At 68.0% G+C, this 57,671-nt stretch carries 48 protein-coding genes and 1 pseudogene (1 of these 49 only partly in view); 18 read left to right on the top strand and 31 right to left on the bottom strand.

The genetic code is table 11. The features are described 5' to 3' along the window. Positions 1-131: 131 nt before the first annotated feature. The 7 genes from R5W23_RS06235 to R5W23_RS06205 form a co-directional block, all read right to left on the bottom strand. Complete coding sequence (locus R5W23_RS06235; protein ID WP_320685589.1) at positions 132-734, bottom strand: hypothetical protein; 603 nt, start codon at positions 732-734, stop codon at positions 132-134. A 405-nt stretch (positions 735-1,139) separates the two neighbouring features. After that, entirely contained in the window at positions 1,140-2,378 is a 1,239-nt protein-coding gene (locus R5W23_RS06230; protein ID WP_320685588.1) for a PQQ-binding-like beta-propeller repeat protein, read from the bottom strand. A gap of 585 nt (positions 2,379-2,963) precedes the next feature. Beyond that, complete coding sequence (locus R5W23_RS06225; RefSeq protein ID WP_320685587.1) at positions 2,964-3,758, bottom strand: sugar phosphate isomerase/epimerase family protein; 795 nt, start codon at positions 3,756-3,758, stop codon at positions 2,964-2,966. A 143-nt stretch (positions 3,759-3,901) separates the two neighbouring features. Then, positions 3,902-4,465 (bottom strand): HYExAFE family protein, encoded by a 564-nt coding sequence (locus R5W23_RS06220; RefSeq protein ID WP_320685586.1) that lies wholly within the window; start codon positions 4,463-4,465, stop codon positions 3,902-3,904. An 8-nt stretch (positions 4,466-4,473) separates the two neighbouring features. After that, positions 4,474-5,313 (bottom strand): hypothetical protein, encoded by an 840-nt coding sequence (locus tag R5W23_RS06215; RefSeq protein ID WP_320685585.1) that lies wholly within the window; start codon positions 5,311-5,313, stop codon positions 4,474-4,476. 30 nt (positions 5,314-5,343) lie between these two features. Further along, entirely contained in the window at positions 5,344-6,696 is a 1,353-nt protein-coding gene (gene hisS, locus R5W23_RS06210; protein WP_320685584.1) for a histidine--tRNA ligase, read from the bottom strand. A 104-nt stretch (positions 6,697-6,800) separates the two neighbouring features. After that, positions 6,801-8,003, bottom strand: a complete 1,203-nt coding sequence (locus R5W23_RS06205; protein ID WP_261189546.1) for a site-2 protease family protein — start codon at positions 8,001-8,003, stop codon at positions 6,801-6,803. A 103-nt stretch (positions 8,004-8,106) separates the two neighbouring features. Between R5W23_RS06205 and R5W23_RS06200 the strand changes: the two genes are divergently transcribed. Beyond that, on the top strand, positions 8,107-8,631 hold the full coding sequence (locus R5W23_RS06200; RefSeq protein WP_320685583.1) for an NUDIX hydrolase: 525 nt from the start codon (positions 8,107-8,109) through the stop codon (positions 8,629-8,631). 432 nt (positions 8,632-9,063) lie between these two features. Here R5W23_RS06200 and R5W23_RS06195 read toward each other — a convergent pair whose 3' ends face one another. From R5W23_RS06195 to R5W23_RS06160, 8 genes are all read right to left on the bottom strand, one after another. Next, a complete protein-coding gene (locus R5W23_RS06195) occupies positions 9,064-9,549 on the bottom strand; it encodes a hypothetical protein (protein ID WP_320685582.1) in 486 nt (161 codons plus the stop codon). Between the two features lie 241 nt (positions 9,550-9,790). After that, positions 9,791-11,053, bottom strand: a complete 1,263-nt coding sequence (gene glgC / locus R5W23_RS06190) for a glucose-1-phosphate adenylyltransferase (RefSeq protein WP_261187211.1) — start codon at positions 11,051-11,053, stop codon at positions 9,791-9,793. Between the two features lie 126 nt (positions 11,054-11,179). Then, complete coding sequence (locus tag R5W23_RS06185) at positions 11,180-11,635, bottom strand: GNAT family N-acetyltransferase (protein ID WP_261187210.1); 456 nt, start codon at positions 11,633-11,635, stop codon at positions 11,180-11,182. 200 nt (positions 11,636-11,835) lie between these two features. Then, complete coding sequence (locus R5W23_RS06180; RefSeq protein WP_320685581.1) at positions 11,836-12,381, bottom strand: hypothetical protein; 546 nt, start codon at positions 12,379-12,381, stop codon at positions 11,836-11,838. A gap of 57 nt (positions 12,382-12,438) precedes the next feature. Continuing rightward, positions 12,439-12,762 carry a hypothetical protein gene (locus R5W23_RS06175; RefSeq protein WP_320685580.1) on the bottom strand — a complete coding sequence of 108 codons (324 nt, stop codon included), beginning with the start codon at positions 12,760-12,762 and terminating at the stop codon, positions 12,439-12,441. A 224-nt stretch (positions 12,763-12,986) separates the two neighbouring features. Beyond that, positions 12,987-13,457 (bottom strand): hypothetical protein, encoded by a 471-nt coding sequence (locus R5W23_RS06170; RefSeq protein WP_320685579.1) that lies wholly within the window; start codon positions 13,455-13,457, stop codon positions 12,987-12,989. A 485-nt stretch (positions 13,458-13,942) separates the two neighbouring features. Further along, positions 13,943-14,491: a DUF6939 family protein gene (locus tag R5W23_RS06165; protein WP_320685578.1), complete on the bottom strand. Its 549-nt coding sequence runs from the start codon at positions 14,489-14,491 to the stop codon at positions 13,943-13,945. Positions 14,492-14,534: 43 nt separating this feature from the next. Then, positions 14,535-15,233, bottom strand: coding sequence for a YqjF family protein (locus R5W23_RS06160; RefSeq protein ID WP_320685577.1), 699 nt, complete (start codon positions 15,231-15,233; stop codon positions 14,535-14,537). A 430-nt stretch (positions 15,234-15,663) separates the two neighbouring features. Here R5W23_RS06160 and R5W23_RS06155 point away from each other — a divergent pair, with 430 nt between their 5' ends. From R5W23_RS06155 to secD, 4 genes are all read left to right on the top strand, one after another. Continuing rightward, a complete protein-coding gene (locus tag R5W23_RS06155) occupies positions 15,664-17,040 on the top strand; it encodes a DNA-directed RNA polymerase subunit alpha C-terminal domain-containing protein (RefSeq protein WP_261187204.1) in 1,377 nt (458 codons plus the stop codon). A 123-nt stretch (positions 17,041-17,163) separates the two neighbouring features. Further along, the gene (gene tgt / locus R5W23_RS06150; RefSeq protein WP_320685576.1) at positions 17,164-18,273 is read left to right on the top strand and encodes a tRNA guanosine(34) transglycosylase Tgt; all 1,110 of its coding nucleotides are present in this window, start codon (positions 17,164-17,166) and stop codon (positions 18,271-18,273) included. Between the two features lie 61 nt (positions 18,274-18,334). Further along, positions 18,335-18,667 (top strand): preprotein translocase subunit YajC, encoded by a 333-nt coding sequence (yajC, locus tag R5W23_RS06145; protein WP_261187202.1) that lies wholly within the window; start codon positions 18,335-18,337, stop codon positions 18,665-18,667. An 81-nt stretch (positions 18,668-18,748) separates the two neighbouring features. Next, on the top strand, positions 18,749-22,147 hold the full coding sequence (secD, locus tag R5W23_RS06140) for a protein translocase subunit SecD (protein ID WP_320685575.1): 3,399 nt from the start codon (positions 18,749-18,751) through the stop codon (positions 22,145-22,147). A gap of 100 nt (positions 22,148-22,247) precedes the next feature. On the opposite strand, the gene R5W23_RS06135 is transcribed toward secD, so the two are convergent. Next, positions 22,248-22,823, bottom strand: a complete 576-nt coding sequence (locus R5W23_RS06135) for a protoglobin family protein (RefSeq protein WP_320685574.1) — start codon at positions 22,821-22,823, stop codon at positions 22,248-22,250. 136 nt (positions 22,824-22,959) lie between these two features. Here R5W23_RS06135 and R5W23_RS06130 point away from each other — a divergent pair, with 136 nt between their 5' ends. Then, positions 22,960-23,424 carry an RrF2 family transcriptional regulator gene (locus R5W23_RS06130; RefSeq protein ID WP_261187199.1) on the top strand — a complete coding sequence of 155 codons (465 nt, stop codon included), beginning with the start codon at positions 22,960-22,962 and terminating at the stop codon, positions 23,422-23,424. Between the two features lie 194 nt (positions 23,425-23,618). On the opposite strand, the gene R5W23_RS06125 is transcribed toward R5W23_RS06130, so the two are convergent. Together R5W23_RS06125 and tnpC are read right to left on the bottom strand one after the other, a co-directional pair. Continuing rightward, on the bottom strand, positions 23,619-24,275 hold the full coding sequence (locus R5W23_RS06125) for a hypothetical protein (protein ID WP_320685573.1): 657 nt from the start codon (positions 24,273-24,275) through the stop codon (positions 23,619-23,621). 203 nt (positions 24,276-24,478) lie between these two features. After that, positions 24,479-25,902, bottom strand: a pseudogene (gene tnpC / locus R5W23_RS06120) (IS66 family transposase). 693 nt (positions 25,903-26,595) lie between these two features. Between tnpC and R5W23_RS06115 the strand changes: the two are divergent. The 5 genes from R5W23_RS06115 (at position 26,596) to R5W23_RS06095 (ending at position 32,013) form a co-directional block, all read left to right on the top strand. Next, positions 26,596-27,534, top strand: coding sequence for a DUF1559 domain-containing protein (locus tag R5W23_RS06115; protein ID WP_320685572.1), 939 nt, complete (start codon positions 26,596-26,598; stop codon positions 27,532-27,534). Between the two features lie 523 nt (positions 27,535-28,057). After that, complete coding sequence (locus tag R5W23_RS06110; RefSeq protein WP_320685571.1) at positions 28,058-29,476, top strand: sulfatase family protein; 1,419 nt, start codon at positions 28,058-28,060, stop codon at positions 29,474-29,476. A 299-nt stretch (positions 29,477-29,775) separates the two neighbouring features. Beyond that, a complete protein-coding gene (locus tag R5W23_RS06105) occupies positions 29,776-30,792 on the top strand; it encodes a glycosyltransferase family 2 protein (protein WP_320685570.1) in 1,017 nt (338 codons plus the stop codon). A 1-nt stretch (position 30,793) separates the two neighbouring features. Next, positions 30,794-31,642 carry a class I SAM-dependent methyltransferase gene (locus R5W23_RS06100; protein WP_320685569.1) on the top strand — a complete coding sequence of 283 codons (849 nt, stop codon included), beginning with the start codon at positions 30,794-30,796 and terminating at the stop codon, positions 31,640-31,642. 101 nt (positions 31,643-31,743) lie between these two features. After that, positions 31,744-32,013 (top strand): hypothetical protein, encoded by a 270-nt coding sequence (locus tag R5W23_RS06095; protein ID WP_320685568.1) that lies wholly within the window; start codon positions 31,744-31,746, stop codon positions 32,011-32,013. Between the two features lie 300 nt (positions 32,014-32,313). On the opposite strand, the gene R5W23_RS06090 is transcribed toward R5W23_RS06095, so the two are convergent. Beyond that, positions 32,314-33,141 carry a hypothetical protein gene (locus tag R5W23_RS06090; RefSeq protein WP_320685567.1) on the bottom strand — a complete coding sequence of 276 codons (828 nt, stop codon included), beginning with the start codon at positions 33,139-33,141 and terminating at the stop codon, positions 32,314-32,316. Between the two features lie 242 nt (positions 33,142-33,383). On the opposite strand from R5W23_RS06090, the gene R5W23_RS06085 reads away from it, so the two are divergent. The 3 genes from R5W23_RS06085 (at position 33,384) to R5W23_RS06075 (ending at position 35,932) form a co-directional block, all read left to right on the top strand. Further along, a complete protein-coding gene (locus tag R5W23_RS06085) occupies positions 33,384-34,448 on the top strand; it encodes a glycosyltransferase family 9 protein (protein WP_320685566.1) in 1,065 nt (354 codons plus the stop codon). Further along, positions 34,415-35,023 (top strand): Maf family protein, encoded by a 609-nt coding sequence (locus R5W23_RS06080; RefSeq protein ID WP_320685565.1) that lies wholly within the window; start codon positions 34,415-34,417, stop codon positions 35,021-35,023. Before R5W23_RS06085 ends, R5W23_RS06080 begins: the two co-directional genes overlap by 34 nt. A 414-nt stretch (positions 35,024-35,437) precedes the next feature. Beyond that, positions 35,438-35,932, top strand: a complete 495-nt coding sequence (locus R5W23_RS06075) for a glutathione peroxidase (protein WP_320685564.1) — start codon at positions 35,438-35,440, stop codon at positions 35,930-35,932. Between the two features lie 35 nt (positions 35,933-35,967). Here R5W23_RS06075 and R5W23_RS06070 read toward each other — a convergent pair whose 3' ends face one another. From R5W23_RS06070 to R5W23_RS06060, 3 genes are all read right to left on the bottom strand, one after another. Further along, on the bottom strand, positions 35,968-36,945 hold the full coding sequence (locus R5W23_RS06070; protein ID WP_320685563.1) for a WD40 repeat domain-containing protein: 978 nt from the start codon (positions 36,943-36,945) through the stop codon (positions 35,968-35,970). Positions 36,946-36,950: 5 nt separating this feature from the next. Then, the gene (locus R5W23_RS06065) at positions 36,951-37,862 is read right to left on the bottom strand and encodes a DUF1559 domain-containing protein (RefSeq protein ID WP_320685562.1); all 912 of its coding nucleotides are present in this window, start codon (positions 37,860-37,862) and stop codon (positions 36,951-36,953) included. A gap of 106 nt (positions 37,863-37,968) precedes the next feature. Beyond that, positions 37,969-38,712 (bottom strand): hypothetical protein, encoded by a 744-nt coding sequence (locus R5W23_RS06060; RefSeq protein WP_320685561.1) that lies wholly within the window; start codon positions 38,710-38,712, stop codon positions 37,969-37,971. A 217-nt stretch (positions 38,713-38,929) separates the two neighbouring features. Here R5W23_RS06060 and R5W23_RS06055 point away from each other — a divergent pair, with 217 nt between their 5' ends. Both R5W23_RS06055 and ppk1 read left to right on the top strand, forming a co-directional pair. After that, the gene (locus R5W23_RS06055; RefSeq protein ID WP_320685560.1) at positions 38,930-39,964 is read left to right on the top strand and encodes a HEAT repeat domain-containing protein; all 1,035 of its coding nucleotides are present in this window, start codon (positions 38,930-38,932) and stop codon (positions 39,962-39,964) included. A 746-nt stretch (positions 39,965-40,710) separates the two neighbouring features. Continuing rightward, entirely contained in the window at positions 40,711-42,882 is a 2,172-nt protein-coding gene (gene ppk1, locus R5W23_RS06050; RefSeq protein ID WP_261187180.1) for a polyphosphate kinase 1, read from the top strand. A gap of 78 nt (positions 42,883-42,960) precedes the next feature. On the opposite strand, the gene R5W23_RS06045 is transcribed toward ppk1, so the two are convergent. Then, on the bottom strand, positions 42,961-43,155 hold the full coding sequence (locus tag R5W23_RS06045; RefSeq protein WP_320685559.1) for a hypothetical protein: 195 nt from the start codon (positions 43,153-43,155) through the stop codon (positions 42,961-42,963). Between the two features lie 349 nt (positions 43,156-43,504). Between R5W23_RS06045 and R5W23_RS06040 the strand changes: the two genes are divergently transcribed. Further along, a complete protein-coding gene (locus tag R5W23_RS06040; protein WP_320685558.1) occupies positions 43,505-44,191 on the top strand; it encodes a nucleotidyltransferase family protein in 687 nt (228 codons plus the stop codon). Between the two features lie 159 nt (positions 44,192-44,350). Here the strand turns inward: R5W23_RS06040 and R5W23_RS06035 are convergent, their stop codons facing one another. From R5W23_RS06035 to R5W23_RS06015, 5 genes are all read right to left on the bottom strand, one after another. Then, a complete protein-coding gene (locus tag R5W23_RS06035; protein WP_320685557.1) occupies positions 44,351-44,860 on the bottom strand; it encodes a hypothetical protein in 510 nt (169 codons plus the stop codon). Next, positions 44,857-45,198 carry a hypothetical protein gene (locus tag R5W23_RS06030; protein ID WP_320685556.1) on the bottom strand — a complete coding sequence of 114 codons (342 nt, stop codon included), beginning with the start codon at positions 45,196-45,198 and terminating at the stop codon, positions 44,857-44,859. Before R5W23_RS06030 ends, R5W23_RS06035 begins: the two co-directional genes overlap by 4 nt. Positions 45,199-45,310: 112 nt before the next feature. After that, positions 45,311-45,790, bottom strand: coding sequence for a hypothetical protein (locus R5W23_RS06025; RefSeq protein WP_320685555.1), 480 nt, complete (start codon positions 45,788-45,790; stop codon positions 45,311-45,313). 30 nt (positions 45,791-45,820) lie between these two features. Beyond that, positions 45,821-47,446 (bottom strand): caspase family protein, encoded by a 1,626-nt coding sequence (locus R5W23_RS06020; RefSeq protein WP_320685554.1) that lies wholly within the window; start codon positions 47,444-47,446, stop codon positions 45,821-45,823. Between the two features lie 67 nt (positions 47,447-47,513). Then, complete coding sequence (locus R5W23_RS06015) at positions 47,514-48,530, bottom strand: tetratricopeptide repeat protein (protein WP_320685553.1); 1,017 nt, start codon at positions 48,528-48,530, stop codon at positions 47,514-47,516. 582 nt (positions 48,531-49,112) lie between these two features. On the opposite strand from R5W23_RS06015, the gene R5W23_RS06010 reads away from it, so the two are divergent. Further along, positions 49,113-51,365, top strand: coding sequence for a S9 family peptidase (locus R5W23_RS06010; protein WP_320685552.1), 2,253 nt, complete (start codon positions 49,113-49,115; stop codon positions 51,363-51,365). 357 nt (positions 51,366-51,722) lie between these two features. Here the strand turns inward: R5W23_RS06010 and R5W23_RS06005 are convergent, their stop codons facing one another. The 3 genes from R5W23_RS06005 to R5W23_RS05995 all read right to left on the bottom strand — a co-directional run. Continuing rightward, entirely contained in the window at positions 51,723-53,162 is a 1,440-nt protein-coding gene (locus R5W23_RS06005) for a WD40 domain-containing protein (RefSeq protein ID WP_320685551.1), read from the bottom strand. Between the two features lie 393 nt (positions 53,163-53,555). Continuing rightward, positions 53,556-56,192: a DUF1549 and DUF1553 domain-containing protein gene (locus R5W23_RS06000; RefSeq protein WP_320685550.1), complete on the bottom strand. Its 2,637-nt coding sequence runs from the start codon at positions 56,190-56,192 to the stop codon at positions 53,556-53,558. Between the two features lie 284 nt (positions 56,193-56,476). Next, positions 56,477-57,671, bottom strand: partial view of a PPC domain-containing protein gene (locus R5W23_RS05995; RefSeq protein ID WP_320685549.1) — the 3' portion only. 1,283 nt of this gene lie beyond the right edge of the window; the window shows 1,195 of its 2,478 coding nt (coding positions 1,284-2,478); its start codon lies off the right edge, out of view; its stop codon occupies positions 56,477-56,479.

Genomic DNA, 57,671 nt, shown 5'->3' with positions numbered 1-57,671 from the left:
GCTCCAAGAACTTCGGATACTGGATCATCTCACGACGTTCCTCGGCATAGTTGAGCACGCGCTCCGCGGGTTCCCGTTTCGCGGGGCCTAACGATTCCTTCCACTCCACGAGTCGCTTGTGCAGCGCAGGGTTAGCCCTCGTGCTTGGTGGTATGCAACACCTGCGATGCCCAGATGTTGCCCGGTGCCGTCAGATCCTTCGGATCCTCCTCCCCAAAAGCCGCACGCTTGGCCTTATGCACGTTCTCCGCGAGGTGGTAAAAATCCGAACCCAGATCATCCAACGGCAGGTTGTGGCGACCGATCGGGTTCTTGATCCCGTCCGAACCATCCACCACACCCACCTTGTCATCGACGTTGTCCAGACCAACCCGCCCGGCATCGCGACGTATCAGACGACCCGCCTGCTCGCAGTCGCCGCGTGTGGCCGCCACCAGACGGTGGTCGCACGCGGCATCGTAAAACGTGACGATCTTGAACTCCTTGTACGGCCCGTCCGACCCGACCTTGCTTCGGCGCAACGGACGCGACCGACGGCTGCGCCGTTGTCGCTTGGCCTTGATCCGTGTGCGCCGAGGCTTCTTCTCGGCATCGGTCACCGTGGGCACCATGCCCCCATCCGAACCCAGGTAGATGCGGGTCCTCGACGTCGGTTGACCATCCTTGTCCCACGCCGGGCCGTCTTTCGCTTCGCAGCCCACCGGCAACGTGCCGGCCTTGATGACTTGTTCCAAAGCCCGAGATGACCTGCCCCGCGGGTTCGCTCCCGCTTTTGAACTCTACCCGCTGCGCCGCCTGTTCCTCGCTGGCGTTGATGAGCTGCCCCGCGGGTGCTTGGTTGACGGCATCGGCCACACGCTGGCACCGCTTCTCGAATCGAGCTTGGAGTTGAGTACGCAATTGCTCCGCAGAAAGCTGGGGGTTGACGGTCATTGGTGACCCTCACAGCAAAACGCAACACACGAAGAGGTCGCACCTATCTCTCGTACCCGACAGAGGATGATGCCTCCCGGAAAATTTGCCACACCCGGCGTGATCGGATTCGGTGAGGTGGGGCACCGGGAACCGGTCGCGGTTCTTGCAACTGGTTTCTCGGTGCGCGCGAAGAGGACGGCCGTTTCTTGCCGCGCGTGGAGCGGTCACCGCTTTTCGATCTTGTACAGCGCCTTTTCCGTGCGCACCAGCAGCGCGTCGCCGTCCACCCCGAAGCTCGCCAGCGCCCGCTCGCCGAGCTTGTTCTTCGCGACCTCGTCGTAACTGTCGCCGGGCTTGAACACCGTCGCGGTGCCGGCCTCGTCCAGCAGGTAGATCAGGCCGTTCGCGCACAGCGGCGACGCCGAAAAGTTGCCGCCCACGCGCTCCATCCAGCGCTCCGCGCCGGTTTTCGCGTCGAGGCAGGTGAGCGTTCCGCTGTCGGACACCATGTACAGCGCGTCCCCCACCGCGATCACCGACGGGTTGTGCGGCACGTTCTTTTTCACCGTGAACGCGACGTGCGTCGCGGTGACATCCCCCGTGCCGTCGGGCTTGATCGCGATGAGGTTCGGCGTGTTGTAGCCCGTGCAGACGTACACCAGCCCGTTCGCGAACACCGGCTTGGGCACCACCGAGTACCCGGCGCCGTAGGTGGCGCGCCACAGCTCCTTTCCGGTGGCCGGGTCCAGCGACAGGACCGACCCGCTGCCCGCGGAGATCAGTTGCTCCCGGCCTTTCACCGTGATGATCTGCGGCGTGCTGAACGAGAACGGGTTCACCCCGGTTTTCAAGGATCGCGGGGTCTGCCACGCGACCGCTCCGGTCGTCTTGTCGAGCGCGATGACCGCCTGTTTGTCGGTGCCGTCGATGCTGAAAATGAGGTGCTTGCCCGCGACGATCGGGGAGCCGCCGTTGCCGTGAACCGGCTTGTACGCCAGTTCCTGCGTGGCCCACACCTTCGTTCCCTCCTTCGCATCCAGGCAGGCCGTGCCGAGGTGGCCGAAGTGAACGTACACCCGCCCGTCTTCCACGACGGCCGACGGGCTGGCGTGGCTGTTCTTCGAGTGAATCTTCGGCGCGTTGGCGCCCTGTTTGAACACCTCCACGTCCCACACGGTACCGCCGGTCTTCGCGTCGAGGCAGACGGCGCGGAGCGAGTACCCCCCACTTTGCGGTACTGCGGTGGTGAGGTAGACGCGCCCGCCCGCGACGACCGGCGACGACCACCCCACGCCCGGCACCTCCTTGCGCCAGGTCACGTTCGTTTTCGGCCCCCACTCGGTCGGGAGCTTCGCTTCGGCGTGCCCGCTCCCGTCCGGGCCGCGGAACTGGAACCAGTCGGCGGCCCGCAGCGCGGGGGCGAGCGCGAGGGCGAGCGTCCAGGCGAAGAGCACGCGGGGCATTAGCGGAAACTCCAGAAAAAGGAGTCGTAGGGCCGGGCAGGTGACCAGTTTACCGAACGGCGCGTGTGAGGCGTGTAGAATTCGGGCCTGGATGAGCGGTCATGTCGGCCCGTTCGCTCGCGCATCGAGCACGACTCCGACGCCTTTCAGCCGTACCACGCTTCCAGAAGTCCGACTTGCCCCCGGTGGAGCGGCCGGCGCCGGCCGTGACCGGTCCAAGCGGAGACGCCACTTGCACACACGCATTCGATGCAATCGCTAACACGCCAATAATTTAAGCCACGAAATTCTGAAGCGACCGGGACCGGAATCCGCCGCCTCCGGTGGTCTTGGGTACGAATTTCGGGGTTCATTCGCGGGTCGTGATGCCCCAGCGAACCGGTAGTCCGCGACCAGTCGGCCGACAGCGAATGTCCAGCCCGCACCCCATCACCATGCCCGAGCGCGGGCCGCAGCAGAGTCCGCGCGCCGCAAGGGCAAGAAGCGACCGGCTGGCCGCCCGGCTCGTGATCGCTGCCCGCGGGAATCGCCCGCACGACAAACGGCTGATGGCACCGCGGCGGTCGGGCCGGCGCCGGAACGGCGTTAAACCGGCAGCGCGAACCGGCGGAGGAACTTCACCCCATTGGCCACGTCGGCGAACTTGGTGTCGCCCTGCTCGCGCTCCACCGCGAGCAGCCCGTCGAACTCGAGCACCTGTAGGGTCGCGGTGAGGGCCATCCAGTCGATGTCGCCGGCGCCGAGCGGGACCTCCTGCATCCCGCGGCTCACGCCCGCGGACCGCGCGTCGCGGGCGTGGACGTGCTCCACCAGCCCTTCGAGCGGCATCAGGTTCGCGAGCGGGTCGTGGCCGTGGAGCACAAAGTTCGCGGGGTCGAACGTCACCTTCAGGGTGCCGACGTTGAAGCCCGCGAGGTACTCCTTCACCTTCTGGGCGGGGTCGAAGCCGATCTCGAGCGCCACGAGGCACCCGACGCGGTCGCCGAACCCGGCCAGCGCGAGTAACGACTCGCGCATCAGTTGCGCACGCGGGGAGGCGGCGTCCTCGGGCAGCTTCGGGCACGGAAGGACCACCCGCCGGCACCCGAGGTCGAACGCGAGCTGCATCGACTTGCGCACCCGCTCCAGGCGCGGTTGCAGGTCTTCCGCGACATCGAGCCCGCGGCGGACGGGGACGTTGAGGGCCGACAGCTCGAGGTCGAAGGAGCGGAGCAGCGTGCGGAACTCGCGCCGCCCCGTCCCGCCGAGGGCGTCGGGCGCGAGCGCGCCGACCGCGTCCACCTGGACGCCTTTCGCCCCCATCCGCGCCGCCGCCTCGAGCGCGGACCGGATCGGAAGTTGCGTGGACTCGGCGACGATTCCAATTTTCAGCGGCTTCATGGTGCGCGTCCGGTGAACGTTTCGACAGTATCAACAGGATACGCCGGATGAAGAGCAATTCTCCTCCTGATCCTGTATGTCCCGTCGATCCTGTCAAAAGCTCTTCGACCCTGGATGAAGAGCGGGCCTTCTCTTGATCCTGTTTATCCTGTTGATCCTGTCAAAAGCTCTTCGGCGTTCGCGTCCGCGGGTCTGAGGAAGTGCGTGATCGGCTTCACGAGCCGGCGGAAATCGGCGCTCGGGAGGTGGACGGTCCGCCACCGCGGGCTGCGCGTGCGCATGTGCCGGCGGTACTCACCGACCGACACCCCGCGGAACAGGAACACGTGCCCGCGGAACGCGAACACGTCCGGGGTGCAGGGGGGCAACTCGAACTGAAGCGCCACGTCGTACACGAACGCGAGCACGCCCAGAAACCCGTCGCCGAGGCGGTCCGACCAGCGGGCGAGGCTCTCGACGTCTTCGAGTTCGCACCAGTTCTGCCACGACCGCCGCGGCGTACCGCCCTTCCCGGCGCCAGGGAACTTGCGCCCCTTCACGTCGATCACGAGCTTCGCGCCGGCGGGCGCGAGGGTGAGAAAGTCGGGCGACTTCACCTCCGAGGTGTCGAGGTAGCTGCGGCGCGACTCCACCACGGGCACGACGGCGCACCCGCGCGCCCGCAGGAACGCGTCGAACGCCACCTCGTAGTGGTTGTCGGCCTTCATGGCGCAGGCTACTCCAGCCGGTATTCGCCGGGGTGCGCGCGCATCGCACGGAGCCGCACCCGGAACGGCTCGGCGTTGGGGGTCAGTGGCCGCACCTCGACCACGTCACCCGGTTCGGCGTCGGACGGCATTGGGACCTCCACGCGCTCGTCGTCGGACAGCCCGATGACGAACGCGTCGCCGTAAAACGCCGACGGCGGGAGCCACCAGTCGACCGTGAGCGGCGGCCCGGCGCGGCGGTCGCCGCGCCTCCGGCGGCGGGTGTACAAGCGGCGCACGCGGCGCGCCTGGTACGCCTGGTACGCGACGAGCCGAGCCGCCCGCTCCCGGGCGACGCGCTCCCGGTGGGCGATCGGACTGCGGTTCGGCCGGCACCCGGCCTTGAGCTGCCCGCGCAGGCGCAGAACGAACGCGCCAGTGGCGCTCACCGCCGCGCCGCCGCCGAAGAAGATCCAGAAGACGACCGATGCACCGCTTGTGACGAGCATGGGGATGGACAGAAGCGGGCCGATCGTTCCGACGGCCAGCAGGAGCCAACCGACGGGGGCGAGCCAATCGTACCACGCCGCGGCGATGGCGCCCCGCATGTACGGTTGGTAGCGGAAGCAGTCCGGGCACGGGATGGGCTCGTAGTGGCGCGGATCGGCGAGTTGCTCGGCGAGTTCGGATTCGGCGCGGTCGCGGACCCGGCTCCGCGTGCCGCGCTGGTTGATGTTGTAAAGCGCGACCCCGGAACCGGTGCCCGTGTATTCGGTTTCGTAGACGTACTGGCAACCGCACTCGGCGCACCGCACGAAGTGCGGTACCGTCACGGACGCCTGGGCGGTGTACTCTGTATACCACAGCACGAATTGGGCCTCCGCGCCGAACGAGCGCTGTCACCCGACCGCAGATTGTACCGCGCCGACGACCTCCGATTCGACAATCGTCTTCTCTTCGCGCTTGGCCAAATCCTTGACCTTCCACACGCCCTGCTCGAACTCCGCCGGGCCGGCGATCACCGCGAGCTTGAACCCGCGCTTCTCGGCGTACCCGAGTTGCACGCCGACCTTCTTGGCGTCGGGGAACACTTCCACGCTCACCCCGGCGGCGCGGAGGGCGCGCGCGATGCGCTGGTAGTCGCCCAGCCGGGCGGCGTCGAAGTTGACCACCAGCACTTGCGCCGGTGTGGTCGCGCCGGTGAGGAGCGGGTGTTTGAGTTCCTCCATCGCGGCGATGAGCCGGTCCACCCCGAGCGACGCCCCCACCCCCGGGAGCACCTGTTTCGTGTACTTGCTCGCGAGGTTGTCGTACCGGCCGCCGCTGCACACGCTGCCGATGCCCGGGAGGTCGGTCAGGAAGGTCTCGTAAATGGTCCCGGTGTAGTACGCGAGCCCGCGGCAGATGCTCAAGTCGATCTTGATGCGCCCGTCGGGCACGCCGGCGGCCTTCGCCACGGTCAGCAGCTCGCGCAGGGACCGGATGCCCGCGGCGGCCTTCTCGTTCGCGCCCCCGAACCACGCCTCGAGGTCGGTCAGCAGTTGCTCGCTCGGGCCGGTCAGGTCGGTCATCATGAGCACGCGGTTCGCTTGCTCGGGCGTGACCGCGGCCTCACGCACCATCTCCTCGGCCACCTTGTCACGGCCGATCTTCAGCAGCTTGTCGAGCGCCCGCAGGACCGGGTCCGCCTTGTCCGCGATCGCGAGCGATTCGAGCAGCCCGTTCAGCACCATCCGGTTGTTGATGCGGATCTCGAACCGGTCGAACTGGAGCGCGGTGAACAGGTCGTTGATGACCAGCGCGGCCTCGATGTCGGCGGCGTTGGAGGTGGTGCCGATGGTGTCGAAGTCGCACTGCCAGAACTCGCGGTACCGGCCCTGCCCCGGGCGCTCGCCGCGCCACACCGGCCCCATCGCGTACCGCTTGAACGGCGTGCCCAGCTCGTTGATGTACTGGGCGCTGAACCGGGCGAACGGCACCGTGAGGTCGAACCGCAGGCCCATTTCCTCTTTTTTGCTCTCGACCATCCGCACGACAAAAATCCGCTTGTCGGACTCGTCGCCGCCCTTGCCGAGCAGCACGTCGAGCGACTCGCACGCGGGGGTGTCGATGGGCGTGAAGCCGTAGGAGCGGTACACCTCGCGGGCGCGGCGCAGCACCTCCTCGCGGGCCAGCATGACCGCCGGCAGGTAGTCCCGGAACCCCGACAGCGTGCGCGGCGTGATGAGTGCGGGCGCCTTTTCTGCGGACATCTCTTCTCCCGTTCCCAAGTCTCAAGGTCAACAGTCGGGGCGAAGACCAGAGCCGCGGAAGTCTTCGACTCGACGACTGTTGACCTTCGGACCCCCGACCCACGTCACGAGGTGTTCCGTTTCCGGTCGCTGACCCGGCGCAGGAACTGGCGCTCTTCGTCGGTCAGCGACCCCTGGCCGCTCCGGGCGATCTTCTCCAGGATCTGGTCCATGCGCGCGTCGTCGCGCTGCTTGGCCTCGGTCGCGGCGGCGGTCTTGCGCGCCCGGCGCGCCTCGCGCCAGCGGGTGATGAACCCCGGGCGCTTCGGCTCGGGCGGCGGCTCGTCGTCCCGCTCCAGGCTCGTGTACCCGGCCGAGAAGTCGTACCCGAACGGCCCCTCCTCGGCGTCGAGCTGCATCAGCGCCCGGGACGCCTGGAACAGCATGAACAGCGCCAGCCCCATGAACAGCGCCTCGTTCGTCGCGACGGACAGAACCAGGAACAGCACCGCGAACACCATCCCGGTGTACGAGGCAACGACAACGCCGCGGCGGTAGTCGGTTCGCGCCCACACCACGGCTTGCAGCAGTTGCCCGCCGTCCAGCGGGTACGCGGGCAGCAGGTTGAACAGGAGCAGCCCCCAGTTCACGAAGAAGATGCGGTACGCCCACACCGCCCACGTCGGCGTGAGCGCCCGCGTGAACCCCATCTCCGCCACCGCGTCGGCGTATTTCGCGGTGTCGGTCGGCTTCGGGAGCCCGTCGGTGCCGTGCCGCGCCTTGTACTCGGCCAGTTTCGTGTCGAACTCTTTCTTGGTCGGCTCGTCGGCCGCCGGGCCCAACTTGTACAACCGCACCCGCGACGGGCTGGTGTACGTGCGGCCGTCCCGGTTGCTCAACTGCACATTGTACGGGTCGTCGAACGTGAGGCTGGGGGCGAACCCGGCCGCCGCCAGCGCCGCGGCGCACGCCACGCACAGCACCACGTTCACCGCCGGGCCGGCCGCGATCGTGATGAACAGCGCCTTCCACCGGTGCGGGTGCTCGGTGAACGCCAGCCCGCCCAGGGGCCAGATCAGGATCTCGCGCGCGTCCCCGCCGACGTACCGCGCCCCGAAACAGTGCCCGTACTCGTGCAGCAGCACGACCACGAACAGCACCACCACCGTGAGCAGGAACTTGTCCACCCACCACACGTTGTCGTACTGGAGCAGGGTCATCTGCCGCAGGAACAGCCCGAGCGTGATGACGAAAAAGAAGATGTGAACTCGGACCTGCACGCCGAACGCCCGGAACGCCGGGATCGACCAGCTCATCGGATCGCGCATCGCACGCTCACTCGCTCGCCGCGAACGGTTTGTCGGCGGACAATCGATAATCTACCACCACGAACAGCGAGTCGCAATTCCGCGGGCACCGGGGGCTTGGCTTATGTCGGTCGAAGTGGTACACGTCGGGCGCCGGATCCGTGTGGAAGTCGATACACTCACCACCGCGGACGGTAAAGCCATCCGCCGGGACGCGATCCGGCACCCGGGCGCGGTCGTCATCCTCCCGGTGCTGGACGCGGAGCGCGTGGTGCTCCTGCGCAACTACCGGTTCGTGATCGGCGACACGCTCTGGGAGGCCCCCGCGGGCACCGTGGAGCCCGATGAGCCGCTTGAAGGGTGCGCGAAGCGTGAGCTGCTCGAGGAAACCGGCTACCGGGCCGCGAAGTGGCGGAGCCTGGGCTTCATTTATGCGTCCCCGGGCGTGATGGACGAGAAGCTGCACCTGTTCATTGCGGAGGACCTCACGCCGGGCGAGGCCCGGCCCGAGCCCGACGAGCAACTGGAACCGGTGGTCGTGAAACTGGACGAAGCGATTCAGATGTGCCTGAACGGGACCATCCGCGACGCCAAAACCATCACGTCGCTGCTGCTGTGGGAACGTCTTTTGCAGGGTCACAAGTCGTAAGTCGGAGAGTCGCAAGTCTCAGGTCGGAGAGTCTCAAGTCTCAAGTCTCAGGTCGGAGAGTCGCAAGTCGCAAGTCGCAAGTCGCAAGTCGCAAGTCGCAAGTCGCAAGTCGCAAGTCGCAAGTCGCAAGTCGCAAGTCGCAAGTCGCAAGTCTCAGGTCAACGGACCGAAGATAAGGCACCTGGCTGCGACTTGGGACTCTCCGACTTGCGACTTGGGACTCTCCGACCTGAGACTTGGGACTCTCCGACTTGCGACTTGCGACTCTCCGACCTGAGACTTGCGACTCTCCGACCTGAGACTTGCGACTCTCCGACCTGAGACTTGCGACTCTCCGACCTGAGACTTTCCGACCTGAGACTTTCCGACCTGCGACTTGAGACTCTCCGACTTGCGACTTGAGACTCGATATTTACGACCTGCACGCCGGTTCTATTTGACTTCCGCCGTTCCGACCGCTTTGCCGTTCTCGATGAACGTGACCTTTTTCGCACCTTCCTTCGGCACGCTCACGACCAGCGGGCTGGCGAAGGTGGCGGTGCCGGCCGGACCGGCGGTCGCCTTATACTGCACGTACACGGTTCCGTCCGTGTCCCGCGTCACCGCTTCCACGGTGTACGTCGTGACCGCGTTGCCCCGCTTCACAACGGCGGCCACGAACTGCTTGTCGAACGCGCCGGCCGGGAGCAGGGCCGGGCGCGGCTTGCCGATCAGCGGCGGGCGCGCGGCGAACACCTTATCGAACCCGTCGGTTCCGGTGAGCGCAAGGTACGACGCGTCGCCCTTGAGGCCCGAGCTGTTCTTCTCGAAGTACGCCTCGTAGTCCGTGTGCGGCACCTTCTCCCCCTTCGCCTCGTCCGCGGCGCGGGCGGGCGCCGCGACGGCAACGAGCGCGACGAACAATGCTGCGCGAATCATAACGCCTCCAGTCGTTTCCAGTTGGTGTAGCACACCCATCCACAGGCCTTTGAGTGTGGTCCGCTCACGCCGTGAGCGGTCGCCCCGGGTGGCGGATTCGCGTGGCGCGCAACGACGGGGCCGGCACACCCGCGGGGCGAGTCGGGGGCGCGGAACGCCCGCTCACGGAGTGAGCGGACCACACTCCAAAACCAGAACCGCGCTGCGCGAACTGAAAACGACTGGCCTCGGGGTGAGCGGGTCAGTTCGGGAGCGGGTTCGGGGCCTGGAACGTTTCGGGCGGCTCGTTCTTCGGCACCACCACCACGCCGGTGTCGGTCACGGTGAACCCGCGCTTCCGGTCGAACTCGGGGTCGTACCCGAGCACCGTGTACGGCGGGAGCTTCACGTCCTTGTCGATGATCGCCTTGCGGATGCGGCAGTACCGGCCCACGTCCACCCCGTCGAGCAGGATGGAGTCCTCCACCACGGCGTAGCTGTTCACCCGCACCCGCGGGGAGAGGATGCTGCGCCGCACGTGCCCGCCGGACACGATCGAGCCGGCGCACACGACGCTGTCGAGCGCCTCGCCGCGGCGGGCGTGCCCGGCCGTGCCCTCGCCGGTGAACACGAACTTCGGCGGCGGGAGCTGCGGCTGGTGCGTGCGGATCGGCCACGTGGCGTCGTACAGGTTCAGCACCGGTTCCACGTTGACCAGGTCCATGTTCGCCTGGTAGTAGGCGTCGAGGGTGCCCACGTCGCGCCAGTACGGGACCGCCTTGCGGTTCTGGTCCAGGAACCGGTGCGCGAGCACCTTCTGCCCGCTCTCGATCATCTGCGGGATGATGTTCTTGCCGAAGTCGTGGTCGCTGTTGGGCTTCGCCGCGTCCTGGCACAGCAGCTCGAACAGCAGCCGCGTTTTGAACACGTAGATGCCCATCGACCCCAGCGCGTGGTGCGCGTCGCCGGGCATCGGGGGGGCGGTCTTCGGCTTCTCCAGGAAGTTCACGACGCGGTCGTCCGCCGCCGTCTGCATGATCCCGAAGTGGCGCACCTCGTCGAGCGGGACCGGGATGCACCCGATGGTCACGTCCGCGCCGCGGTCCACGTGCGCGCGGATCATGTGGCCGTAGTCCATCTTGTAGATGTGGTCGCCGGCCAGGATCAGCACGTGCTCGACGTTCTCGCGCTCCAGCGAGTAAATGTTCTGGTAGATCGCGTCCGCGGTCCCCTTGTACCACGTCTCGTCGATCCGCTGCTGCGGCGGCAGCACCTCGACCAGCTCGCCCAGCTCGGAACTCAGGAACCCCCACCCGTGGCGGATGTGGCGGTCCAGGCTCCGGGACTTGAACTGCGTCAGCACCAGGATGCGGCGCAGCCCGCTGTTGATGCAGTTCGACAGGGTGAAGTCGATGATGCGGTACAGCCCGCCGAACGGGACCGCGGGCTTCGCGCGGTCCCGGGTGAGCGGTTCGAGCCGGGTCCCGCGCCCGCCGGCCAGGATGACGGTCACAACGCCGCGCATGAAACACCCGAGGGAGTGCGGGGGGCGGAATCCGGAACGCAAACAGACAAGGACGGAGAGGTAGGAATCGGTTCGGCTCGCCGGCGTTCACTTCTGCATTCCGAATTCCGCACCCCACATTTCCAATCAGCGGCCGCCGGTCAGGTTCTTCTCGAACATGATGAGGTTGTCGCCGCGGTCGGCGTCCCAGCGGAGGCCGATGATGTCGTACCCGAGTTCGATGGCGAGGTGGAGCATCGGGCGGTGCGCGTTGTGGCACTCCAGCCGGATCGACTCGTAGGCGTGCTGCGCGGCCCAGCTCTGCGCCGCTTCCATGAGCTGCGACCCGATCCCCATGCGGCGGCCGTCCGGCACCACGCCGTAGAACCAGGCGAAAAACACGTCGGGCTTCAGCTCGAACCCGAGGAAGAAGCCCGACGGCTTGTCCTTCACGCGCGCGACCAGTTGCAGCACGTTGTGCCGCCCCAGGTACCGGCGGCGGAACGATTCGATGGTCTTCGTGGGTCGGAAGATCTGGTTGTACAGCTCGACGATGAGCGGGAGCTCTTCCACGCCCACCACGTCGATGATCGCGTCCGCCATACCGGGCTCCAGATTCCAAGGTCCAGGTTCCAGCAACGGCCACCGGGCCTTCAACTCGGCGGCAGGAACCGGGAGCCTGAGACTGACTAAGGACTACCGTCAGAAGTCGTCAGGTCAGCAAGTCATAAAGCCACAAGGCCTTGCCGCTACTGAATTTGTGGCCTTACGACTTTCGACGCGCGGACTTGTGGCCGGAAGTCCTAATTCGGGCGGTACAGGCCGCTGACGATGCTGTCCCAGGACGGCACGTTCCAGGTGGCGATCAGCTCGCGAAGCACCTCGCTGGCGGTGTCCTCTTCGGCGGTTAGCGGGGCCGGTTCCGAGTTGAACTCGTCCGCCTCGTCGTCGCTCTCATCGTCGCGTGTCGGGGCGTCGTTGTCGGCGGTCGCGGCCGGTTCGGTCTCCGCCGCCTCATCGGGCGCCTCGGCCTCCTCGCTTCCGTCCTCGGTCGCGCCGGCGACCACCGCAGAATCGCCCGGAGCACCGCCCTTCCGGCGGCGGCGACGACGGCGGCGGCGCTTGCGCCCCGTGCCGGTGGCCGCGTCCCCTTCGGAACCGGGCTCACCGGCCTCGTCCGCGTCCTCGAACTCGTTATCGGTTTCCGCTTCGGCGGCGTCCGGCACGGGCGCGCCGCTCTCGCTCTCGGGCCGGGCCGGTTCGTCCGGCCCTTCGCTCGCGGGCTTGTCGAGCGCGAACTCCCGGGCCAGCTCGTCCCAGTCGTCGCTACCGTCGTTGGGGTCGTTCATGGGTGGATTTGTCAGTGTGCGCAGGCGGGCCGGGAGTCGGCCCGTGACGGCAACATCTTATCGCGCGACCGCGGCGCCGGAAACGTCGGGCTGTTGTAGTGCCCACGCGCGGGACGGCCGTGCGAGGCTCACTTCGACGACGCGGTCACCGGCCTCGGCCCCGTACCCGTCGGCCAGGGCGCCGGCGGTGTCGCCGTCGGCCAGTTCGTCGCGCGGCACCAGGAACACGTCCGGGTCCCAGCCGCCGGCGGCGCCGAGCTGGTCCGCGAGCAGGCCCCAGGCATCGACGGGCAGCGGCAGCCCCGGGAGCAGCTTTGCGAACAGGTCCGTGACGGCCCGTTCGAGGCACTCACGGGGCGGAAGAACGTAAAAGGTGGCCATTGCGTTCCCTCGCGGTGGTGACGGGAGGGGTATCGGCCGGTGCGACAGCCGCGCGTGTCTCGAATGGGTTGTTCCAACTGTGCCGACGGCTCCGCATTGCGGAACAACCGGCACAGCTTACCATCCGCGCGGGCTACTGTTTGAAAGGGCTTGGGTCAAAAGTCCGATCGAGGGCGTGAATACGGCTTAACCGAATTCAGGCGTGAAACGATCCGAGCGGGGGTTCAGCCGGGCTTTTGGGCCGTGTCACAAGCCGAAGCGTTTCGCTCTGGCCGGACCGGATAGAGAACGAACGGCCCTGACGCCCCGGCCGGTTGGAAGCCCAGATCGTTGCCCAGAGTCACCACCGTTCCGACGATGTGGTCGCTGCCTTCCAGAGCGTAACCCCGCAGGACGTAGGTCGCGGCGGGGTTCTCGACTGTGATCTTGAGTTCAACTCCCTCAGGAAGTTGTATGCCGTCCGGGAACGGGCCGGCTGCCGATGTCACGGTTCCGGTAATCTTGAACTCGATTGTTCCCAGTTTGGCTGCCCCTGTTATCTTCCCGCCGTCCGTTGTCAGTTCCATGATCGCTCGAGGCGCCCACGGGGCGGCGATCAGCGGTAGTCGTTTGATTTCGGGCGGCACCTTCCGGACGACATCGGCAGGAAGTGCGACGAAGCTCTGGTAGTACCACGAGCCGTTGAGCGGTTCCAATGTCTACCTCCGGGTGAGTGCTCACGATCGCCGAACAACGGGCGCGCCGGCCCGGGCGAGCCATCAGAATGGCAAGCTAATAAACGACTAGCAACAACAATAAAGCGGATTATTTGAAGAAGAAATGGTAGCTGAATGGAAGGGGGCGCGACTTCGTGTTCAGAAGACAGATTTTGACAGGATCGACAGGATTCACCGGATGAAGACAGGCCGATTAAAAATCCTGTTCATCCTGTCGATCCTGTCAAAATCGTCTGGGTTCAGCCACCGCGTATTGGTTCTCCCCACCTCTCGCTTCGGCGGCAGTAATGTTACCCAGGGCAAGGATTCATTCCGCTACCAGTTCCAAGGCATCCGAGACGAGGTGTCGGTCGCGCGGGTGCAGCACAGCGCGATTGCGGGCCGGATGCTATTTTACTCGAACTCGAAACCACAGGCCGCGCGGGCGCTTGTCACCAATCGGTGGGAATTAGCGCCTGTTGGCATCAGCCGGCCGCCGCGCGCTCGGCACACTTCCGGTTCAGGTACCGCACCAGCACGGCGGCGTGGGCGAGCGGCTGGGTCGCGTCGTTCGGGTCGCCGTTATCGCCGACGTCGTGGAAGTGCTGCGTGACGCCCGCGAACGCGGCGTCGATGAACGCCCGGATCGGCTCGGGCGGGATGCGGTTCTCGATCACCCATTCGTAGGTCGGGACGTAGATCCGGCGCCGGGCCTCGACCACGCCGAGCAGCTTCGCTCCGAACCGGTGCCCGGACGGCTTGCCGCCGCGCTTCGCACCGGGGCCGCGAAAGTACCGCGGCGCGGTCTGCCCGCGGATCACCTTCAGCCCCTGCCACACGCCCTCGACCGTGTCGCTCGTCTCGCCGGGCGCGCCGGGAACCGGAACGCCGCCGTGAACCCACATCGGGCTAAGCTCGCAGTGCGGCGGCTCCGCGTAGCTGCTCACGTCGTACACCACGCTGCCCGCGGGCAGGTTCTCGACGTGGTACCGCGGCACGAACACGCACCGGGCGAAACGGGTGACACGGGACATCGGCAGCCCTCCCGCACCCCGACACCGTCCGCAACCGCCGGGTTCACCCCTTCGGAAACACCGCGACCGCGCTTCCGGCGGCGAGCACCACGCTGGCGGGTTGTGCCCCGTTCATCGGCGCCCACTCCGGACCGTACAGGGCGGCCCAGTCCACATCGGAGGTGAACTCACGCACCGGGTACACGTCCCACGCGGGGTGGTTCACCTCGTAGCGAATGAGCCTCCCGCCGCGCGAGGTGCCGAACCCCCAGGCGTGTTCCTTGAACCAGTGCTCGGAACTGTCCGGGGCGGGGCGAACGGCGGGCTTCGCGCCGACGGCACACAGCGAGTGAACCCGGCCCTGCCATTTGACCGTGTAATGCGCCGTGAGCGTGTCGGACGAGTCCGTGACGGCCATCGACATGCGGGCCGACCGGTACGGCTCGTTGTAGAGCACGCGGGCGAGGGTCGCGACCGTCCGTTGCGGCACGAACTCGCGGACGAAACACACCCCGCGCTGCCCCTGGTGCGAGACGTAGAACCGCAGGTTCCACTCCGGGAAGTTGCGGAACCCGGGCCAACCGATGCCCAGCACGCGGGTGTCGAGGAACTGAAACCCGACCAGGCTGCCCCAACACGCGCCGTCGCGGCGGTCGAGCTCACACCCCGGCGGCACCAGCGGGCGCAACAGCTCTTCCGGGATCGCGAAGTTCGCGAGGATCAGGTTCTGCCACCGGGCCGTCAGGAACGTGCGGCGCGACATCGTACCTCCGTCCGAGCGGTTCACTTGTGTTTCCACCAGTTCCGCCCCGCAGTTGGGGTCGAAAACTATCAACCGGCCGCTATCAGGCAACGTAACTCGGCGCACGAAGATATGGAGCCGCCCGAAGAGTTATCCGAGTTCGGTGACTCCCCGGAGCGAGCCGCACCGTTCGGAGGTGCGGCCCCGGAATTCCGGAGGAACCGCAACACGGAACGGTCAGACGCTCGGCCCGGTGCCGGGTGGACTTGCCGGACTCCCGGTGCGGTCGGTATTATTCCATTCTTCGGCAATGCACGTTATTTATGCCGGATCTCGCGCGATCTGCCGACGCGCGGCAAGGCCCGGCGGGTGAGTTTGCGGGTCATAGCGTACCAGTTTCTCGCTCCGCGGTGCCGCGGAGTGGGCGGCTATCGGCCCGTGGGAGTCAGACGTGACGGAATCTCTCATCGATCTGCGCGCCCTTTTGGTCGAGCGCGAGGACTTCGAAGGCGGCATGGTCGGTCGGCTCCGCGAGGGGCTGGCGCAGGGCGGCCCGCAGGTCCGGAACCTCAAAGACATCCTCGACACACTCAACAAGCGGCTCGCGGTCGCGGCGCCGCCCCAGCAGAAGAAGGTTCACCTGAAGATCGGGGTGGCCAGCTACTTCCTCGGCCACGTCCGCAGCGCCATCGACCACCTCAACAAGGCCGAAGGCCCGCTGGCGGCGTTCTTCCTGGGCCAGGCGCACGTCGCGCTGGGCCAGTCGCGGCAGTACAGCGAGGACCAGTCCGACACCACCGACCACTACGGCGAGGCCGTGAAGGCGTTCGAGCGGGCCGAGAAGTCCGGCTACGCGGCCCAGCAGGTGCAGCTCCAGCGCGCTGGGGTGCTGCGCCTCCAGGGGCACGTGGGCGAATCCAAGGCCATCCTCACGAAGCTGAAGGACGCCGCCGCCCACAACGCCGAGTACTACTACCAGGAAGGCTCGCTGGCCGAGGCCGAGGGCGACACGCCCCGCGCCGCGAAGTACTACGAGCGGGCCGTCGAACTGGAGCCGCGGCACTCCGCCTCGCTGTTCCGGCTCGGGTTCCTGAACGACCAGCAGGGCAACGACCACGAGGCCATCGGCTACTACGAGCGGTGCCTGAAGTACCCGCCGGTCGGCAAGGGCGTGCTGTACAACCTCGGCGTGCTGTACGAAGACAACGACATGTACGACAAGGCCGCGGACTGCTACCGGCGGCTCGCCAAGGCCGACCCGCGCGACGAGCGCGCGAAGCTGTTCGTGAAGGACTCCGAAGCGTCCCTCACGATGCACTACAGCCCGGAGGACGAGCAGCTCACCCAGGCCAACCGCGTCGTGCTCGAGATCCCGATCACCGACTTCGAGCTGTCGGTGCGGAGCCGCAACTGCCTGAAGCGGATGAACATCCGGACGCTCGGCGACCTCACTCGCGTCACCGAGCCGCAGCTCCTTGCGAGCAAGAACTTCGGCGAGACCTCGCTCGACGAGATCCGCGCCATCATGGTGACGAAGGGGCTGCGGATCGGGCAGTCGCTGGACCAGGGGCAGCAGTACGAGTTCCGGTACCGGCCGCAGCAGAACCTCAGCCCGGAGGAGCAGGCCACGCTCAACAAGCCGGTGAGCGACCTGAACCTCTCGGTCCGCGCCCGCAAGTGCATGAACCGCCTCAACATCGGCACGCTGGGCGAACTCGTCCAGCGCACCGCCGACGAGCTGCTGGAGGCGAAGAACTTCGGCCAGACCTCGCTGACCGAAGTGCGTGAGCGGCTCCAGCAGTTCAACCTGAAGCTCCGCGGGGACTGACCTTTTGAAGTGCGGAATGCGGATTTCGGAACGCGGAATTGAAGACAGAACACGGCACTATGTCCGTCGGTTCGCCTTTCTGCCTTCAATTCCGCGTTCCGAACTCCGCATTCCGCATTCGTTATGGCAATTTCCTTCACGCTCCACGCCACCGACGGCGCCGCCCGCGCCGGGACGGTCCACACCCCGCACGGCGACGTGTCCACGCCGGCGTTCATGCCGGTCGGCACGCAGGGCACCGTCAAGGGGCTCACCCCCGAGATGGTGCGCGACGCCGGCGCGCACATCCTGCTCGGGAACACCTACCACCTCGCGCTGCGCCCGGGCGACGAGATCGTGCGCGACCTGGGCGGGCTCCACACGTTCATGAACTGGAACCGCCCGATCCTCACGGACTCCGGCGGGTTCCAGGTGTTCAGCCTCGCGGGACAGGTGAAGATCACCGACCACGGGGCGAAGTTCAAATCACACATCGACGGCTCCCCGCTCGAGCTCACCCCGGAGCGGGCGGTCGAGATCCAGCAGAACCTGGGCTCCGACATCGCGATGGTGCTCGACGAGTGCCCGCCCGCCGACGGCGCCCCCGAGGTCATCCGCCGCGCGGTGACCCGCAGCATCAAGTGGGCGGAGCGGTGCAAGCGGCACCACTCGCGGCCCGGTCAGGCGCAGTTCGCCATCGTGCAGGGCGGGCTGAACCTCACCCTGCGCGCCGAGTGTGCCCGCGAACTCGTGGCGATGGACTTCCCCGGCTACGCCCTCGGCGGCTTCAGCGTCGGGGAGGCGCCCGAGGCGATGCACGCCGCGCTGCCGGCGTGCGCCGCGTGTCTGCCCGAGAACAAGCCCCGGTACCTGATGGGGGTGGGGCGGCCACAAGACCTGCTCGCGGGCGTCGCTTCGGGCATCGACATGTTCGACTGCGTGATGCCGACCCGCAACGGCCGCAACGCCCTGGCGTTCACCGACGAGGGTCCGGTGCGGTTGCGGAACGCGAAGCACCGGCGAGATCCGAAACCGCTGATGTCCGGTTGCGGCTGTTACTGCTGTGCGAACTACTCGCGGGGTTACCTGCACCACCTGTTCGCCGCCGAGGAGATGCTCGGCCCGACCCTGCTGAGCCTCCATAACATTAGCTTCTACTTGAACTTAATGGCGGACGCCCGGAACGCCATCCGGGCCGGACGGTTCGCCGAGTTCCGGGCCGGCTGCCTTGCCCGGTGGACTCCCGCTTCCTAGACTGAGCGTTCCGATTGTAGCGAATAGGGTTGCCGCCGACCCGCCGGCCGAGACACCATCCATGACGTCGTTGCTTCTGTTCGCCCAAGAGGGACCGGCCCCGCAGCCGCCGGGCGGCTCACTGCTGCCGCTGTTCGTCCTCGGCATGGTGGTGATGTTCCTCATGGTGGTCGTGTTCCCGGCCCAGCGGCGCCAGAAAAAGGAACAGGACAAACTTGTCTCCACGCTCAAGCGGGGGGCCAAGGTGCTGACCAACGCGGGCATCGTCGCCACCGTCGTGTCCGCGACGGACGGAGAGGACGAGATCGTGATCCGCTCCGAAGACACCAAGCTGCGGATCAAGCGGAACGTGGTCGTCCAGATCCTCGGATCGGACGAAGCGGCCAAGTCGTAGACCGGAACCCCGGAGTGCGGAACTCGAACCCGGACCCGCCCGCCGCGATGCGGCGGGCGCAGGGATAGGAAACGGAACGCCATGCAACGGAACTTCATCCGCGGGCTGCTGGTCTGCCTGATCCCGTGCCTCGTGGCCGCGATATTCGTGGTGCGGCCCGAGAAGTACCGGCTCGGCATCGACCTCGCCGGCGGCACCATCCTCGTCTACGAGATCAACCTCGAGCGCACGAAGGCGCGCAAAGAGGTGCAGGGCGAAGCCGGGGCCGCCCCGGCCGCGGCGTCCCAGCCGGGCGCCCGGCCCGAGGGGCTCAGCAGCGAGGACATGAACGCCCTCGCCGCCCAGATCAAGCGCCGCATCGACCCGACCGACATCAAGAACGTGACGGTCCGCCCGAGCGGCAACAGCCGCGTCGAGATCATCCTCCCGACCGGCGGCGCCACCAGCGGCAACCGCGAGAACTTCTCGGCCGAGGGCATTGAGGAGGTGAAGCGGCTCATCTCCCAGATGGGCGTGCTGGAGTTCCGCATCCTCGCCAACGGGATCGACGACCAGGCCGGCCTGATCGCCGCCCGGCAGTTGCTCGAGGGCAAGTCCGCCGGCGAACTCGAGGACCGCGCCCGCAAGGGGCTGCCGCCCGAGGCGCCCGCCGACGAGTTCAACGTGGACATCGGCGAGAGCAAGGCCCGCGTCCGCTACGTGTGGTCCGAGGTCGGGCCGGAGCAGCGGGAGACGCTGGGCCTCAGCAACGCCAGCGAGGGGAGCGGCGGGCTGTGGGGCGTGCTCGCCGGCCAGCGCGACAAGCCGGTCGCGGTGCGCGACAACGCCCCGGCCGACTACGTCAACTGTAGCATGCTCCTGTTCAGCCGCAAGGTCCTCAGTACCGACCAGCTCGCCAAGGAAGATGCAGACGCCACGCGGATCAAAGCCGAGAACCCGGGCAAGACCGAGGCCGAGATCGAGGCCCTGGTGAACCGCAAGAAGTACGAGTACTTCGTGCTCACCCGCGTGTCGCCGGAGGACTCGCTCCGCGTGGGCGGCGAGATCACCATCAGCGCGAGCGCCGGCCAGGACGCCAAGCTGAGCCCGTCCGTCGATTTCCAGTTCAACTCGGCGGGCGGCCAGCAGTTCACCAAGATCACCCGCCGCAACAAGCCCACCGGCAGCACCACCCGCAACCTTGCGATCCTGCTCGACGACCGCGTGGTGTCGGCCCCGACGCTCCAGAACGAGATCGGGAACCGCGGGCAGATCACCGGCAAGTTCGACCGCAAGAGCGTGGACCGGCTGGTCCAGATCCTTAAGAGCGGGGCGCTCTCGGCCGAGCTGCGCGAGAAGCCGGTCAGCGAAAACACCATCGGGCCGACCCTCGGCCAGGACACGATCGTCCGCGGGACCACCGCGGTCGGCGGGGCGTTCCTCGCGGTGCTCGCGTTCATGCTCGTGTACTACCGGTTCGCCGGGCTGGTCGCGTGCGTCGCGCTGTTCGCCAACCTGCTGCTCACCATCGGGTTCATGGTCGCGGTGAACGCCGCGTTCACGCTCCCCGGGCTCGCCGGGCTGGTGCTCACGCTGGGCATGGCGGTGGACGCCAACGTGCTCATCTACGAGCGGCTCCGCGAGGAGCGGAACCGGGGCGCCAACATCGCCACCGCGCTCCGCAACGGGTACGAGCGGGCGTTCCTCACGATCATCGACACCCACCTGACGAGCATCTTCACCGCGATCGTGCTGTACACCTTCGGCAACGACCAGTTGAAGGGGTTCGCGATCAGCCTCACGGTCGGCCTCGTCATCAGCCTCTTCACGTCGCTGTACATGACCCGGCTGATGTTCGACTTCTGGCTGCACCGGAAGTGGCTGACCGACCTGAAGATGATGCAACTGTTCGCCCGGCCCAACTTCCACCCGATGAAGATGCGGTACGTCTTCTTCCCGCTGACCGCGGTGCTGACGGTGGCGGGGCTGGCGGTGTTCGTGGTCCGCGGCGAGGCGGGGCTCAACGTCGACTTCCGCGGCGGCACCGTGTTCGCCAGCAAGCTGAAGGCCGACGAGGAGCGCGGCCTCACCAAGACCGGCGACGGCAAGGACGGGTTCCGCGAGTTGCTCGGCGAAGAGGCCCAGAAGAAGCGCCTCGAGGTGGGGGCGGACCACGATGCGGTCCTCTGGACGAACCGCCCGTCCGGCGACGAGCGGGTGAACGTGTGGAAGTACACCATCACGTACAAGGACGGCACCCGGAGCAAGGTGCGGCTGACGGCCAAGCCGGGCGGCCCGGACGCCACCGAAGACGAGATGCGCGCGGACGTGCGGCAGCGGGCCGGCCAGCTCCCGGACGTGTCGGTGGAGCAGATGTTCCTCTCGGGCGAGAAGTACGAGATGGGCAAGAGCCGGTACTTCACCATTCGCACCACCGAGAAGCAGCGTGATTTGGTGCAGGCCGCGCTCGACCGGCTGCTCGTCAGCGACAAGGGTCAGTCGATCCTCGACGGGGCGACCATGACCCCCGAGCCGGTCACCGGCCCCGTGGTGCTGCTCAACTTCGATAAGCCGACCTCACGCAGCTTCGCCCAGGAGCTGTTCGAACGCGAGTTCAGCGACATCGGGGCCGCGCCCGAGTTCACGCTCACCGGCGTGGGCGAGGGGGCCGAAGGCCGGTTCAAGCAGATGAAGCTCGACGTGTCCCGCAACCAAACGCTCTCGCTGCTGGGGGCGGACCCCAAGACGCCGGGCCTCGATCAGAAGGCCCGCGCGGACCAGTTGAAGGCCCTCCAGGAGATCGTCGCGGGGGCGAAGCGGGCGTTCGACGCCACCCCCGAGCCGGAGCGGCTCGAGGTGTTCGACACCCAGCTCGCGTCCGACACCCGCGAGAAGGCCATGATGGCCATCGTCGCGAGCTGGGTGGCGATCCTGCTGTACCTGTGGTTCCGGTTCGGTAACTGGACGTTCGGCCTCGCGGCGGTGATCTGCCTCGTCCACGACCTGTGTTTCACCATCGGCGCGATCGCCGTGTGCCACTACCTGCACATGATCCCGGGGCTGGACTTCCTGGGCATTGAGGACTTCAAGATCGACCTGACGACGGTCGCCGCTCTGCTCACCCTGGTCGGATACTCGGTGAACGAGATCATCGTGAACTTCGCGCGGCTCCGCGAGGTGCGTGGCAAGAACCCGCAGCTCACCCCGCAGATGATCAACGACAGCGTCAACCAGACGCTGAGCCGCACCATCCTGACCTCGATGACGGTGTTCCTGGCGTCGATCGTGCTGTACGCGTTCGGCGGCGAGGGCGTCCACCTGTTCGCGTTCGTGATGGTGGTCGGCGTGCTGGTGAGCACCTACAGCTCGATCTTCGTGGCCAGCCCGCTCTTGCTGTTCCTCGGCGAGGGCCGGGACGCCTCCGCCACCCCGGACGAGCCCGCCGCGGCCGATAAGGAAGAGGGGACCGCGGCCACGGAAGAAGAAGTGGTCGAAGGCTAGTTCTTTAAGTCTCAGGTCACCAAGTCGCAAGTCGTCAAGCCGAAGACCTCCCATTAAGTGGGTCTTCGACTTGACGACTTGCGACTTGATGACCTGAGACTCAAGCTGCTTGGTAGTGCCTCGTGATCAGGTCGTTCTGAATCCACAGCAGCTTGCCGAACGCGCGAAGGGTTCTTGCCTCGGTGTCGCGCGGCAAATTGAGCCCGAGAACCGTCGCGGTCAGCGCATCGCTGACGAAGCCCATCAGGGCGTTCATCTGAACTAGCGGCACGTTCAAATCCTTGCTCCCGGCCTTCGGGGTGTGCATCTTACCCACCATGTCGAGGTACTCGACCATCTTGGCGTCGTAGGGCCGGGTCACCAGCGCCGCGAGGTAACGCCCCAAGTGCTGCTTACGGAACGTAATCTGTGCGTGATCCATTGTGAGGTGTTCGAGCGTGTCCGGCACGTTGCCGTCGTACCCGTGCTGGCGCGGAAGAAAGTGGCGCCACGTCGCGTCCTGCTGAAACAGCTTATCATACACGGCGTCCACGAGGCCCGGCACCAGCGGCGCCAGCAGCGGGGCGGCGCCGTGAATGGCCGCAATGTCGTCGGGGCCGAACCCCATGAACCCCGCGACGTAGCCGAACCGGTACCCGAGGTCCGATTCCAGCCGCGGTTCGTCGATCTTCGTCATGACTCGCTCCGGGAGAGTGCTCTGCGTGTCACGCCGCGCAGAGAGGAAACAGGAGTCTTTTATCCTATTTTCCGATTGCGGTCCAGTGGGTTATAGTGAAAATGTGTCGGGAGTAATGCACTGACGGGGGCCGCGGATGTTCTCGCGAACGGTGGAGTACGCGCTACGGGCGGTGGTCCATTTGGCCCACGAGGCGCCAAAGGCCCGGACCACGGCGCAGATCGCCGAGGCCACGCAGGTGCCCAAAGACTATTTATCGAAGATCCTTCAAGGACTTGCGAAAAAGGGCATCGTGGACACGCAACGGGGCGTCGGCGGCGGCGTGTCGCTCACCAAGCCCCCTCACGACCTAACGATCCTTGATGTCGTTAACGCGGTGGAACCGATCGAGCGCATCGCCACCTGTCCCCTGAACCTGCCAAACCACGGGCCGAACCTGTGCCCGCTGCACAAGCGCATGGACGCCGCGATGGCGTTGGTGGAGGAGGCGTTCCGCGGCAGCACGCTGGCGGAGGTGCTGGCAGACCCGACCAGCAACAGCGTCCCGCTGTGCGACGGGACCGGAGCGGTGCAAAGCCTTCGCGTGCGAACGAGCGAGTGAAATCTGTTCGGCGCAGGCGAGCGGTTCAACGCCGCAGGTGGGACCGGCGAGGCGGTTCGTCCGACGCCACCGACGTTGCTGGCAGGGCTCCAACGGTTCCTTGCCACGATCAAGGACATGCGCCGGGCCGTCCGATCTCGCCGTCGGTACGGTCGCGGAAGACCGGATCGCACATCGCTCGATACGGTTTCCCATCATGGCTGGAAACATTCGAGACGAATCTCGGCCGCTTGGTCGGTTTGGTTTTCGATGATAAACCAGGACGATCCGGCGGGAACGGTCAGCGACATCTCGAGTACCGGCTCTTTCGAGTCGACCGTCAGCAAAATGTCTGCCTTGTTGCCTTTTTGTCCGCTCTGGAGCGCTTTGTAAGCCCGGTCAGTCACGACCGTCGCGGCGAACGGCCCTGGTGCGGTGATCCGGAACGTGACCGTACCGCCCCGCCGGGACGTGATCTCCCGTGTCCACTCTTTCTTGGCGGGTATCTCTTTCTTTTGATCGAGGAACGCCTTTTTGGTCTCGTTTCCGCCGGCGTTCGCGTTCGCCTTCTGGTCCGCGACCGCACCGCTCGGTTTCGGCTCGCCGGCTGCGTGACCCTCGACCGCCTTCCCGGCCGCGGTCGGCGTGCCCGGCTTGGAACCGCAACCGACCGAAAGAATCATCGCAACAGCAGTTGCCCCGGCACAACGAATCGTCTTGCAAGTCCGCATCAATCGCCACCTCGTTGTCGAATACACCGGCGCTGCCGCTGGCAGTGTATCGCGCGGGGCGCTCAGGGGTTGTGAAGAACAGGTGCGTGCCAACTGCCCGGTGCCGTTTCCGCGGCGGGAGCCGAGCGTGTGCCGGTACATCATCGCATCAATCATGCGGCGCCTGATTCTTTATGAATGCGAATCGCTGGCCAATGAGAGTCGTACATATTGTGAGTGATAATGCAGATGGTCGGCGCGTATATGGATCACCCCATGTGTCGAACTCAAGTAACGTAAGCGTTCACAGTTGATATGGATGTATCTCAATAGCCGACGAGAGCCGGGCTCATCACCGATGGTTGTTATGTCGGGACCGGGATCAGGGTTGGTGGGGTTGCCCCGGTGCGGTGTGCGGTGACGGCGTCGGTAAGGAACGCGAGCACGTTGCGGCCCTGGCGTCGGCACGAGGCCATGACCGTGAGGATCCGCTCCACGAACCGGCTCCCGGTCTCGCTGTCGGTGCCGAAGCTGGTCTTGCGCCAACACACCGCGTGGCGCACCTCGCGCTCGGCCGCGTTGTTGGTGGGCTCGACCCCGGGCACCCGGACGAACGTCCACAGCGACGGCTCGACGGCTAACAACTCGCGGCACACGGCGGCCGTCTTGGGGCACCCGCACCGGGCGCCCCGCTCCAGGTGCGCGCGGACCCGGGCCCGCACCGCGGGAGCGTATACGCGAGCGAACGTGGACCGGGCCAACGTGCCGTCCCGCACCCGGTACCAATGCTCGAACAGTTCGTCCGAACCGGCCAACAGGTCGGTCCCGAGCCCGGACCCCGTGTTGGCCCGATCGACCATCGCCTGGAAGTCCCGTCGCAGATGGGCCCAGCACACCTGCCGCCGGTGCACCGGCAGGTGCGTGTACACCGGGTAGCGGTCCGTCGTGTGCACCTGGGTGGACCCGTCCCGCAGGTCGTCGAATGCGCTCCGGCTCCGGGTCCGGCGGATCAGGAACGCCACCACCAGCGTGGTTACCGCGACCCACAGCCACGCCCGCTGATGCCCCTGCTTCCAGCCCGTCTCGTCCACGTTGGCCGGGTGCCCACGGGTGTACGTGAGGGCCTCATCCGCGATCGGCGCCAGGGCGTGCGCGGTCCGATGCTGGAGCTTGCACACCTGAGCCGGGCTCAGCGGCAGCCCGAACAGGTCCTCGAACAGGCGGCTCACGGCCCGCTTGCCCAGGCGGCACGACCCGGTGAGCATGGCGGACACGGCCTGGGCTCGGGGCCCGTACCCGGTAACCGCGCCTGCGGGCATCGCGGCGGTGGTGGTGGTTCCGCACTGGGGGCATTTGAGCCGGTGGCACCGGTACTCGACCACGTGCGGCCGGATCACCGGGATCTCGTGCACCTGGTGAACGAGCGGGCTCGGATCGTCCCCGGTCAGTGGGTACCGACACCCACGGCACGCGTCCGGCTTGAGGGCGTGCACCTGATCGGGCGGCAGAACGGTGCGTTCGGCTTTGGGATGCCCCGGTTGCCCGCCTCGGCGCTTCCCCGAGGGGCTTTTGGGCGGGGCCGGTTTCACCTGCGGACCATCGGACGACGGGGCTGGGACGAGTTCGACGAGTTCTGATTCAGACGGGCTTCGAGGTCGGTGATCTTCGCCTGGAGAGTCGTGATCGTGGCTTCCAACGCGCGCGCCGTGACTTCCAGCGCGCGAATGTACGCCACCACCGCAGGCGGCATATCACTCGGCAACTCCGGTGCTTGAGGAACGGGTGTCATCGCGTGCGTTCGATTACGGAACACCGGCTCTTGAGACAACCCCGCGCAAAATCGACTCAAAAGGACCGGAAAAATGCACGGCCCGCACCCCGTGAACGGTTACCAAGTAACGGTCAACGGACTTGGCTCGCGCCGTTAAATTACAATCATAAATGTCGATGTGTTGTGATGGGTCTGGTACATATGCGGACTGACGCCGTGCGCCGCCGACTTGTGATTCGACCAGAGAACGACGAGACACCGGCACCGCGTCTTGATGCCCGTTCGTCCCCATCGCGCTTGGGATTCCAGGGCATTGGCCCGAATCGAGTCGTGCGGCCGTGCGGCCCTCATTTGGCAAGCGGGGCGGCCCGGAGGGTCGTTGAGGTGGCCACCGGCAGAACGTGCGGCGGCAACGGGCCGGTGGACGCGATCCCGCGAACGGGGTGACACGAGCGACCCAGGCTTTACCCTCACTCCTCGTTAAACGTTGGCGCCACGCAAAAATTAAAAAAGTTAACTCGCTGGACACGCCGATCAGTTCGTGTAGATTTGGTTATTACCCGAGGCATACTCGCGTCTCGTGGTACAGCCCGTTATCTCCTTCGCTCAACAGTCCAATCTTTTTTACCCTACTCTGCCGGTTCTATACCGGTAGGTCGACCCGCGCCGTCACCCTTCTCCCCTCGACGCGCGGCTCGCGGAGACTCGTTCATGAATCGTTCCTTTTCAAGGAATAGGCGCCGGCGCGCCGGGTTCACGCTGATCGAGCTGTTGGTCGTCATCGCCATCATTGCCATTTTGATCGGGCTCCTTCTGCCCGCCGTGCAGAAGGTGCGCGAGGCCGCGGCCCGCACCCAGTGCATCAACAACCTGAAGCAGATGGGCCTCGCGCTGCACTCGTTCCACGACGCCAACCAAGTGCTCCCGCAGGGCCAGTCGCCGTGGTCGAGCTACAACGTGTCCCCGTACGAGGGGGCGTGGTCATGGCAGGGCTACATCCTGCCGTACATGGAGCAGGACAACGCCTACAAGCAGGCCAAAGCGTGGCAGAACGCGTCGAACACGTACTCGTGGAACAACCCGACCGCGGCCCTGAAGATGAAGCTGTACACGTGCCCGGCCGACTCCCGCGGCCCGGTGTCGTACCCCGGTGCGTCCGCCGGCCTCAACGTCGACCAGGCGCTGACCGGGTACCTGGGGAACTCCGGCACCACCTCCGCGTCCAACGACGGGGTGCTGTACATGGGCTCGAAGGTCACGCTGGTGGGGATCTCGGACGGCACCAGCAACACGCTCCTGGTCGGCGAGCGGCCGCCCAACTCGAACCTGGAGTTCGGGTGGTGGTTCGCGGCCTACGGGTACGACGGCAAGGGCAACGGCGACTGCGTGATGACCTCGAACGACGTCGCCATCGCGAACTACTTCAACAGCAACTACGGCTGTAACACCACGACTATGGCCCAAAAGGTCGGGCTCCAGACGGGTAACCCGAACGTCGGGTGCGACGCGGCTCACTACTGGAGCTTCCACACCGCCGGGGCCCAGTTCCTTATGGCCGACGGGTCGGCCCGGATGATCACCTACGCGAACAACGGCATCCTGCCGGCGCTCTCGACGCGGTCCGGCGGCGAAGTGTTCACTTTGAACTGAGTTCGACCCCTCACGCCGCCCCGTGGCTTCAGACCGCGGGGCGGTATTTCGTTTCCGTATTGCTCCTTTCGAGACGACGTTATGAGGACGGCTCTACTAGTTCTCGTGTGTGTGGTCGGCGTGGCCGGTTTGTCCGGGTGCGGCGGTTCGGACCCGACCCCGGCAGCAGGGGTGAATGCGCCTCCGGTTCAGGACTCCGGAGCCGGGGCCAAGAAGGGCGGCCGCCTCCCAGCCCCGAAAAAGTGAACTTCCGCCGGCCGCAGGTTGCTCGCGGCCGGCGCCCGGTCCTTTCCTCCTTGCGACACCCGCGGGCATATTGCCAACCGGCACCTCATCACGACGCTCTTGCACTTTCGCCGTTGAAGCGCCGAACCAACTCCTTCCACACAACGGGCGAAAACGCGATTCGCCGTGTGCCTCGGCTTGCGCCGCGATACACTCGGGCTCGCCGCATCGGAGCAGGTGGCACGGGCACCGCCCCTGAACAACCGCAGCGGCCCTGATTACGGTTCCCGGAGTCGATATGCGCTCGATCCTGTCCGCACTCGCGCTCGTGGTGCTTGCGGCACCCGCGCTCGCGGCCGACCGGCCGAACATCGTCGTCATGATGACCGACGACCAGCGGCACGACTACATGTCGTGCGCCGGGCATCCGTTCCTGAAAACGCCCAACATGGACCGGATCGCGAAGGAGGGCTTTCGCTACACGAATGCGTTCGTGACGAACGCGCTGTGCGCCCCGAGCCGCGCGACCCTGATGACCGGTCAGTACTCGCACCTCAACGGCGTCCGCGACAACATGGGCACGACGCTCAACCCCAACGCCCCGTGGCTCCCCGACGAGTTGCGGAAACTCGGCTACGAGGTGGCGTTCTGCGGGAAGTCGCACGTTCCGGGGCACTTTCGCGACAAGACGTGGGACTACTACTTCGGCTTCCAGGGGCAGGGCAACTACCTGAAGCCCTTGATCGCGGAGAGCGGGCCGGACGGGAAAATCGGCCCCGACAAACCTTACGACGGCTGGATCGACGATGTCGTCACCGACAAGGCGCTCGCGTGGGTGAAGAAGCCGCGGGCCAAGCCGTTCGCGCTGTTCCTGTTCTTCAAATCGCCGCACCGGGCGTGGCAGCCGGCGGCGCGGCACAAGGAGTTGTACGCCGGCGCGGCGGTGAAAAGGCCGGCCCTCTGGGACGACCCGGGGCAGGGCAAGCCGCGGGCGTTCCTCCAGGCCGCCAACATGATCGGGCAGTACCCGGACACCAAGGACTACGACGGCATGATCCGCGACTACGCGCGGTGCATCACCGGCGTGGACGACAACGTCGGCAAAGTGCTGAACACGCTGGACGAGCAGAAGATCGCGGACACCACCGCGGTGATGTACACCTCCGACAACGGCTTCTTCCTGGGCGAGTGGCAGCGGTTCGACAAGCGGTTCATGCACGAGCCGTCGGTCCGCGTGCCGCTGCTTCTGAAGGTCCCCAAGGCGCTGGCGAAGGAATGTGTTCCGCCCGGCTCCCAACCAAGCGCAATGGTGATTAACCCCGACATCGCGCCGACGGTGCTGGAGTTGGCGGGCGGGGCGCCGCCGAAGGCGATGCAGGGGCGGAGTATCCTGCCGTTCGCGCGAGCCACCCCGGCGGGACCGCTGCCGCCAGAAATGGCCCCGCGCGAGGCGTGGTACTACGAGTACTTCGAGTTCCCGGACCCGTCGCACAACGTGGAGAAGCAGCGCGGCGTCCGCACCACGAAGTGGAAGCTGATCCACTACTACGACCCGCCGTTCAAGTTCAAGGACGCCTACGAGCTGTACGACCTGGAGAAAGACCCCGAGGAGCGGGTGAACCTCGCGAACCGGCCGGCGTTCCAGGGGACGGTGAAGGAGCTTCAGGAGAAGATGGCGGCGCTGCGCAAGGAACTCGGCTCGACCGACGCGAAGTGACGCCGCGTGGCGTGGTTCTGGCGCGGAAGGCGATTCGCCTTGGCTATATCTTTGTGGCACAGACATTCCTGTCTGTGCGGCGCGACAAGGTTGCACAGACAGATCTGTGTCACAAGAAACAGGCACTACCAGCCGGATCACGTAGCTTGGTGGTTTGACAACCCACGGTCGAACCGCCCGTGTCCGCGGGCACACACAACTCTTTCGCCGCCTGCGCGTCGCGGTTGACACGGCTTCCGCAGAAGTGGTAGAACCCCCCGTCTGCACCGAAGGATCGACCCCGAACGCAGGAAGCGCTCATGTCGCAGGTGCGCACCGCACCGTTCGAACCCCGCGTCGCCCGCCCGGCCGTGCCGGACGGGCCGGACGTGTCGGTGTGCATCGCCAACTGGAACTGCATCGAACTGCTGCGGCGCTGTCTTCAGTCGCTGTTCGAACAGGACCAGGGCGCCCGGTTCGAGGTGATTATTGCCGACAACGCGTCCACCGACGGAGCGGCCGACATGGTCGCCGCCGAGTTCCCGGACGTGGTCCTGATCCGCAACGCCGAGAACTACGGCTTCGCGCGCGCCAGCAACCAGGCCGCCGCGGTCGCGACCGGCCGGTTCTTGTTCTTCCTGAACAACGACACCCTCGTTCCCGAACACACCCTCCGGCGGTTCCTGGACCTCGCGGAGGCGAACCCCGGTGCGGGCATGTTCGGCCCGCGGCTGCGCGGCGCCGACGGCGAGTTTCAGATCTCGTACCGGCGCCGCCCGACGCTCGCCGCGCTGCTGCACCGGATCGCCCTGTTGCGCTGGACCGGGCTGTTCCGCCGCGCATACTACGAATACCGCCGCGACACGTTCGACCCCATGAAGGCGCGCGAGGTCGAGGTGCTGATGGGGGCCGCGGTGTTCCTCTCCCGCACGGTGTTCGACCGGGTCGGGCGGTGGGACGAGGCCTACTGGTTCGGGGTCGAGGACATCGACCTGTCCACGCAGGTGAGCCGGTTCGGGCCGGTGCTGTACGCCGCGAGCGTGGAAATCGTTCACTACGGGCGCGCGGCGGGCCGCACCAACATCAACTTCGCGGCCCCGAACGTGGCGATCGGCTACGTGCATTACTTCCGCAAGTGCGGCACCGGCCCGCTCGCGCTCTTCGCGTACAAGGCCCTGGTGACCATCGACGCCCCGCTTCAACTCACCCAGAAGCTCGTCGAGGCGGTCTGGCGGCGGGCCACCGGGCAGCGGGCGAAGGCGCACAACAGTCTGGTCGCGGCCCGCGGGCTGTGGGCGTTCCTGCGCCGCGAGCTGCTCCGTTTTTGGAAGGCGTGACATGCGTACCCGCGACCTGCTGCGGTTCGTCCCCGGGCTGTCGAAACTCGCCCACGCGCTGACCGCTCGGGAGCGCGAGAACCGGCTACTCACCGAAGAATGCTGGCGGCTCGCGGGCGAGAACCACCGGCTGAAGGCCCGCTCCGGCGCCCGCCCGGCCCGTACCGAACCGGGCGCCGCGCCCCCGCTCCCGCCCGAGGTGCTGCGGCTGATGGTCGCGGGGACCGGCGACGCGGAGTGGTTCCTCACCGCCGGCAAGCGCGCCGCCGATTCGCTCGCGGCGCTGCTGGCGCGCAACGGCGTGGCGCTTGAAGAATGTGAGGCGGTCCTCGACTTCGGGTGCGGGTGCGGGCGCGTGCTCCGGCACCTGACGCACCTGCCCGCGGCGCTGCACGGGTGCGACTCGAACCCGGTGGGGGTGGAGTGGTGCGCCGAGCACCTCCCGACCGCCCGGTTCGCGGTGAACGCGCTGGAATCGTCGCTCGATTACGACGCCGGCTCGTTCGATGTCGCCTACGCGCTCTCAGTGCTGACGCACCTGCCGCAGCCGCTTCAGTTCCACTGGATGCGCGAGCTGCGCCGCGTGCTGAAGCCGGGCGGGTTGCTGGTGGTCTCGCTGCACGGCGACGCGCTGGTCGGGAAGTTGAACCGGGCCGAACGCGCCGATTACCGGGCGGGGCGGCTGGTGGTACGTTCTGGGGAACTGGCGGGAACGAATCACTGCGCTGTGTTCCACCCGCCGGCGTTCGTGCGCGGGGTGCTGGCCGACGGGTTCGAGGTGCTGGAACACGCTCGCGAGGGCGCGAAGGGGAACCCGCCGCAAGACGCGTGGGTGCTACGCCGGAAGTGACGGCCGGAAATCGGGCCGAGAGCGGTAAAGATGGGCGGTCGGCGGGCGTATAACTCGGTGCACGGCCGCACCGGCCGGCTCACGACCCCGGGGCGGTCCCGATGGCGCCGTTACTGCGAATTCTCTGCACGTTCTTGCTCGGGCTGCTCCTGGCGGCCGCGCCGGCACCGGCGTTCGGCGGCGAGCCCGACGGTGCCGAGCCGCAAGAGGTGACTCGCCCGGACGCCCCGGCGGTTTCCGCGGCCACAGATCACGTCGCGCGGCCCCGCGCGATCGTCCCGCTCCCCCTCTTCACGGTCCGGCCTCCGGCCGACCGATCCCATAACGAACCCGTCCGTACACACGTCCGGCACTGCGTCTGGCGCGAGTAGCGTTCGCCCCCACCCCCGCTCTATTCGTTATGACCCGAACTCTTACCCGCGCACCGCCGGCGCGTGTCGCGCTGGTGTGCGCCCCACACCAGGAACAAGAGCCATGCGCAAATACGACCGCCGCTACGTTCACCGAATGACGCGATCCGATGCCGCCCGGGCGCTTCTGCCGAACCCGTTCACCCGGGTCGAGTTGCCGCCACCGGCGCCCCCGCAAACCCGTGTGCCGGGCGTCACAGGGCCGCTCAACGCGAGTCACGCACCCGGCACCGGTTCGCCCCCCGCTCGCTGAGCCCGGCGTCACGGGGTTCCTGCATCGGCCCCTGCCGGTTCGGGAGCCCCGCCGGCCGTCGGGCCGCGCCCCGGAGCCGCGGCCCACGCCGCGAGGTAAGCCCCCAACACCGGGGCTTCGGCGACTTTCGTGCTGAGAAGCGCCTTCGCGCCGGCGACCAGCGCGGCCTCCTGGTCGGAGGTGATGTCGCCGGTCATCACGCGGGTGCGGAGGAACACGAAGTAGGTGTCGAGGGCGTCGCACAGGCACCGGTCGTTGATCCCCGCAATTCCGTCGGCCGGCGCTGAGAACAGGCGGCCCGGCGTGCCGATCAGCTTCGCCAGCACGTCGAGACCGCCGGCCAGTTTGTACGCGCCGGAGTTGGTGAGCCAGTCCGACAGGTCGATCGGCCCCCGGTACCGGTCGCGCGCGAGGTAGTAGTCGCGGGCCTGAATTCCGTACCGGAACGCCGCCAACTCCAACAGGGGCAGATCGAACGCCCGGCCGTTGAACGTGACGAGCCGGGCGTTGTAGTGCGTCACCCCGAACCAGAACTGGTTCACGATCTCCCGCGGCCGGAAGTGCGGCGCGTCGAGGCACTTGAAGTTGAGCAGGGTGAAATCCGGGGCCACCCGGAGCACGCACACCGCCACCGGCGTCTGGAAGCTCACCGGGATGGGCTCGTTCGACTCCTGGGCGCGCCGGAGGGCGTCTTCGGGCGCGAGGTCTTCGCCCGGGTGCCGTACCGATGCCAGCAACTTCCCGTCGGGCACGCTCGCCCCGGCCACCACCAGGAACGCCGTGCGCGTGCCTGCTTCCGGTACCGTCGGGCGCAGGTTGGTTTCGGCCAGCGTCATAATGGTCACACCTCGACAGCAGTTCACATTGTACTGTCGTCCGAATCGGCGGACCGGTCAACGCGCCGGGGGGCAAAGGGGCCGGCACTTTCGGTATGCGCGGCGGCGCGTGCCGAAAGTGCCGGCGGCGCAAGCTATGCTGGTGGTGCGGGGCGCGATTCGGTCTTGCCCGCGACGCACCACGTGGGCACACTACCGCGCCCGGATCCCCTGAGTAGTGGTCGTTTCAGGAAAGGCCAGCCATGACGCTGGACCAGATCAACGCACGGCGGATTGCGATCATCAAGCCCAGCGCGCTGGGCGACATCGTTCACGCGCTCCCGGTTTTAACGGCCCTTCGCGCCCGGTTCCCGGTGGCGCGCATCACCTGGGTCGTGAACGCGAGCCTTGAGCCGCTCATCGCCGGCCACCCGGACCTGACCGACACGCTCCCGTTCGATCGGGGGGCGTTCAAGGGGCTCCGTGGCGGGCTCGCGGCCGCGTGGGGCTTCGCCGCGGAACTGCGGCGCCGGCAGTTCGACATCGTTATCGACATGCAGGGGCTGTTCCGCAGCGGGCTGATGGCCCTGGCGAGCGGCGCCCCGCGCCGGGTCGGGTTTCGCAACGCCCGCGAGGGCAGCCGGTACGCCTACACGCACAAACTGGCCGCGCCCGCGCGCACGGAGGGGCACGCGGTCGATCGCATGTGGGCCGTCGCGGAGGCGTTCGGCGTCGGGCACCTGCCGAAAACGTTCCGCGTGCCGGTGCGAACGGACGAGCGGATAACGGCGCGGGCCGAGCTGATGACGCTCCCGCGCCCGTGGGTGGCGGTCGCGGTGGGGGCGAAGTGGGTCACGAAGCGCTGGCCCGCCCCGCACTTCGCGGAGTTGCTGAACCGCGCGCAGTCGCATTTCGGCGGTTCCGCGATTTTTGTGGGCGGGCACGAGGACACGCCGGCCGCGCGGGAGGTGATGACCGGCCTGCGCGGCCCCGCGCTCGACCTCACCGGCCGGACCTCGCTCCCGCGCCTGTCGGCCGCGCTGTCATTGGCCGATGTGATGGTCGGCAACGACACGGGGCCGCTCCACCTCGCGGCGGCGCTGGGCGTGCCGTGCGTGGCGCCGTACCTCTGCACCAAGGTGGCGTCCCACGGGCCGTACGCGCAAGCCGCGAACTGCGTCGAAACGGCCGTGTCGTGCGGCGGGAGCTACATCAAGAAGTGCCCGAACATGGTCTGCCTGCCGGACCTGACCGCGGACCGGCTGTGGCCCAAACTGGCAGAGGTTCTCGACACATGGCAGCACGCGCGCAGCTCCCGTTCCGCCTGATCCTCGCGAGCGGCTCGTGGGGCCGCCGCTGGCTCATGGAGCAAGCCGGGTACCCGTTCGAGGTGAAGCCGTCCAACATCGACGAGCCCACAGAGGCCCGGTTGGGCGACTGCCGACACTACGTCGGCGAACTCGCGTGGCTCAAAGCCGAAGCGGTCGCACGGAAGGAGCCCGATGGGCTCGTCATCGCCGCCGACACGGTGGGGTGGCTGAACGGGAAAGTCGTGGGCAAGCCCGAAGACGAGGCGGACGCGCGGCGCATCATCAAATCCCTGTCGGGCACCGTTCACGAACTCTGGACCGGGGTGTGCCTGTGGCACCGCCCGTCGGACTTTCAGTTCTGCTGGCAGGAACGCAGCCTCGTCCGCATGGCCCCGCTCTCGGACGCCGAAATCGACGCCTACCTGAAGACGCGCAAGTGGGAAGGGTGCAGCGGCGCGTACTCGATCGAGTTCCCGCACGACCCCTACCTGACGATCGAAACCGGGAGCGCGAGCAACGTCGTCGGGCTCCCGATGGAGTCGCTCGAGAAGGCGCTGGGGTGGATGGCGAGAAGCTTAATGGTCCCTGCTTGAGCGAGATTTACCGTTGTTTTATATCGCAAGGTGGTGTCCTACACGCGTCGGGTAGTGTCCTGTTCGTCTTGCACGTGGCTAGTGATGCGTGGCAAATGGTTGCGCCGTTCGGTAGTGCTTTTCCCGCGCGTGCTGGGATCGGTCGTGGACGACCTGCGTCGGTTCTGTTGCCGGAATCCCGGCTGTGCGGGCTATGGGAACTTGACGGCGCTTCACGTGTAAGGGCACGCCCGGTAGGGACCCGGTTGTCCGGTGGGACTGCAGCCCCGGTACGGGCTTACGTGTTCGTTGACGGGTTGCGAAATGTAAGGGAACCACTCGGGTCCGGTTCCCTTCTATGTGGATCACGTTTGCGGTTCTTGGTTCGCCTTCGTTCGGCGGCCCAAAGGCCCGCGCCCCAGTTCAAGACGCGCTATGAGCACCACCGCCACCAGCGTTTACGACATCCCGGTCAAGGCCATCGACGGCCAGCCGACCACCCTCGAACAGTACCGGGGAAAGGTGCTGCTGGTGGTGAACGTCGCCAGCAAGTGCGGCTTCACCGGTCAGTACAAGGGGCTCGAAGAGCTGTACCGCAAGTACCAGGACCGCGGGCTCGCGGTGCTGGGCTTCCCGTGCAACCAGTTCATGGGGCAGGAGCCCGGGAACGAAGAGGAGATCAAGAGCTTCTGCTCGCTCAAGTACGACGTGACGTTCCCGATGTTCGCGAAGGTGGACGTGAACGGCAGCGCCGCCCACCCGCTGTACCAGCACCTCAAGGACGCCGCTCGCGGCACGCTCGGCACCCGCGGCATCAAGTGGAACTTCACCAAGTTCCTCGTAGACCGGAACGGCAACGTGGTGTCGCGTCACGGCCCGACCACCGGCCCGCAACAACTGGAAGCCGAAATCGAAAAGCTGTTGGGGTGACGTGATGAGCGACGAGGCGCCGAGGCCGGCGCCGCCTACTTCGCGGGTACGTCCCACAACTTCACGGTGCCGTCACCGCTAGCGGTCACGAGCGTTTTGCCGTCCGGTGTGAAGCCCGCGCCGAACACCGGCCCCCGGTGACCACTCAGCGCCTTCACCTCAGAGCCGTCGGCCCCCCACAGTTTCACGCTCCCGTCCTCGTGTCCGGTCGCCAGGAGTGTGCCGTCGCGATCGACCGCCACGGCCCGCGCGCCCCCGACCGCGGCGACCTTCGGGCGCTCGGACCGGTCGCCCAGGTTCCACCAGCGCGGCCCCCCGGTCGCCGCCGCCGCCAGCACCTTTCCGTCGGCTGAAACCGCCAGCGCGTGGACCCGGTGCTTCTCGACCGACAGTTGCCCCGTTGGGGTACCGGTCTGCCAGTTCCACAAGCGCACGCCGCCGTCCTCGCCGGCAGACGCCAGCGTCTTGCCGTCCGGAGCGAACGCCAGCGCGTGAACCCGGCGCGTGTGCCCCTTCAGCACCCGGACGGGCTTGCCCGCGGCCGTCCACAGCGAGACGAGGTGGTCGCTCCCGGCCGAGGCGAGCGTCTTGCCGTCCGGGGCGAACGCCACGCACAGCACCGCCGCCTCGGACGCCGTCACGACCGCCCCCGGGGCGCCGGTCGTGACGTCCCAGAGGCGCACCGTGCGGTCTTCGCCGCACGAGGCGAGTGTCTTGGAGTCGGGGGCGAACGCTAGGCCGGACACCTTCCCGGTGTGCCCGTCGAGCGTGAACCGTGAGGCGGTCGCGCCCGCGGCCCAGACGCGGACCGCGCCGGTGTCGCCGGCCGCCGCGATCAGCGCGCCGTCGGGCGACACGGCGACCACCCGCGCGCCGGTCCCGGCGCTCAGGCTGACCCGCTCCTGGCCGCGGGGCCACAACAGCCACGCCCCGGCACCGGCCGAGGCGAGCAGAACAAGTGCCACGACCGGGAGCCGCGCCCGGCGCGCAAGCGAAGCGTGTGCGGTGGTCATGTGGCTCAATAGTCCCCGACCACCTCGCCGCCGGCGCGGGTGCCGAGCCGCTCCCACGTCACCGGGTTGATCGTGTTCTGGATCACCCGCACGGACCCGTCGCAGAGCAGGAAGTTGACCCCCTGGGTGTGGTTGCTGTTGGTGTCCTCGACGTGGTCCAGCGGGTTGTTGGGCACCCGCCCGTCGGCCGCCTCGCCGGTGTTCGTCAGGCACAGCGTCGGCGGCCCCTCGAACTCGTAGTTCGGGTTCACCGGCGGGTTCGCGCAGCCGGTCACCGCGCCCACCCACGTCGTCTGCGGGGACCGGCGGCTCGCCCGCTCACCGACCATCAGCGTGTTGCTGGTGCCGTCGGTGATGTCGCCCACACGAACCTTGCTGTTGCGGAACAGCACCCCGTTGCCGCTGTCGGGGAAGCCGGTCACCTCGAACGTGCCGCCCACCCCGACGTAGTTCGCGAACGCTACGGAGGTGAGCACCGCGCCGCTCTCGTCCACCGCGTTGAACGTGGCGCCGGGCGGGTTGTCCGACGGGCACAGGAACACCGGCAGCGGGCGCACCCGGGCCGCGGCGTTCGCGGGGTCGCGGATGTCCAGGGCGTAGTTGATGGTGCGGGCGAGGTTGTCCTGCTCGATGTCCGGCAGCAGCACCGCGGCCCAACCCCACCCGGGGCCGGTGCCCTCGGCGTTGAGGGACGGCGCGCCCGACGTGAACCCGGCCGGGAACCGCTCGGTGCGGGAGTGGTAGCTGTGCATCGCTAGGCCGATTTGCTTCAAGTTGTTCTGGCACTTCAGCCGCGCCGCCGCTTCGCGCACCTTCTGGACGGCGGGCAGCAACAGGCCGATGAGAATCGCGATGATCGCGATCACCACCAGCAGCTCGATCAGCGTGAACCCGGCCCGGCGGGCGTTAAATGACATGATGTAACCCTCACGCCCGAAATTAGACGGCGTGAGGATCAAGATAACGGGCGTATTACTCAGTTCAACTCGAAAAGAGGAGATTTCACGCGATTACGACGCGGCGCTATTTTTTCCCGGGCGGGGCCAGCAGCGCGTCGGCCTTGGTGGGGTTCTTCTGCACGTAGTTCGCGACGCCGTTGAAGAACTCCAGGAACTGTTCGGCGCCCTGCTCGGCCACCCTCGGGGCGGCCGGCCCCAGGAGCCGCAGCGCGAGGTTCGCGGCCCGGCTGTCGCTCACCAGGAAGAGTTGCACGCTGGTGCTGAACGACGCCACCCCGTCCTTCGCCGCCTTCTGCGGGTGCGACAGCACCGCGACCGCCTTCACCGGGACGGACGGCGTGGCGGGGCCGGGCTTCACCTTCCCGGTGGCGTACCACACGCGCCCGTCCCGGAACGTGCCGACCGTGCGCCACACCACCTCGCTGCCGTGCTCGTCGGTCCACGAGAACAGCCCGTTGCCGGCGTCGGTGATCGGCACCGCCGGCACCTTCAGCCGCTGCCACGCCAGCGCCACCCGGTCCGGGTGGTCGAACAGCCACTCGTACATGGTGGCCGTGCAGATCAGGTCCGGGGCGGTGGCCTTGGTGGAGACGGTCGGCTTGTTCACGACGCTCATGACGGCGTCGCGGTAGTCCGCGTGGACCACGTCGGCGAGCCGGACCCGCACCGGCCCGGCGGTGTTGGGCAGCGCCGGCGCGGCGGGGGCGGCGCCGGGGACCGCGGCCGGCATCGCCGGCGGTTCGGCGCACGCCGCACCGCCGGCGAGCCCGCCGAGCAACACACTGAACGCTTTGGCAGTTCGGTTCATGGGCACCTTCGTCCGTGACGCCCGGAAATGGCGGTTCGCGCGGAACCGCGGCCTGCGGCCCGACTCAAGATCGAGCGCCGCGGGGCCGCGGCATCAGTAATTCCGGTTACCAGGGCCGGTTGCTCTTGCCCGGTTGCCGCGGGCCGGGGTACCCTCCGCGGCGCGCGCAGTCTGCCGGCGCGCCCCACAGTCGCGCGCAGTTGGAGGAGCCAGAGCCATGACGCCCCCGAAGAAGTGGACCGTTCGCGCCGCCGGGCTGGTGCTGACCGCCCTGACGGTCGTCGGGGTGTGGGCCGCGTTCAACGCCTCGGTGATCCGCGCGCGGTACGCGGCCCAGCAGCTCCGCACGGTCGGCACGGACCCGGAGCGCGACCAGTGGGCCGATGCCCTCGTGACCTACGGCGCCCCGGGGTTCGGGCGGCTCGTCGAGTGCGTGAAGACGGGCAACGAACCGGCACGCGCCGCCGCGGTCGGGGCGCTCGACCGGCACCTGAGCGCGCTGCCCGACGGCGACACGCGGGCGGTGACCATCTGCGCGGCGGTGATCGAGGCGTACCCGTCCTGCGGTCCGGAGGGGAAGGCGGGGGTGCTGCGGCTCGTGCCGACGGTTCTGAACCGCACCGGCGGGGCTTACGCCGACCGGTGCCGGGCGATCGTCGCGGAGTGCCTGAAGGCGCCGGAACCGGACGTACAACTGACGGCGGTGAAGATCGCGATCCACCCCGAGATCCGGCTGCGGGCGGAGGTGACGCCGCTGCTCGCGTCGCCGGAGCCGGCGGTGCGGAGCGCGAGCCTGTTCGCGGTCGCCGGTTCGGCGGACGGCGAGCCGGTGCTGCGCGACGAAGAACTGTTCAAGTGGCTCCACGACCCGGACCCGGGCGTGCGCCGGGTGTGCCACGACGCCCTGGTAAACCGCGACCGCACGGACGTGGAGATCACGCTCGGCCGGCGGCTCACGCACCCGGACGCCACCGAGCGACTGAAGCTGCTCTTGGACCTGCGTTACGACCACGACGTGGCCGACCCGGAGCAGTGGCTCGACCGGCTGAGTCGCGACCCGGAACCGGCGGTGCGCGCCGGCGCGGCCCGGGTGATGGTCGAGCTGGGGCGCGGGCGGAAGCTGCCGGTGCCGACCTGGGTGGGCCGGGTGGCGGACGCGGACCCGCACCCGACGGTGCGGTCGGTTGTCGACTACTACCGCACGCTGCCGCCGGACCGGCCGGAGGGCGTAGCGCCTGCGGGCGGACCGTGATCCGGTCAGAAGTCGTCAGGTCAGCAAGCCATAAAGTCACAAGACTTTTCCCCCAGCGGATTTGTGACTTCGCGACTTTCGACGAACGGACTTCGGACCGGAAGTTCTGAAGCGTTCGGCGATTTGTTAGTAGCAGATCGTATGGTCCGGCCGGTCAACGGTGATTACCGCCTCCGGCTACCGGAGTTACACGTCGCGGACGTGCCCCGTTGCTGGATCAAATGGCGGGGCCACGAGTTACGGTCCGAGTGACACCTTGAGGGGGGGAGGACATTCCTTTCGAGAGCCGTGGCGCAGTTGCCCATAATCCTGCAACGTACCGCTTGCGGTCCGAACAACACCCAGACTACGTGGCAGTGCATGATCGCCCGGTTCAGGAGGGGCAACTCCCATTCGTTGCCGATTCGGAGCCGTCGAGCCGACATTTTTTGCGTGGTTGGTGTTGACAGATGCCGGATGCCCGGACAATATGTTGCCAGAGCTCTGCCTCTTCTCTGTTCCGGCCCCACCGTACCGCGGCGCAAGCCGAGATACGGTGGGGTTTTCACATTCCCGAGTTCGGCACGCCTCACCGTGCGCTGGGGAACGAGGCTGGGACCGGGAGTGAACCCGATCGGCGAACGCGCGCGCCGGACCGCCCGCGCAAGCGAGCCGGGTGCCCGGCGCCCGGGGGTGCCGGGCGGCCCGCAGGCCCCGGACCGCCGTACTGACCTCTTTCGTCCGCCCCGTCGAATGGAGCTGGTGTCGTGCAAGCCCCCGTCAACCTCGACGACCCGACCCTCTACACCAACCGCGACCTGAGCTGGCTCGAGTTCAACCGCCGGGTGCTCGAGGAGGCCCAGGACCCGACCGTGCCCATGCTGGAGCGGCTCAAGTTCCTGGCCATCTTCAGCTCCAACCTGGACGAGTTCTACATGGTCCGGGTGGGCGGCATCCAGCAGAAGGTGCAGGCGAACCTACCGGTCGGGTCCGGGGCCGACCAGATGTCCCCGCGCGCGCAACTGGAGCAGGTCCGCGCCACCACCCGCGAGCTGGTCGCCGAGCAGTACCGGGTGCTGCACCAGGAGGTGCTGCCCGCGCTCGCCGCCCGCGGGATCGTGGTGCGCGCCACCGACCAGCTCTCCGACACCGACCGGGCGCACATCCGCGACCTGTTTACCCGCGAGATCTTCCCGGTCCTCACGCCGCTCTCCACCGACCCGGCGCACCCGTTCCCGCACCTGCACAACAAATCGCTCAACCTCGCCGTGCGGTTGCACCGGCCCAAAGACGCGGACCCGGTGTACGCCGTGGTTCAGGTGCCCAGCGTACTCCCGCGGTTCGTGGCCCTGCCCGGAGCCGGCAACGGAAAGGCGGCGACCGGCGACCCGGCGCCGCCCGCCCCGCTCGTGACACACGCCTTCCTGCCCCTGGAGGACGCGATCCGGCTGCACCTGGCGGAACTGTTCCCCGGACTGGAGAGCGTGCTCGCGGTCGCCTTCCGCGTGACCCGCGACAGCGAGTACGAGCTGGACGACGAGGTGGACGACCTGCTTGAGGAGATCGAGGCGCACGTGCGGGCGCGGCGCCGCGGGCACCCGGTGCGGCTGGAGATCGACGCCGGCGCGCCGCCCGACATGCTCACGTTCCTCACCGACGGGCTGAACCTGAACCCCGACGACGTGTGCCCGACGCCCGGCCCGCTGGACCTCACCGGGCTGTTCCAGATCCACGGGGTGCCCGGGTTCGCCGACCTGCGCGACCCGCCGTTCACCCCCGCCGCGGTGCCCGCGTTCGCCCAGGCCACCAACCCGTGGTCGGTGATCCGCGGCCGGGACGTGCTCGTGTTCCACCCGTTCGAGTCGTTCGCCCCGGTGGTGGAGTTCATCGAGGCCGCCGCGGCCGACGACCGGGTGCTGGCCATCAAGCAGACGCTCTACCGCACCAGCAGCGACTCGCCCATCGTGCGCGCGCTCCAGCGGGCCGCCGACCGCGGCAAGCAGGTGACCGCGGTGGTCGAGCTGAAGGCCCGCATGGACGAGGAGCGCAACATCCTGTGGGCGCGGGAGCTGGAGAAGTCCGGGGTCCACGTGGTGTTCGGGTTCGTGGGCCTCAAAACGCACTGCAAGGTGTCGCTGGTGGTGCGCCGCGACGAGGACCACTCGATCCGCCGGTACGTCCACCTGGGGAGCGGGAACTACAACCCGCAGACCGCCCGAGTGTACACGGACCTGGGGCTGTTCACCTGCAACCCGGAGATCGCCGAGGACGCGACCCTGCTGTTCAACCACCTCACGGCCAGCACCACGCTGCCGCCCATGCGGAAGCTGCTGGTGGCGCCGCTGCGGCTGCAAACGCAGATGATCGAGAAGATCGACCGCGAGGCCGCGAACCAGAAGGCCGGGAAGCCGGCGGGCCTGATGGTGAAGGTGAACGGCATCCTGGAGCCGGCGGTGGTGAAGGCGCTGTACCGGGCGAGCCAGGCGGGCGTGCGGATCGAGATCGCGTGCCGCGGGATCTGCTCGCTGCGCCCGGGGATCCCGGGGGTGAGCGAGAACGTGCGGGTGATTTCCGTGGTGGACCGGTTCCTGGAACACAGCCGGATCTTTTACTTCGAGAACGGCGGCGAACAGGAAGTGTTCGTGGGCAGCGCGGACTGGATGGACCGCAACCTGAGCCGCCGGGTGGAGGTGGTGTTCCCGATCGAGCAGGCGGACCTGAAGCAGCGGGTCATCGACATCCTGCGCACGACGCTGGCCGACACGACGAAGGCCCGCGAGCTGCTGCCCGACGGGCGCTACCGGCGGGTCGTGCCGCCGGAGGGGCAGCCCGCAGCGCGGAGCCAGTTGCGGTTCCTGGAACAGGCGAACGTGCCCCCCCCGTCCCCGCCCACCGCGCCCGCCACGCCCAAGCCGACCCGCCGCACGAAACGGCGGTAAAAGGTAGACGGGCTCACCGCCGAGAGAGGAACCTCTCGGCGGTGAGCCCGTCTACCTTGGTAGCGAGTTCTGCCGCACTCACTCGTTGCCGGTCTTCGGCGCGGCGGGCTTGGCCGGCGCGACGACCGGGGCCGAGGCGTGCGGGTTGGTCGGGGCCATGATCGGGTAGTCGCTCGGGCTGTACCCGCAGTCGCACTTGCCCCCGATGTGCTGGCAGCCGAGCCCGGCCGCCAGCGCGGTAATAACAGACAGTTGCGCGAGATATCGGCGCATGAGGTCAGCCCGTCCGTAGGCGTATTTTTATTTGCGAAGAGTTGTCCGCCCCACGGCCGCCGTCGGGGTGGGCGCCGGTCGCCCGGCGCTCAGACCCGACGGCAGCACGGGAGGGTGAACGCACCAACGGCCCGCTTCCGTGCGCGAACCACTGGCGGCCGGGTGGGCGTCGGACTCCGCCGCCACCGCACCCGACGCCAATCGTATCGACGCGCCGCGTTGCCCGGGTTCACTCGTTTCCGCCGAACCGCGCGGTTTCTCATCTCCGCTCGCCTAGACTAGCTGTGTCGGGGGAAGCGGACGCGCCGCCCAGACGCCCGGCATCTCGACCTCGGAGGCACCGAACCGCTTGGACGCCATCATCCTCGCCGCCGGAAAAGGCACGCGCCTGCGCCCGCACACCGAGACGGTTCCCAAGCCTCTGCTGCCCGTTCAGGGCCGCCCCATCCTCGACTGGATCATCGGCGCGCTGCCGCCCGTCGACCGGCTGGTGGTGGTCGTCAACTACCTGGGCGAGCAGATCGAGGAGTACCTCGCGAGGCAGCCGCACGTGAAGAACTGGGCGACCGTCCGGCAGACCGAGCCCCGCGGCACCGGGGACGCACTCATGAGCTGCAAGGGGGCCGTGCAATCGGATCGGGTGATGGTGCTCAACGGGGACGATCTCATCGGCCGCGCCGACCTGGCGAAGCTCGCGCAAGTGCCGATGGGCATTCTCGCGCACCCGGTGGGCACCCCGAAGGACTACGGGATCCTGTTCCGCAACCCCGACGGTACGCTGCACCACATCGAAGAGAAGCCCGAGGGGTTGGCCCCGCCGCAGTTGGCGAACATCGGCGGCTACGTGTTCCCGCGCCGGGTGTTCGACCTGACGCTGCCGCTGTCGCCGCGGGGCGAGTACGAGATCACGGACGCGGTGAGCCAGCTCGCGGCGGCCGGGGGCTTCCACGTGGTCGCGGCGGACTACTGGTTCCCGATCGGCAACGTGGAGCAGTGGAACGCGGCGCAGACTGCCGATGTGACGCCGGCCCGATGACTCCGAACGGAGTTGCTTCCGGTTGTGCGGCCGGGTGTTGAGTGTGGCCCGCTCGCTCCGCGAGCGGTACTTCGAGCGCCGAACTGCTTTGGGTGTTACAACTCGCGCGGCTTCGTAACCGCTCGCGGAGCGAGCGGACCACACTCAACACCAAAACCATCAGCAGGCGCAACTGACGCTAATGTCGCCCTGGTCCTCGTCCGAAACCGGTACACCGGTGACGAGCGACCAGTTGCGGAAGAACGTCCGCATGTTATCGCCACCCTCTCGGAAGAAGTCGGCCCCGGCGTCGGAGCCGAAGGACATGTGCCCCTCTTCGAGGCCGCTCCGCCCGACCTCAATGGCGTACTCGTAGGTGTGCGGGTCGGTGTCGCTCGGCGCGCCGACCTCGTCGTTCTCGTCCTTGTAGTCGTGGTAGTTGATGTCGCGGACGAACTGCTCGAGCCAGCGCACCGCAGCGGCGGTCTCATCCGAGTAGACCAAGTTCACCAGCCGCTCGGCCCGCGCCCGGCTCAGCGCCCCGTCCTGGCATTGCGCCAGCACCTCGGGGTCCGTACACCCGGCGTCCTGGAGCGCGTCCGCCAGGATCGGCAGCGCGTCGAACTCGCGCGCGTCCAGCATCCGCCGGCACAGCGCCAGCACCGTACCCGTTCGCCACGCCGGGTTCATACCTGCGCCCTCTTTCTCTGGGTGAGATAGTCCCGAATTGCCTGGTTCACTTCGGCGGGGGAATTGGTGGGGTACGCCGGGTGCGACCACTCGTGCCGCAGGGTGGTTACGGTGTTGGGGTACAGGAACAGCCAGAACCGCCGGCCGGCGGGGACCGGTTCGCGCAGGAACGGGTCAACGATCCCCACCGGCACGACGCCCGGTCCTTCCGGGTTCCCGCGCGGGTCAACGTGCTGGCCCGGCCGCAACTCGCACGGGGCCGTCGTGGGCGCGATGGCGACGTGGACCGCGTCGCGGCCCTCGTCGCCGTCGATCAGTCGGCCGATCGGCAAAGTCATGTCCCCTCCGCGGGTCCGGTCGCTCGTGGCGTGAGTGGTGAGTAAGTTACCGGAGCCGCGGGCCGGTCGCAATGTGCGCGGCAGGCCCTGCGAGCCTGGAACGGCCGCGCGATCAGCAGGTGCAACTGAACGTGATGCGCGCCTGCTGGTCGTCCGGAACCGCCACGCCGGTGACGAGCGACCAGTTGCGGAAGAAGGCCCGCCGGTTGTTGTCGCTCTGCCAAAAGAAGTGGGCGCCTTCGATGGACACGAACGTGATGTGCCCCTGATCGAGCCCGGTGCGGCCGATCTCGACGACGCTCTCGTAGGTGTCGGCCGGATTGCCCTCGGCGTCACAGTGATCGATGTCGCGGACGAACTGCTCGAGCCAGCGCACCGCGGCCGCGGTCTTGTCCGAGTAGACCAGGTTCACCAACCGCTCGGCCCGCGCCCGGCTCAGCGTCCCGTCCTGGCACGAGGTGAGTAGTTCCGGGTCCGTACACCCGGCGTCCTGAAGCGCATCGGCCAGGATCGGCAGCGCGTCGAACTCCCGCGCGTCCAGCATCCGCCGGCACAGCGCCACCACCGTACCCGTTCGCCACGCCGGGTTCATACCCCGCTCCTTACCTTCCGGCGACAGCGTTTACTGATCCGTTGCTTTCGGGGCCGGGAGCGGTTCCCAGCGCAGCCCGGGCACGGTGGCCCGCGACCGCCGCGCCAGCACCTCCCACGGCGTCCCCTTGTGGTCGGCCGCCACCTTCTCGAACCCTTCCTGTGCGGCCACCAGTAGGTCTTTCATCTCCTTGCGCGACGTGAGCTTGTCGCCGGCCGTCAGCCGCCACCCCGGTGCCCCGGGGGCCAAGTCCGGCAACGTCTCCGTTCGCACCCGCGCCAGCAGCAGGTTGTACTCGTTCAGCACCACCACCCGCAGCCGCACCTCCGCCAGGGTGAGGTCGTAGTGCGCCTGCCACCGCCGCGTCTCCTTCGCCCGGTGCCCCTCCACCGCCCGCAGCGCTTCCAGTTCGGCCTCCAACCTCAGCACCGCCTCGGCCAGCGGCTGTTGGGCGTCGCTGATCGTCTTCTTGGTACGCTCCGCGACCGGGGCGGCGAGCGGGGTCACGCCCTTCGCTTCCTTCCCGCCCCGCGGCCACACCTCGCGCACCGCCTGGAGCGAGCGAAGCACCGCCGCCCGCAACGGGTACTTTTCGGCGGCCTTGAGCACCTCTTCGACTGACACGTCCGGCGCGGTGCCCTTCAGCGCGTCCGGGGCGAACGGCACCGCTCCCACCTGCGACCGGTCGGCCTCGAACAGCGGCGGCAGCGCGAGTTCGTCGAGCACGGCTTTCACATCGGCCGTCGGTGGCTTCGGCGGCTCGGGCAGGTCGGCGCGCCGGGCCGGTGCCGCCTTCGGGTCGAACGGCGCCGGCGCCTTGGGCGCAGTCCCGACCGCGGCCGGTGTTTGCTTCGCGCCGCGCGCACCCGTCGCCACCGCCCCAGCCACGACCGTCTTTGCGGCGCCCTGGTTCCAGGCATCCACCGGGATAGGGTCGGCCGGGCCGAGTTGCGCGAACTCGTCCGCGGCGGCCCGGCGTAGCGCGTCGAGGTACGCGCTACCCGTTTGCAGCCCACTCGGAACGTACTCCAGCCCGCGCTCGCCCGGCGAGCAGCTTACCAGCACCTGAACCCCTGCCGGTACTGCCGTCAGCGCCTTGAACAGGCCCTCGGACATCGGGCCGCCGTCGCGGCGCCCGCGCACCCGGTCCGGGTTGTGCCGGCACACGTCCCAGATCACGACTTTCTGCGCCGCCTTCAGCTTGTCGAGCCGGGCGTACACGTCCGCGACCGGAACGAGCGTCGCCGGCGCGTCCGGGTCGCCGTCGAGCGGGACGAAGAACGGGCCGCCGGCCCGTTCGATGGCGTGGCCGCTGAAGACGATCACGGCGCGGTCCTGTTCGCGCGTCGTGGCGCAGAAGCGATCGAGTGCGGTCGCGACGGCGGCCCGGGTCGGGTGCGGGCTGGCGGCGGACGTGTCGGTCAGGACGAAAAGCTGGTTGTTCCCCTTTGCGACGGGAACGCGGAGGGCGGCGGCGAACCGCTCGGCGGCGCGCGGCGGGCCGGCCCCGTCCGGCGCGGCGGTGAGCGGGTTCACGTACAGGTACCCGCTCGCCTGGATGAACAGGAGCCGCCGCGGGGCGGGTCCCTTGGGGTCTTGCGCGCCCGCGAGCGCCGCGAGGCCGAGGACCGCCGCGAAGGAAAGAACCGGTCGCATGGGCACCTCAGTGGAGACGGCGTTCTTCGATTGCGACCGCCGGGCGGTGCGACGACCGGGCCGACCGTCACGCCGGCAGCGCGGGGCGCGAGTACAGGTCGTCGATGGCCTCGGTCAGAACGGCGTCGAGCTGCTCGGCCTCGCGGACGCTGGGCTCGCGGGACACGTGCGGCACGAGGTGGATCGTGCCGTTCGGCTCGAACCCGATCTCGAGGTTCGCCAGCAGCCCGCCCGGGAGCCGGCGCACCACGAACGCCCACACGGCCCGGCGCACGGCGGCCCGGCGCACGGTCCCGTCGGCGCGGTCGCCCTGACGGGCCTCGTGGTGCGCGACCGCGGCCAGCACGTCACACATGACGGCGTGGCCGTCGCCGTACCTCTGGTCCGCGAACGCGAGCAGGTCGGCCAGCACCGCGCGAACGTGAACCGGGTCGCCGCTCGCGGCCCGTGCCAGCACCCCGGCAACGGCTTGGTGGGTCAACTCGTCGGGCAGGTCGGCGAGGTCGGCGAACGGGTTGTCGGCCCGGCCCGCGGCCTTCAGCGCTTCGGCCCGCACCGGGACCGCGAACGCGATGAGCGCGTCGCCGAGGTGCCAGAGCGCGTCGTAAGCCTCCTGAGCGGCAGCGAGCGCCTCGTCCGCCTTGCCCGCCTTCAAGAGCCCGTCGGCCAGCGGGACGTTGGTCGCGATGGTCCGTGGCGCGTTCGCGCCGAACAGGTTTCGCGCGAACGCGCCGCACTGCCGGTGGACCTTCTCGGCTTCCTCGAACCGGCCCAGCGCGACCAGGGCCTCGGCGAACCCGAACATGAACCCGAGCCGCGCCTGCCGGCCCGCGTCATCGGCCGGGAGCGGCGCCTTGCACGCGTGCTGGAACTCGACCGCCGCTTTCCCGTACTGGCCCATCTTCAGGTGCAGCCGGGCGATGTCGGCGTAGGCGGCGGCGAGCGGCGGCGACCCGGACCCGTGCTTCGCCTTCGCCGACTGCGCGGCCTTCTTCACCGCCGTCTCGGCGTCACCGCTCTTGCCCTCGGCGAGTAACAGCAGGGCCTGTTGCAGCGCGGCCGACGGGGGATCCGCAAACACCATAACCGGTCTCGCCCGCAAGTTGTGGAGAACGTGGGGAGTGTGGGAACAAAACGGGCGGCCCCGCCGTTGTTCACAGGTTTCTGTATGCACGCGCCGAGGCACCCGCCACCCGGGGACGCCACCGGGCTCCCGCCCGGTGATGCCAATCAGGGCCGTTCTGTGTGTGTAACGGGGCGGGCTACGAAGACCCCTCTCCCCTTGGGCAGCGGTACGACTCGGGGAAGAAGAAGCGGCACACGGTCAAGCACCAAGCTACGGTCAACTTAATTTGCCGCCCACGATCCTTGAGCACACTCAGACATACCCACCGGCCTGTGTGATGCTGTCGCCCAGGAACACGACCCGCTTGCCCGCGAACGCGTCGATGTCCTGCGCGAGTGCGGGGCCACGAGCGCCGCGCCGACGAGAACTGCGAGCAGGGGCCGGATCATGACTTTCTCTCGTGTGTGTTTCCCGGTTCCGACGACGGGGTCCGGTTGTGCGGGCCGCAGATCCGGTAAAGTCGCCCTATTCTTCCTGATCGTGCTTGCCCGAAGCAAGGCCCGCATGCAGGCTGAAATCGTTTTCACCGCGGAGTGAGCGATGTTTCCTCGCAGCCTGTTACTTCTTTTCCTTCTGGCCGCTCCGGCTGCCGCCCAGTCACAGCCGATCGATCCGACGGCGCTGACGCTCGATCGGCTGTTCGCTTCGGACGACTTCCGCGGCGACCCGGTGCCCGGCGTGAAGTGGCTCGACGGCGGCGCGTACACCACCCTTCAGCCCTCCAAAACCCACAAGGGCGCGAGCGACCTCGCCCGCGTCGACGCGGCGGGAAAAGCGGAAGTGCTGGTCGCGGCCGAGAAGCTGATCCCGCCGGGTGCGAAGGAGCCGCTCGCGGTCCACGGCTACGACCTCTCGAAGGACCTCGACCTCGTGCTGATCTTCACCAACTCGGTGAAGGTGTGGCGGCAGAACACCCGCGGCGACTACTGGACGTTCCGGCGCTCGACCGGGAAGCTCGCGAAGCTCGGCGGCGACGCGAAGCCGTCCACGCTCATGTTCGCGAAGATGTCGCCCGACGGGACGCGCGTTGGGTACGTGCGCGACAACAACATTTACGCGGAGCCGGCGGCGGGCGGCGCGGCCACGCCGCTCACGGCGGATGGCACGGAGCAGGTCATCAACGGCACCTTCGACTGGGTGTATGAGGAGGAGTTCTACTGCCGCGACGGGTGGCGCTGGAGCCCGGACGGGAAATCGGTCGCGTACTGGCAGCTCGACACCCGGGGCGTGAAGGCGTTCACGATGATCGACAACACGACCGCCGTGTACCCGGCGCTCAAGACGTTCGCGTACCCCAAGACCGGCGAGCGCAACTCCGCGTGCCGGGTCGGCGTGGTGCCCGCGGCCGGCGGCCCGACGAAGTGGCTCGACGTGCCCGGCGACACCCGGACCGACTTCTACATCCCGCGCATGGAGTGGGCCGGCAACGCGACCGAACTGGTCGTCCAGCGGGTGAACCGGCTCCAGAACGCGGTGGACGTGCTGCTCGCCGACGCCCGGACGGGGCAGGTGCGGGCGCTCCTGACCGAGCGCGACGGCGCGTGGGTCGATGTCCACGACGACGCGGGCGAGTGGGTGGAAAAGGGGGCGGCGTTCACCTGGGTGAGCGAGCGGGACGGGTGGCGGCACCTGTACCTCGCGTCGCGCGACGGCAAGTCCGTGCGCAAGGTCACGAGCGGCGAGTTCGATGTGATCCGTGTGCTGAGCATCGATGAGAAGGCCGGGAGCGTCTACTTCCTCGCGTCGCCGGACAACCCGACCCAGCACTACCTCTACAAATGCGCGCTCGACGGCACCGGCGCGCCGGTACGGGTCACGCCCGCGGACCAGCCGGGCTGGCACGATTACGACCTCGCGCCCGGCGGCGCGCTGGCGGTCCACACCTACTCCACCTTCGGGAAGCCGCCGCGGGTGGAACTGATTTCCCTTCCGGACCACAAGGTTGTTCGCGTGTTGGCGGCCAACGACAAGCTGCGCGAAACCGTGGCGAAGCTGAAGCAAACGCCGCCGGAGTTCTTCCGGGCCGATGTCGGCGGCGAGGTGAAGCTGGACGGCTGGCTCATGAAGCCCGCCAACTTCGACCCGGCCAAGAAGTACCCCGTCCTGTTCCACGTGTACGGCGAGCCGGCGGGCCAGTTGGTGACGGACCGGTGGGGCGGCCGGCAGCACCTGTGGCACCTCATGCTGACCCAGCAGGGGTACGCGGTGGCGTGCGTGGACAACCGCGGGACGCCGTGCCCGCGCGGCCGCGACTGGCGCAAATCGGTGTACCGGAAGATCGGCGTGACCGCCTCGGCGGATCAGGCCGCGGCCGTGCGCGACCTGCTCAAGCAGCGCCCGTACCTCGACGGGTCGCGGGTGGGCGTGTGGGGCTGGAGCGGCGGCGGGTCGATGACGCTGAACCAGATGTTCCGCCACCCCGATCTGTACCGGACCGGCATGTCCGTCGCGCCGGTGCCCGACATGCGGCTGTACGACACGATCTACCAGGAGCGGTACATGGGGCTGCCGCAGGACAACGCCGAGGACTACAAGCAGGGCTCGCCGATCACGCACGCGGCCGGGCTGAAGGGGAACCTGCTGATCGTTCACGGCACCGGCGACGACAACGTTCACTACCAGGGCACGGAGAAGCTCGCGGACAAGCTGATCGAGCTGAACAAGCCGTTCGCGATGATGGCGTACCCGAACCGGAGCCACTCGATCAACGAGGGCAAGAACACGAGCCGGCACCTGTACGGGCTGCTCACGAAGTACCTGAACGACAACCTGCCCGCCGGCCCGAAGCCCTGAAGGGAGAAAGGCAACCTACCCCCCGGCCCCCTCCCTTCAGGGAGGGGGAGAAAGAAGGTACGGGTACGCGAATTGGTGCGCGGAGCGGACCCACCCCCCGGCCCCCTCCCTTCAGGGAGGGGGAGGAAGACGAAACGCACCGCACGCCCGGTTTGCCACGCGGTTCCAAAGTGCTTTCTCCCCCTCCCTGCAGGGAGGGGGCTGGGGGTGGGTCTGCTCCGCGCGCCCGAGCCGCTCCGGGATCACACGCACCCGGCGCCACCCCTCCCGTCCCGCCGACCCACGGAAGCTCCGCTGACCGGGCCGGTGGACGGGAGGGAGCTGGGGGTGGGTCGCTTTCGCGAGCCCGGTTCGGCGTCAGTCCGGGTTGGTCGTCAGCTCGCCGGCGGGCTTCTTGTCCTTCAGGTCCCACACCCGCACTTTGCCGGTGAAGTCGCCGACCAGCACCCGCTCGCCGTCGTGCGAGAACACCGCCTTCGACGGCACGTCGGTGAACCCCTCCAGCCGCGCGACCTGGGTGCCGTCGGCCTTCCACACGCGGGCGGTGTTGTCGCGCCCGCAGGTGACCAACTGCCCGGTGCGGGCGTAACCCACCGCCAGCACCCCGGGCGTCTTGTTCCGCGCGGGCGCCTTCGCGTCCGCCTGCGCGGTGATCGTCCGCGTCGGGAACCCGTCCTCGGCGAACCACAGGATCACCTTGCCGTCCTCGCTGCCCGACGCGAGCATCTGCGAGTCCGCGCGCCAGCTTAGCCCGGTGACGGCGTCCTTGTGGTCGCCGAGCGTGAACACGATGCCCCCGGTCGCGGCCTCCCACACGAACGCGCCGCCGTTCCGGTCGCCGCTCGCGAGCAGTTCGCCGTCCGGGCTGAACTCGATCGCGGTCACCCAGTCGGTGTGCTTCTTGATCTTGTGCTTCAGCGCCCCGGTCGCGACGTCGTACACCTTGACCAGTTTCCCGGGGCCGCCGAGGGCGACGAACTTGTGATCCGGGCTGACATCCGCCGCGAGCACAACGTCGGCCTCGTCGCCGATCTCGGTGACCCGCTTGCCGGTGGACGCGTCCCAGATCACCACCCGCCCCTGCGCGGCGCCGCGCCCGCCGCCGGCCAGCAGCCACTTCCCGTTCCGGCTGAACCGCAGCACGTGCGGCACCCGCTCGGGGAACGGTAGCGTACCGATCAGCTTCAGCGTGTCGGTGTTGTACAGCAGAACCCGCTCGTGCCCCGCGACCGCCGCCAGCGGCGCCCACGGGCTGGTCGCCAGCGCGGTGACCGGGTGCGCCCGGTCGGTCTTGGCGAGCTTCACCGCGGGCAGCAGGGCCGGCATCGGCGGCGGCCCGGCGGGCTTGCCTTTCGTGAGCGCGACCGGGTCGATCTCGACCTTCCGGCCCGCGCCCTTGGCGGCCCCGACGGCGGTTTCGGGCGCGCCGCCCTCGATCCACTTCTTGAGCACCGCGAGGTCGGCGTCGGGGATCTTCGGCCCCTTCGGCGGCATCTTCGGCTCGACCTCGTGCGCGGTGACCCGGTAGAGCGCGCTCTGCCCCGGGTTGCCGGGCTTCACCGCCTCGCCGCTGGCGCCGCCCGCCATCAGCGCCTGATACGTCGAGACGTCCAGATCGGACGACGCCTTGTCGGCGTTGTGGCAGTTGAGGCAGTGCTTGCGCAGGACCGGCAGGACGTGATCCTTGTACGTCACGGCGTCGGCCTTCTTGGCCGGGTCGGTCTTCGCCGGCTGCGCGTGGGCCAGCCCGAAGGCCACCAGCGACAGTGTGAGCGGGCAGAGGAGGCGCGGGAGCATAGGTCGTAAACCGCTGGGTGCGATGTAAGGCAAAAGAGGAAAGTCAAAAGGTAAAAGATGGCACCGTCGTTTCCCTTTACACTTTTGCCTTTTAACTTGTTTCCCGCCCCAGAGGGGCCGGCGGGCGTAGCACAGGGCGGAAGCCCTGTTACTGAATCCGGTAGTGTCCAGTTCGCGCAGGGCGGTTCTGGTTTTGGAGTGTGGTCCGCTCACTCCGTGAGCGGTCGGCCCGCGCGTCCGATTCGCTGCCCGGGCTTGCAGACCCGGTTGTTACGCGCCACGCGAATCCGATACTCGGGGCGACCGCTCACGGAGTGAGCGGACCACACTCAAAGGCCGGTGTATGGTCTGCTACACCAACTTGAAACTACTGGTTCGGTATGGCTCGCGCCGTTAGTGGTTGAACGTGAACTCGGTGGAGTTGAACAGCCCCCACAGGATGTCGCCGTAGACGGTCTGCGCGGCGGCGCCCTCGAGCCGCCCACGGGCGGCGTTCTGGGTCTGTTCGAGCGCGGCAACCTGCTTGCCGAGCGCGGCCGCTTCCTTCGAGCCCTTCGGTTGTTTGGCCAGGTCGGCCCGGAGCGCCTTCAGCCGCTCCTCCGCGCGCCGGTAGGTGGCGTCGGTTCTCAGTTGCGCGTCTGCCAGTTCGGTGAGCCGGGCCGGCGCGGTCTCCCGCTGAACGATCTCGACCAGCTTCTTCGTCTCGGTCGCGGTCGGCCTCCGACACAACGTCCGGATGTACAGTTCCTCGATCACCACTTCCGGCGCCTTTTTCTCGGCGAGGAGCGCCGGCAAGAATTTGCTCTGCGCCACCTTCGCGGTCACGGTGTCGCCGTTCATCAGGTGCAGCGCCTGCGACAGGTTCGCCTCGCGGTTCACCTCGCAGGAACACGGCGTCTCGCGCGGCGCGCGGCCGAACGTGGTGAGGAAGTAGTTGGTCACCTCGCCGGTGTGGATCTGCACCGCTCGCGTGCCCGGCGGGGACTGCGCGAACCGGTCCTCGGTGCCGGTGATGCGGGTGACCGTGTCGAGCAACACCTCGGCCCGCAGCCGGCGCACGTAGGCGTGCGAGAAGTAGATCTCGTCCAGCTCGTTGGTCGGGTTGGTCGCGGCCGCGAGCTGGTACGTGCGCGAGTTGCAGATGTCGCGCACCAGCTTCTTCTTGTCGAACTTGTCGTCCGCCAGCTTCCGGCCCAGCGCCTCGAGCAGCTCCTTGTTGCTGGGCGGGTTGCTGATGCGCACGTCGTCCACCGGGTCGACGATCCCGCGGCCGAAGAAGTGCGCCCAGATGGTGTTCGCCATCGTCTCGCGGAAGGCGGCGTTGTCCGCGGCGGTGAGCCACGCGGCCAGCGCCTTGCGCGGGTCCTGGCCGTCCACGTCCGGCGCGGCCCCGCCGAGGAACTTCGGCTTCATCCGGCGCCCGTCCACCGGGTGCGCGGTGGTATTGGCGCTGGGGTTGTTCGTGACCACCACCTCGCGGCCCTCGGTACCGCGCTTCAAGTTCATGCCGGCGAAGAACGCGGCGAACCCGTAGTAGTCGTCCATCGTCCAGCGGTCGAACGGGTGGTTGTGGCACTGCGCGCACTGGATGCGGGTGCCCAGGAACACCTGGGCGATGTCCTCGGCCGTCTTCTCGGGCGTGAGCCGCTCGCCGGCGGTGTACAGGTTCGCGGGCGGCGACTTGAAGTTGCTGCCGGACCCGACGAGCAGGTCCGCGGCGAACTCGTTCAGCGGCCGGTTCTGCGCCATCTGCTCCTTGACCCACGCGGCGTAGGAGAACATCGCCTTCGAGTCGCGGCCGTACTGCGGGGTCTGGTTGTTCGCGCGGACGCGGAGCAGCTCGCCCCACTTCATCGCCCACATGTCCACGAACTCGGGCCGCTCCAGGAGCGCGTCGATCAGCTTCGCGCGCTTCTTCGGGTCCTTGTCCGCGAGGAACGCGTCGTACTCGGCGCGGGCCGGCGGTAGCCCGATCAGGTCCAGGTACGCGCGGCGCAGGAACGCCTCGTCCGAGCATAGCTCGGACGGCGCCAGGTGCAGCTTCTTGAGCTTGTCGAACACGAGCGCGTCGATGTAGTTGTGCTCGGGCGGGTCGGGCCAGCGGAACTTGTCGTCGGTCGGCAGGACGATCACCTCGGCGCCGACGGTGAACTTCCCGAACCGGGCGAACACGAACGCCCCGCCGCGCCCGCCGCCGGTTACGGCGCCGTCCTTGCCGATCGCCGCGACCGCCTCGTTGTTGGCCATGTACAGCGCGAGCCGGGTCACGTCGCGCGTCGAGCCGTCCGAGTACCTGGCGAGCACCACCGACTTTTGCGCCTGCCCCTTGGCGGCGAACACCACCTTCGCGGGCAGCAGTTCCACGCCGACCGGCTCGGGCACGTTCGCGCCGTCGTCCGGGGCGCCGGCCTTCAGCCACCGCAGGAGCGTCTTGTAGTCGTCGTGGTTGGTGTCGAAGAGCTTGCCGCCGGTGTGCGCGACGGCACCGACCGACTTTTCGAGCAAGAGGCTCTTTTCGGGCGCCGCGAGGTCGATGCGGCGCCCGACGATGGCGCGGGTGATCCGGTGGTAATCGCCGGCCGGGTCGTACCCGAACAGCGACAGCATGAACCCATCCTTGCCGCGGGCCGCGCCGTGGCAGCTCCCGTTGTTGCACCCGTGTTTCATGAACACCGGCATCACGTCGAGCCGGAAGCTCACCGGGCGCGACTGGTCCGCGCCGGACACCGTCACCGGGATTTCGGCCCGCAGCCCGCCGGCCTCGGCCACGAGCGTCGTGCGCCCGTCCTTCTTCGGCGCGAGCGTGCCCTGCGCGAGCGCCGCGACCGCCGCATCTTTCAGCGACAGTTTCGCCGTAGCCGTAACGTCCTTCGTGACGCCCGCGTCATCGACGAACTGCACCACGACGGCGTGGCGGTCGTCCTGGCCCTTGAGCTCGACGGCCGCGGGGAAGACCTTGAGCGCCGGGGCCGCGTGCGCCGCCCCCGCGGGCAAAAGGAGTGCGACGGCGGCGAACAAAAGCGTGCGCATAGCGGGGATTGCCTCGGGTGGTTCCACTCGCATGAATCGGGCCGTTGAGTCGGTGGGGTGACATTCCGGTTGGTCGCACAGTGGATGTCGCACAGGGCTTCCGCCCTGTGCTACGTCCGGCGACCCCTCCGGGGTGCAAGACCAAGGCAAAAGACCAAAGTCAAAAGGTAAAAGCAGCACAACCTTTTTACCTTGACACTTTTGCCTTTTAACTTGTTTTCCGCCCCGGAGGGGCCGGCGGGCGTAGCACAGGGCGGAAGCCCTGTGCGACGTTGCGCGGCGAATCACTTGTCCTTCGCCGGGGCGCCGCGTTCGGCGTCGACCCGCAGGACGCCGCCGCCGCTCAGTTGTCGCACCGACTGGCCCTTGTCGGTGACGGTCACGTCGAGCACGACGCCCTGGTAGTTGCCGACCAGCGCCTCCGGCGTGGCCCGCAGCGTGAACTTGACCTCCTTGTCGGCGGAGGTGATCTCGCGCGGGCCGTCGGCCAGTTCGATGCCGCGCGGGAGCCGGCCGAGCGTGACCGCCGCCTTGCCCTCGAACGGCTGAAGGTGGTTCAGCTTGACCACCAGCGCCGCGGTCTTGCCGCGCTCGATCGACGTGCGCGGGAACCGCGCCTCGACGTGTGGCTCGGCCACCGGCAGCTTGAACGGCTGCGACGCCACGTAGGTGCGGCCCTCGCCGTCGTTGTACCCGCGCCGCCCGCTGCCCGACATCGCGGTGAGTGTGAGCTGGTGCGTCCCGGCGGCGGCGTTGCGGGCCGCCCCAAGCAGGTACACGCCTTCCGTCTTGCCCGCGGGCACCGTGACCGGGGTGGCCGTGTTGATCCCGAGCGGCTTCCACTCCAGTTGCACCGTGACGGGGCCGTCGAACCCCTTCGCCCGCTCCACACTGAACTTGAGCGACACCTCGCCGTTCTGCACGAGGGCCGATTTCGGCTCCTCCACCTTCACCGTGAACGGCGCGGGCTCGGTGACCGCCAGCGCGAGCCGGTCGATCGGCACGTGCAGGTAGTAGTCGTTGTTGCCGTAGGCGTTCATCGGGACCATCTGCCGGTAGCCGCTCGCGAGGGCCGATCCGCCGCCGACCGGGCGCGCGATCAGGTCCACCAGGAGCGCTTCGGGCTTCGCGTCGGGCGCGGCCTCGAACACCACCGGCACCTTCGTCATCCCCGGCGTGAGCTTGGGAGCGTGCAGCGTGACGCCCTTCGGCAGGTTCACGCCGACCAGTTCCAGTTCGCCCGCGAACGGCCGGCCGGTCGCGAACACGCCCACCTGCACGGTGGTGAGGTTCCCGGCCGGGACCGCGATCGCCTGGCGCAGTTGGGGCGCGAACTGGTTCTCCGGCTCCGGCGCGATGTAGGTGTGAACCGCGCTCGCCTCCGGCTGCACCTCGACGCGGTACACGTAGTCGGCGCCGCCTTCGCCGCGCTCGTCCTCCACGCCCAGCACGTACTCGCCGTCGGCCGGTACGGTGAAC

The sequence above is a fragment of the Gemmata algarum genome, from assembly GCF_034097035.1.
Classification (GTDB): Bacteria; Planctomycetota; Planctomycetia; order Gemmatales; family Gemmataceae; genus Gemmata; species Gemmata algarum.
The sequence above is the reverse complement of the archived record's forward strand: the minus strand, read 5'-3'. Positions and strand labels throughout refer to the sequence as shown.

Bases quoted from the DNA above. Each gene is read 5' to 3' on its own strand.
- R5W23_RS06130 (WP_261187199.1), top strand. From the start codon at position 22,960: ATGTTCTCGCGAACGGTGGAGTACGCGCTACGGGCGGTGGTCCATTTG.
- R5W23_RS06220 (WP_320685586.1), bottom strand. From the start codon at position 4,465: ATGAAGGCCGACAACCACTACGAGGTGGCGTTCGACGCGTTCCTGCGG.
- R5W23_RS06060 (WP_320685561.1), bottom strand. From the start codon at position 38,712: ATGAACCGAACTGCCAAAGCGTTCAGTGTGTTGCTCGGCGGGCTCGCC.
- R5W23_RS06110 (WP_320685571.1), top strand. From the start codon at position 28,058: ATGCGCTCGATCCTGTCCGCACTCGCGCTCGTGGTGCTTGCGGCACCC.
- R5W23_RS06090 (WP_320685567.1), bottom strand. From the start codon at position 33,141: ATGACGCTGGCCGAAACCAACCTGCGCCCGACGGTACCGGAAGCAGGC.
- R5W23_RS06080 (WP_320685565.1), top strand. From the start codon at position 34,415: ATGGCAGCACGCGCGCAGCTCCCGTTCCGCCTGATCCTCGCGAGCGGC.
- R5W23_RS06025 (WP_320685555.1), bottom strand. From the start codon at position 45,790: ATGAACCCGGCGTGGCGAACGGGTACGGTGGTGGCGCTGTGCCGGCGG.
- R5W23_RS06005 (WP_320685551.1), bottom strand. From the start codon at position 53,162: ATGCTCCCGCGCCTCCTCTGCCCGCTCACACTGTCGCTGGTGGCCTTC.
- R5W23_RS06055 (WP_320685560.1), top strand. From the start codon at position 38,930: ATGACGCCCCCGAAGAAGTGGACCGTTCGCGCCGCCGGGCTGGTGCTG.
- R5W23_RS06205 (WP_261189546.1), bottom strand. From the start codon at position 8,003: ATGCGCGATCCGATGAGCTGGTCGATCCCGGCGTTCCGGGCGTTCGGC.
- secD (WP_320685575.1), top strand. From the start codon at position 18,749: ATGCAACGGAACTTCATCCGCGGGCTGCTGGTCTGCCTGATCCCGTGC.
- R5W23_RS06125 (WP_320685573.1), bottom strand. From the start codon at position 24,275: ATGTACCGGCACACGCTCGGCTCCCGCCGCGGAAACGGCACCGGGCAG.
- R5W23_RS06195 (WP_320685582.1), bottom strand. From the start codon at position 9,549: ATGATTCGCGCAGCATTGTTCGTCGCGCTCGTTGCCGTCGCGGCGCCC.
- R5W23_RS06010 (WP_320685552.1), top strand. From the start codon at position 49,113: ATGTTTCCTCGCAGCCTGTTACTTCTTTTCCTTCTGGCCGCTCCGGCT.
- R5W23_RS06075 (WP_320685564.1), top strand. From the start codon at position 35,438: ATGAGCACCACCGCCACCAGCGTTTACGACATCCCGGTCAAGGCCATC.
- R5W23_RS06230 (WP_320685588.1), bottom strand. From the start codon at position 2,378: ATGCCCCGCGTGCTCTTCGCCTGGACGCTCGCCCTCGCGCTCGCCCCC.
- glgC (WP_261187211.1), bottom strand. From the start codon at position 11,053: ATGCGCGGCGTTGTGACCGTCATCCTGGCCGGCGGGCGCGGGACCCGG.
- R5W23_RS06160 (WP_320685577.1), bottom strand. From the start codon at position 15,233: ATGTCGCGCCGCACGTTCCTGACGGCCCGGTGGCAGAACCTGATCCTC.
- R5W23_RS06105 (WP_320685570.1), top strand. From the start codon at position 29,776: ATGTCGCAGGTGCGCACCGCACCGTTCGAACCCCGCGTCGCCCGCCCG.
- R5W23_RS06035 (WP_320685557.1), bottom strand. From the start codon at position 44,860: ATGAACCCGGCGTGGCGAACGGGTACGGTGCTGGCGCTGTGCCGGCGG.
- R5W23_RS06100 (WP_320685569.1), top strand. From the start codon at position 30,794: ATGCGTACCCGCGACCTGCTGCGGTTCGTCCCCGGGCTGTCGAAACTC.
- yajC (WP_261187202.1), top strand. From the start codon at position 18,335: ATGACGTCGTTGCTTCTGTTCGCCCAAGAGGGACCGGCCCCGCAGCCG.
- R5W23_RS06045 (WP_320685559.1), bottom strand. From the start codon at position 43,155: ATGCGCCGATATCTCGCGCAACTGTCTGTTATTACCGCGCTGGCGGCC.
- R5W23_RS06180 (WP_320685581.1), bottom strand. From the start codon at position 12,381: ATGAACGACCCCAACGACGGTAGCGACGACTGGGACGAGCTGGCCCGG.
- R5W23_RS06095 (WP_320685568.1), top strand. From the start codon at position 31,744: ATGGCGCCGTTACTGCGAATTCTCTGCACGTTCTTGCTCGGGCTGCTC.
- tgt (WP_320685576.1), top strand. From the start codon at position 17,164: ATGGCAATTTCCTTCACGCTCCACGCCACCGACGGCGCCGCCCGCGCC.
- R5W23_RS06200 (WP_320685583.1), top strand. From the start codon at position 8,107: ATGTCGGTCGAAGTGGTACACGTCGGGCGCCGGATCCGTGTGGAAGTC.
- hisS (WP_320685584.1), bottom strand. From the start codon at position 6,696: ATGTCCGCAGAAAAGGCGCCCGCACTCATCACGCCGCGCACGCTGTCG.
- R5W23_RS06185 (WP_261187210.1), bottom strand. From the start codon at position 11,635: ATGGCGGACGCGATCATCGACGTGGTGGGCGTGGAAGAGCTCCCGCTC.
- R5W23_RS06065 (WP_320685562.1), bottom strand. From the start codon at position 37,862: ATGTCATTTAACGCCCGCCGGGCCGGGTTCACGCTGATCGAGCTGCTG.
- R5W23_RS06000 (WP_320685550.1), bottom strand. From the start codon at position 56,192: ATGCGCACGCTTTTGTTCGCCGCCGTCGCACTCCTTTTGCCCGCGGGG.
- R5W23_RS06085 (WP_320685566.1), top strand. From the start codon at position 33,384: ATGACGCTGGACCAGATCAACGCACGGCGGATTGCGATCATCAAGCCC.
- R5W23_RS06175 (WP_320685580.1), bottom strand. From the start codon at position 12,762: ATGGCCACCTTTTACGTTCTTCCGCCCCGTGAGTGCCTCGAACGGGCC.
- R5W23_RS06015 (WP_320685553.1), bottom strand. From the start codon at position 48,530: ATGGTGTTTGCGGATCCCCCGTCGGCCGCGCTGCAACAGGCCCTGCTG.
- R5W23_RS06135 (WP_320685574.1), bottom strand. From the start codon at position 22,823: ATGACGAAGATCGACGAACCGCGGCTGGAATCGGACCTCGGGTACCGG.
- R5W23_RS06225 (WP_320685587.1), bottom strand. From the start codon at position 3,758: ATGAAGCCGCTGAAAATTGGAATCGTCGCCGAGTCCACGCAACTTCCG.
- R5W23_RS06115 (WP_320685572.1), top strand. From the start codon at position 26,596: ATGAATCGTTCCTTTTCAAGGAATAGGCGCCGGCGCGCCGGGTTCACG.
- R5W23_RS06070 (WP_320685563.1), bottom strand. From the start codon at position 36,945: ATGACCACCGCACACGCTTCGCTTGCGCGCCGGGCGCGGCTCCCGGTC.
- R5W23_RS06165 (WP_320685578.1), bottom strand. From the start codon at position 14,491: ATGTCCCGTGTCACCCGTTTCGCCCGGTGCGTGTTCGTGCCGCGGTAC.
- R5W23_RS06030 (WP_320685556.1), bottom strand. From the start codon at position 45,198: ATGACTTTGCCGATCGGCCGACTGATCGACGGCGACGAGGGCCGCGAC.
- R5W23_RS06020 (WP_320685554.1), bottom strand. From the start codon at position 47,446: ATGCGACCGGTTCTTTCCTTCGCGGCGGTCCTCGGCCTCGCGGCGCTC.